Origin of the sequence: Bacillus sp. HY001, assembly GCF_007558965.1 — a bacterium.
Classification (GTDB): Bacteria; Bacillota; Bacilli; order Bacillales; family Bacillaceae_G; genus Bacillus_A; species Bacillus_A mobilis.
In genome coordinates, this window is sequence record NZ_VLTE01000237.1 from 1 (window position 1) to 57671 (window position 57671).

Consider the following 57671-nt stretch of genomic DNA (forward strand, 5'->3'; position numbering starts at 1 on the left):
TGAGCACCAGCCGGTCCTTGAGCACCAGTAGCACCTTGAGCACCAGCCGGTCCTTGAGCACCAGTAGCACCTTGAGCACCAGCCGGTCCTTGAGCACCGGTAGCACCTTGAGCGCCAGCTGGTCCTTGAGCACCAGTAGCACCTTGAGCACCCGCTGGTCCTTGAGCACCAGTAGCACCTTGAGCACCCGCTGGTCCTTGAGCACCAGTAGCACCTTGAGCACCCGCTGGTCCTTGGGCACCAGTAGCACCTTGAGCACCCGCTGGTCCTTGAGCACCAGTAGCACCTTGAGCGCCGGCTGGTCCTTGAGCACCAGTAGCGCCTGTTGCGCCAGCTGGTCCTTGAGCACCAGTAGCACCTTGAGCGCCAGCTGGTCCTTGAGCACCAGTAGCACCTTGAGCACCCGCTGGTCCTTGAGCACCAGTAGCGCCTGTTGCGCCAGCTGGTCCTTGAGCACCAGTAGCACCTTGAGCACCCGCTGGTCCTTGAGCACCAGTAGCACCTTGAGCGCCAGCTGGTCCTTGAATACCTTGAGGCCCTTGAGGTCCAGTAGCGCCTTGAGCACCTTGAGGCCCTTGAGCACCAGTAGCACCTTGAGCACCAGCCGGACCTTGAGGTCCAGTAGCACCTTGAGCACCGGCTGGTCCTTGAGGTCCAGTAGCACCTTGAGGCCCGGTAGCACCAGTAGCACCTGTTGCTCCTCCTCCTCCAAGGCAGCCTGATCCGTATTGAACTAAGATAGCTTGGATTTCTGAAATGAGTTTAACTAGTTTGTCGATCGTACAGCAATCTACTTTGAATAATTTAGCAATATACAATAAATAATTAAGCAGGCTTTGTAACTCAACATACAATGCTCCGCATGAAAAAGGTTTTGTCGTTAAAATAGTTAATAGATTAGCGATAATAGAATTTCCAATTTGTTTTTGTGCTGGAGATAAATCTAAGCAATTGAGGAATTTTTGTAGGTTATTTAGGGCAACAATCAAGTTATCGATATTATGTTGCGAAGGGTTTTGAAAGACAGCTTGAATAGCTTGGCCAAGAGCTTGAAGAAGTTTAACGAATTCTGTAAGTTCGGACTTAGAGATGTTAATATAACTACAAGCTCTGATTTCGCAACAATCATTACCATAAAATACTTTTCCTTTATTTTTATTGTTCATCTTTTCATTCCTTTCTTTCATAGAATCAATAGTCGTTACTATATATTAAAATGAAATTTAAACTAAATTCGTGATGGACAAACTACTATTTCTAAAAAAATAAGAAGTTTGCCTACTAAGCGAAAACAATTAAGTTATGGAGACAGATTTATAGAACTTAAAAAAGATTAGTTCAACATAAAAAAGCATGCCAATTGCTAGGAGTATATAACAATTGGCATGCTTTTTGTGGAGGGGTATCTCATTTGTATTCATTTAATCTTTCAAGAGTCGTTTTAGGTAAAATTGGAATTGAAATAGTGAAAGTTGTACCATCTTCATTACTGGTCATTTTTAATGTACCGTTATGATTTTGAATAATTTTCTTCGTTACTGACAAGCCCAGTCCTGTGCCCGAATCTTTTGTTGAGAAGAATGGATCAAAGATATATTCCTGAATGGCTGGTGAAATACCAATTCCATTATCAGTGAAAGTAATACGAACAAAATTATCTAGGCGATAACTAGTAATTTGGATAGAAAGTTTTTCTTCGCCTTGAGCATCGACAGCATTCTGAAATAGGTTTAAAAAAACTTGCACAAGTTCATGACGATCAATATTGACTAATACATCATCCAATTCGGTAGAAAAGTTATAATCAATTGAAATGTTATGTAAAAAGACTTCACTAGCTAGTAACTGTTGAATATATTCACGTAAAAACGTGTTAATAGGAAACGGTTCTCTTGTAAATTCGCGTGTTTTTGAAATAGCTAAAAATTTTGTAATAATACTATTTGCGCGGTCTAATTCAGGAATGAGTAAGTTTTCAAATAATTCTTTATTAGATGGAGAAACACTTTCTTGTAAAAATTGTAAGTAACCCCGTACGGTTGTAAGAGGATTACGTACTTCATGTGCAATTCCAGCTGCAATTCGCCCTGCTAACGAAAATTTCTCTGCATCACGTTCTGTGTTTAAATAATGAAAGACACTAATAACTCTAAATATCTCTCCGTTATAATCACGAATAATTCGGTTATTTAATATGCCATAGTTTTTGTCTAAAACTTCTTCATTATATAATTCTGTTCCCGTTCTTAATGTTTCAAGAGCTTTAATTTTTTCTTCTGGCAATTTTAATAATTGTTGAATTGGTTTTCCGATTATATCATTTCGTACTACACCAAAATCATCTGCTGCAGCTTGATTACATAAAGTTATATTTCCTTTACTATCAACAAAGGTGACATGATGTGAAAAAGCATCGAAAATATGAACAAAGTATGTTTCAAGTTGCTCAAATAAAAATAATGAATCGCAGGTAAGCTGAAACTCAGCTTCTTTATTCTCTTTTTGTATGTTTTGTATAGAATGAGTCGTTCTCGTTTTCTTTATTTGTAAACCAATATGTGGATTTTTGTATGTGAAATGATGTGGTAATTGATTCACAAGTTCTTCATAAAAACGTACTTTATTTTCTAATTCCTCTATTCGTTTTTCATGAGATACAATATCATCGTTTGGAAGCATAAATAAATAACCCCTCAATTTAAAAATTCTTCCATCTAGTATATCATATTTTTATACGGATACTCTTAAAGAAAGAGCTACTTAATGAAATTGATTAGTCGAGGTGTTCGGGAATTGAGTAAAATGGATAGAAGGTGAAGTTAAAAAGGGAGGGATATATTTGCTTTTCATTGGAGTGACAGGATGGGGAGATCATGATTCTTTATATATAGATCCCTATGAAAATAGAAATAAATTACGAACATATAGTGAGCATTTTCCTATTGTGGAAGTGGATAGTTCATTTTATGCGATGCAACCTGCGCGAAACTATACAAAATGGGCAACGGAGACACCGAAAGATTTTTCTTTTGTCGTAAAAGCATATCAAGGGATGACGGGACATATGAAAGGTGAAATTCCGTTTTCTACGTTCGACGAGATGTTTGATGTGTATAAACAATCTATTCTTCCTTTAATAGAAGCTAATAAATTAAAGACGATTTTATTTCAATATCCACCATGGTTTGATTGTAAAAAGAAAAATGTAGATTTTCTTCGATATACGAAAGAGAAAATGGAAGGTTTGCCGTGTGCCATAGAATTTCGAAATCAAACATGGTTTTATCCAGAAATGAGAGATAAGACTTTACGGTTTTTGGAACAGGAGAAATGGATTCATACAATTTGTGACGAGCCACAGGCGGGGATAGGTTCGGTACCGCTCGTTTTAGAAGTAACGAATGCAGAGATGGTGTTAATACGTTTTCATGGTCGAAATGTTCATGGCTGGCTGGATAAAGGGGAAAATTGGAGAGCGGTTCGTTGCTTATATCGCTACAACAATAAAGAATTAGAAGAATGGGTAGAAAGACTAGAGCAATTGAAAAAGAAGGCAAAGGGCATATATGTACTATTTAACAATAATTCGGGCGGAGATGCAGCGGATAATGCGAAACAGCTTATGAAAATGATGAACATTACATATGGTGAGCCGAAGCCCGAGCAATTAAATTTGTTTGAATGATAATAAACAAGAAAGGCACTGTACAAACAGGGGGAATGTACAGTGCCTTTCTATATGAAAAAGAGGGGTAACAATGTTACTGAGCGTTTGGTTGATTCATCAATTGTTGGCTTCGTAATAAATGATAATGGTTATCATTATCATTGTCAATAGTTTTCCGAAAAATAAATAAAAAACTTTTATGAGACAGTAACGGGTAGGAAGATTCCTGATAAAAAGTTAGGCTGAGGCAAAGAAGTTTTTGGGGGTAGAATGCTAGTAAACTCCTGATAAAGTATCAAAAAAGAACAGCAATTAATGCTGTTCTTTTCCAGTAACGAATTGTTGTAAATCAAAAGGAGTTATCGCTTGGATAAACTCTTTTGAGATAAGTGTTTGAACAAGGGTACTCTCAGAAATGGAAGCACCTGTTTTCTTTTCATAAGCTTGTTTTAATAAATCAAGTTTTTCAGCCGTTTCTTTCGGTAATTCGATTGTTAATGTGTTCATAATTTCTCCCCCTTATTATTAGAGTACCACTACAATATAGGAGAGACAAGAAAAGAGAGTGTGAAACATAAAAAAGGTTACCATTTTATAAATGGTAACCCTTTTTATGTATAAGCGTTATTAAGCAATACCGATATACTTTAAAGTTTTTGATGGAGTACTATGATCAAAGAAGTGTTGTAAAAATGCGATATCAACACCTGATTTGTATGCACAATATCCCCAAGTTTTTCGAAGTGTATGTGAGCTAATCCCTTCTAATCCAACTTCTTTTGCAGCTTTGTTTAAAATGTACCATGCATGTTGTCTCGTAATAGATTTTGTTCCTTTTTGAGACTTTAATAATGGTTCATTACGTTTCCAAGTTTTACGTTCTTTCATGTAGTCTTCGATCGCGTGCTGTAAGTCTTCATTTACAGCAAACCATTTATGTTTCTTTACTTTTTCATTGTAAAATAAAATGGAATGGCGAACATTTTCATTTTCATCGATTACATCACTAACTTTTAATTGTAAGATTTCACTTACTTTTAAGCCAGAATTTACAGCTAATACGAATAATAAGCCATCACGTTTCGAAGATTGTAAAAGTATATTTTTGATAGTTTCTAATTGTTTTTCATTTTGAATAGGTTGTCCTGCTTGTTTCATTTCACGCACTCTCCTCTTTTATGTGTGTAAAGGAAAGGATTAACTTGTTTCTTACTATAAAGGGAGAGTGTGAATTTCATGTGAACTCCTAGTGAAATTAAGACAAATTATTTGACTTCTTTTACTTTTTGTAAATTAAAGTAGAATACAACACTATTCGTCGTGTTATATACACCGTACTCGGCATGGTGGAGGTCTAAAATGTTTTTTACAATAGATAATCCGAGACCAGTACCACCAGTATGACGGCTACGAGATGCATCTAAACGGTAGAAACGATCCCAAATTTTTTCAAGACTGTCTTCTGGGATAGGGTTTCCTGTGTTTTCGATTTCGATTTTTACTGTATCTTCCATTTCTATAACAGAGACTTGTATTTTTTCTCCATCTGGCGTATATCGAATTGCGTTGCTAAGTAAGTTCACAACCACTTGCTCAATACGACTACGATTCGCTTTCACAAAAATAGAGGAATCTACATCTATGCTCACTTGTAAATGTTTTTCTTCCATGCTAAATAATAACTTTGTATAGACTTGTTGAATTAATTCACCGATTGAGAATGTCGTCATATCTAGTTTGTACGTACCTGATTCTAATTTTGCTAATTCTAACATTTCAACAATAAGTCTGTTCATGTTTTCTGTTTCTTCTAAAATAACATCTGTGTAATACGTCGTATCTTTACTAACGCCATCTTTAATTCCTTCCGCGAAACTTCTAATTACACTGAGTGGTGTTTTTAATTCGTGTGATACACCAGAAATGAATTCTTTTCGCGTTTTCTCTAATTGACGTTCCCGTTCAATATCTTGTTGTAATTTTGTATTGGCAACATTTAATCGATCGATTCGGTCTTTTAAGTTTACAGATAGCGTATTAATACTGCCGGAAAGCCCACCAATTTCATCGTCCGCTGTCACAGGTAATTTTTCGCTAAAATCAAAATTGGCCATTTTTTTTGTAACACGATTCATTTTAATTAATGGTTTCACAATGATTTTTGAGTAGTAGAAGGATAACAAAATAATTACGAGAAATACGATGATTAAGGCATAGACATAATAATCCTTTAAAACAAGCATTGCTTCATTAACAGGTTGCAAGGATGCTACCGCAAAAGCGTATTCTTTAATCTTTCCATCTTCCATAATAGGTTGTACAAAGATACTATTCTTTATATTTTCTCCGCTATCTAGTAGAAAATGGCTCAATTGCTGTGGGCTAGTAGTGCCATCTCTAATAATTTCTGCAAAATATTGAACGGCTTGTAATGTTTCAAGATCATTTGCAAGACGAACATCAGCTTTGGATGGAAGCTGTAACTTAGATACAATACCAGTAAACTCAATTTGAGTTACAGTTTTGGATCGACTTGTAAGTCTATTTTTAGCAGGGTTACCATTAATGGATTGAAAATCTGAGTTGATATATTCGTTTTGCCATCGATTATAGTTTGTCGTCAATTCTATTGGTGTTATGGTGGAATCTTGTACAAAACCGACGACGTTTATCATCCCATCTTTTTTCAATCCTAAGTTTTCGAATTTATTATATTCTTCGGGCGTTAAAAGATTATTGAGTGGAATGGAATATGCTTTGTTATTTTTAGGGTTAATTACATCAATGTAAAAATTATTATCGCTTTTAATAATGCCGTTCGTATTTAAAAACTGCATTTCGGCATTTGTTTTATCATGAAATTCTTGTTTTAGTTTTCGAATTTCTTCATAAGTTTTACCACTTTTTTCGTAATTATCTACGAACTTCTCGAAAGAATTTTGAACGGTTTTTACCTTTTTATTAATATAAAATTTCTCTAAAAATAGAGATTGTCCTAGGAAAAAAAGGAGGAATATGATTGTAAATAATGTTGATGTTAATAAAAATAGTTTAAAGACGATACTTCTGTTTTTCACTGCGTCACCTCTTGTGAGAAATACTGTAAATGATTTCTTTATTATAACAAACGTTACAAAAAAGTAGAGGAGAAAATCTGTCTCTTCCGAAAGTAGTTTTTTATAAAAGGTCACATAAAAAGAACTCGACAGACGTATGACGAGTTCTTTAATGTATTATTGTTGAATTGCTGCATCTAAAGCGATTTCAATCATTTCGTTAAATGTAGTTTGACGCTCTTCAGATGTTGTTTCTTCACCAGTGAAGATGTGGTCACTTACTGTTAATACAGATAACGCATTTACACCGTATTTCGCTGCTAATGTGTAAAGAGCGGTTGTTTCCATTTCTACTGCTAGTACACCGTAATCTCCAAGCTTTTTAACCATGTCCATGCTTTCGCGGTAAAATACATCTGCTGTTAAAACGTTACCAACACGAACGTGTAAGCCTTTTTCAGTTCCAGCATCGTAAGCTTTCTTTAAAAGGTCAAAGTTTGCAGCTGGTGCAAAATCAAAACCTGGGAATGTTAAACGGTTCATATTAGAATCCGTACAAGCTGTCATTGCAATAATAACGTCACGTACTTTTACGTCTTTTTGAATCGCACCGCAAGTTCCAACGCGAATTAAATTTTTAACTCCGTAGCTTTGGATTAATTCGTTTACATAAATAGAAATAGAAGGAACACCCATACCTGTACCTTGAACAGATACGCGTTTTCCTTTATAAGTTCCAGTGAAACCTAACATACCACGCACGTTATTATAGCAAGTAACGTCCTCTAGAAATGTTTCAGCGATATATTTTGCACGTAATGGATCACCAGGTAATAGAATAGATTCAGCAATTTCGCCTTGTTTTGCTTCAATATGTACACTCATGAAAAGTCCTCCTTATAATGTATTGATAGAAATCAATATCATTTGCATTATACACTATCAATCCTTTCAATTAAAATCTTTTAATTATTTGTAATATGTGCAAAGCAGGAGGATTTCATAAATCATAATCTAGAATATATATGTAAGAAGTTTTGTATGAACAGAGACAATAAAAATGGTAGGTGATGTTTTGAAAAATCTTGTCATTGGACTTGTTGCTTTGCTTTTTATTGTAGTAGGCGGATTTTACATAAAGAAGTATCAGGAAACTACAGAGACTGTAGGTGATGTTCAGGAAGTAAAATGGGATGTGTCAAATGGAAAAGGAAATGAGAAAGTAGATATTTCGTTTCAATTACTAAATAATAAAAATAACGAAGTTCGTGGTGTGAATGATCAAATTCGGGCAGTTATTGTAGACGGACAATTAAAACATGTACAACAAATGAAACCTACATTTGCAGGGAATGGATCATATAAGGTTTCTTCCAAAATAGTGAAAGATGAAGGATATACAATATTTTTATATGAAGACAAAAATAAGTCTGTGAAATCATTTGCGAAGAAAGATTTTGGGAGAGAAATAGAGGAGAAAAATAAGAAAAAAGTAAAATTTCCAATCGATAGTGTGCTTACAAAAAAAATAGGGGAGTATGAAGTTTCTTTATTATTTGGTGCCTTGCATCCGAATGAACCAGCGACGTTAACATTTCAATTCCAAGCGAAAAAGGGTGAGAAATTGAAATTACATTCCGAGAGAGGAGAAATAGAGGCACTCTATATCGTGGACGAAACGAGAGAAAACTTTTTATATGCAATACCTGTTGATACAGATGAGCAATTACAATATCGTATTACATTTCCTGTAGAAGGAACGTATAAAATATGGGGAGATTTCTATATAAATGGTAAGAAATATGAAAAAGAATTTATTGTACAAGTTCAAAAACGAAAAAACAGCTAAATGTTTAGCTGTTTTTTCGTTTTCCTATTAATTTTGTTACAGAGAGCATTGTAATTGGTAAAGAATGATTCTTTCTAAATGCTAAATATTTACCGCTCCATGCTGGTTTATATTTTTCTTTAAAATGACGTAGTCCGCTGAAACTATACGTATAACGAACATTATTAAAGATGGCAGCAGCAACTCGTTCAGACCAGAAAGATTGTGTCGATAAACCTACATTTGAAAGTGGTGCCATACCAATATTAAAGGAATGGTATTCATTTTCTTTGGCCCACTGGAATAGGTGAATGAAAATTGCATCCATAATACCGCTAGGTGCATCTGGATAATAGCGCATTAAATCAACAGACAATGATCCGTCTTGATATACCGGCATAAAGGTTGTAAATGCGATGATTTTTCCATCCGCATCAGATAATGTAGCGATAGGTGCTCGACTAATATATCCACGATCAAAATATCCGAGTGAAAAGCCTTTCTCTTTTTTACCGCCGAGCCATGCCTCTGAAACTTTTTTTAACTCTTCATAAAGTTCATCTGAGAATGGTGGCTGGTGAATAGAGAATGTATAGCCTTCTCTTTCAAAACGGTTGAAAGTCGCGCGCATACCGGCGCGTTTTTTTCCTGTTATTGTAAATGTGTTCAAATCAACGACAGCTTCTTCACCAAGCTTAAAGAAGTTATAACCAAAATCATGATATAAACTCATCCATTTACTTTCGATTTGGTAGAATACACAAATGTATCCAAATCGATCAGCCTCAGCTAAAAACTCTTGTAACACAGTACGATAGGAGGAAGGATCCCCAATTGGATCACCTAGCACAACAAGACGTTTTCCCGTTATAGAGAAGAGAAGGAGCGCTTTCCCATCACTACTGAAGAAGAATTGTTTATCTCCTAAAAATCCTAAATGACTAAGTACATTTCCATTATGTTCATCTAAGAAGTTTTGCAATCTTTTATCATTCGCTGGTTGCCCGGGAAATTCACTTCGATAACGGTTGGCAATGAGTGAGCCAATCAGTAAAAAAGTAGGAACGAAAAAGGCAGCTGCTAATGCACTTCGTTTCACTTGTGTAATATTACGAACGACAAAATCAGGTTTAAAGGCTTCTTTTGCACCTGCAAATAAAATACCTAAGTTTTTATATAAATATAAAGTTATAAGTAGGAATATAAAAACTTTTACCATATCAGAAAGTGAGACTTCCATTTTCTCGCGTACAAATCTTTTACGAAGCATATATAATACAGCGAGTACGATTAATAAAATAAACGTTTCTTCAATATCAATTCCTTTTAGCGTATTAAAGATTGCTGCTCCGATTAACGAAATAATCGTCATATAGTAAGAACGTTTTGTTCCATAATATATGCCTCGTGAAAGGATTAGCAGGAGAATACCAAATGTTAGTGATAAGCTAAAAGAAAATTGAATAAGAGGTTTTGGAGCTAAAATATGTAAGGCGTGTGCTCTATTTATACTTGTTGGTAGAATGGTCGATAAAATAACCATTAGTCCAGCAAATACTGTTAAGGCAGCAGATGCCCATGAACCTAATTTTCCTAGAAAATCACGCTGTAAAGTCCATATAACACCAGTTGTTTCTAATGCAGGCGCAATAAAAGGTTTATCTTCAAACTTTTTAATGGCCACGCCTGTCATTTCAAAAGCTGCAAAAATAAGACCAAGGCAGAAAGGTAAAATGTAATAGACGAGGCGATACAATAACATAGCAGGTAGTAATACGCCTGTATCAATGCCATACTGTCCGAGTCCAGTTAAAAAGACAAGATCAAATGAACCGAGGCCACCAGGCACAAGACTCACAACGCCAGCTAAAGCAGCAATTACATACACACCTAAGAACTTTTGAAATTCGATATCGATGCCAAATAATATTAATATGACGTACATAACAATACCCGCAGATACCCACTCGACTAATGAAACTAATGAGTATAAAACAGTTGGGTTTTTCTCTTCTGCTTCTTCTTGTCCTTCGGTTTGGTTTGTTTTTCTATTTTTAAGTTTAGAAAAGCCGATATATATAGGGACGAAAAGAGCGAAAAAGATAAGAACAGGCCATAGCCACGGTTTTTCATGCAAAATAAAACTTGTGTCTAATATTCCAATAAGACCGAGGAATGAAAGAATGGCTAATCCGTTAATAAAAGCAGTTGTCATCCAGGCGATACTTTTAATAAGTTTGCCATTTTCTTTTATGTATGGACGATAAAGCATTGTGCGTACACCAGCCCCAACGAGACCACCAAATCCAATAAATCCATTTAAAGTATTAGCAATCCATGAGATACGGAAAATCTTTTGGACTGGTATATCAGCTTTTAAATAACGAAGCATAACATAGTCATAAAAGAACATTGTTGATACGGCAAATGCACCAAGTGTAATTGCTAAAAAGACTCCGCCGGTTGGAATGTTTTTAATTGAATTGATTGCTTCTAAAAAAGAAATGCCTGCTAATTCTTTTTTTGCTTGAAAGAATACAATTGTTAATACAACAAATGGGAAGATAAATTTCCCGATTTGTAAGAAACGTTTCCATGAAAACGACATAAATACAACTCTCCTTGTATAAGAAAACTGAGACAATAATATTATTATGACAAACTTCAAGAAAAATAAAAAGGTAAATTCCTGTATAAGGAAGCTATTTTTTGTAAGGGTTATATTTAAAAGAGTATTTCGTTTGTCAGAAAATTAAGTTAAAATAAATTGAAAGAAGGAAGAGAGGGGAAGTAGATGATTATAATAGGTTATGCGGGATATGAGTTAGAGAAAGCAAAACCAAATACATCAGAAGATTTCTTTAATAGATCTGAAGTGACATATATATTAAATAATAAAGAGAGAACTTTTTCCGTTTTATACGTTCGATATTTTGAAGAAGTTTTACAAGAAATTACTCCTTTTGAAGGAAATCCAGTATGTAAAGTAGAAGAACAAGACATATATTTACGGGATATTGTAGCGATATGTTGTTTACTGAAAGAGAATGAGCTTCGCATGCAAAAACGTTTATATTTAAATAATATAGAAGAATTCCAACAATATTTTGATGAGGGAACAGTGGTGAAAGTACAAGAAATATTGGCTGAATTACATAAAAATAAAAGAGTAGAAATAGCGTGAAATGGCAAAGGAGAGGGAAAAATGTCTAATCTGATGGTTGAAAATCAAACAGAACAAGTTTCTATGTTTTTAGAAGATGTTATTACATTGATAACCAATTATGTAAATTATCATACGTTACCTTCTTTATTAGAAGAAACACCAGCAGGGAACGAGCAATATTATAAAGGGTTATTAGCATCAATGAGACGTCTTCTCGTTTTTTGCGAAGAAGGACATGATGCATGTTTTGTTTTGTTAAATAGCCAGCCATTTCGAAAAACAGCAGCTGAAAAAATTTTATATAAAATTTATCATCAAGTAATTGCAGAGTTTTTCTCACCGAAGAGTGATCATTGGTATGAAAATAGTCGGTCTGCCTATACAGGGAAAAACTCCATCGTTTTTCAACAAACGCCACCAGCGTCTGTAGAGCAAGTGATGAAGAGTTTAGAAGGTAAATTTCAATTGATGCGTGAAGAACTAGAATATTATGAGACGGATTATCAAACAAAGATGTTACACAAATATTAATTGCGAAAAAGAAGCTAAGGGGACTTAGCTTCTTTTCCTTTTGTAAAGTTATATAAGGGATTTCCTTTGAATATATTTATGGGGATAGCATTAAGGAGGTGTAACATGAGTCAGCAAGGTGTATTTACAGATTACTTTCATGAAGTAGAAAGCTGGTGTGAAAGTGTTCTTCACGTATTAGATAGCCGTGCAATGGAAGTGTATGATGTCCATATGCTTGCTTATAAAATTCAAACGTTATTAGATCGTATGAAAGAGCATGAGTATGATACAGATGCAGAGTTTATGTATGAGATAAGTGATGATGTAGAACATATTCAGCATCATTTGCAGGAAGTATTCGTGCAAGGAGAAGAGGAATATGAACTATATGAAAGAGGGGATAGTGAACGAGCTGTTCCAATTGGAGGGCATACACTTCCACCATTACCTTATCCGTATAATGCGTTAGAACCTTATATTTCTAGAGAAATTATGATGTTACACCATGATAAACATCATCGCAGTTACGTGGAAGGATTAAATAAGGCAGAGAAGATGATGGAAGAAGCGAGAAAAACGAATCAATTTGATTTAATTAAGCATTGGGAAAGAGAAGCGGCTTTTCATGGATCAGGTCATTACTTACACACGATATTTTGGAATAACATGAAAAAAGATGGTGGCGGAAGTCCAAGAGGGGCTCTTTCACAACAGATTGAGCAAGATTTTGGAAGTTTTTTACGTTTTCAAAAACATTTCACAGAAGCAGCTTCTAAAGTGGAAGGATCAGGATGGGCGATTCTCGTCTGGGTGCCACGATCTGGAAGATTAGAAATTTTGCAGAGTACACTTCATCAATTATTTACACAATGGGATACGATACCGCTCCTCGTACTAGACGTGTGGGAACATGCGTATTATTTACAATACCAAAATCGAAAAGATGAATATATTAAAAACTGGTGGAATGTTGTAAATTGGCCTGATGTCGAAAAAAGATTTGAAAGTGCGAAACAAATTGAATGGACACCGTATTAGACGCAGATTTTCTGCGTCTTTTTTATTGGAGGGGGCAAGAGATTTCGTTCATATTTTAAAAGGCCAAGCATACACTTGTACAAAAAGTGCCAAAAGGACGTGGGGGGAAATATGAGACGAATTTGTGTAATAATCACGCTTTTTATTATGTACGCAAGCGTTGTGCCAATTCCTACATATGCAAAGATGAACAGTAATGTCAGTGCTCGAAATGCTGTATTAATGGAACAACAGTCAGGTCGTGTATTATACGGGAAAGCAGAGCATGAGTCACAAAAAATTGCTAGTATAACAAAAATTATGACAGCGTTGTTAGCTGCTGAATCAGGAAAAATGAAAGAATTGGTACCAGTTAGTAATGAAGCGGTGAGAGTAGAAGGCTCAGCAATTTATTTAAAACCTGGACAGAAAGTGAAGTTAGAGGATTTAGTATACGGACTCATGCTTAGATCTGGCAATGATGCAGCACAAGTAATTGCTGAAAATGTAGGAGGGAGTATAGAAGGGTTCGTATATTTAATGAATGAAAAGGCGAAACAAATTGGAATGAAAGATACTCACTTTTCAAACCCACATGGTTTGGATGGAGATGGATCCCATTATTCGTCGGCCTATGATATGGCACTTTTAACGAAGTATGCAATGGGGAATGAAACCTTTAAGAAGATTTTTGGGACAAAAACGTATAAATCAGATTCGTGGGATTATCCGTGGAAAAACAAACATAAACTCGTGACGTCTTATTATGAATTTGCGACAGGAGGAAAAACCGGTTTTACGAAGAAAGCGGGACGGACACTTGTTACAACAGCATCAAAAGATGGACTAGATCTAATTGTCGTAACTTTGAGCGCTTCTAGCGATTGGGATGATCATATGAATTTATTTGATAAAGGTTTTGAACGTTTCAAGCAAACGAACGTTGTAGGACAAGGAGCTCTTGCTGAAATAACTGAAAAGAAATATGCCAATCATGTTTATACGAAAAATAGTTTTGCGGTGCCATTAACTGAGCAAGAAAGAAAGGATGTCGTATTAAAAGTTGAACTCGATAAAAGTGCAAAACTTAAGGATGGCGTAAAGGTTGGGAAGACAGAAATTTATGTTGGCAATGAGAAAGTTGGAGAACGGAATTTATTTTATAGTAAACGAAAGTTAGTAGCTACAACGGGAATGTACTGGAATAATGTGAAAGAAATTTTTTCTCATATGATAGGTGTTGGGAGCGATGGTTAATCTCGTATGGGTAGCGATGGCAGTCATAGGGATTGTATATGCCATGATAAATGGAACGATGGAAGCAATAAATAAAGCTGTATTTGACGGAGCAAAAGACGCAGTAACAATTTGTATAGGACTCATTAGTGTTTTAGTATTTTGGCTTGGTTTAATGAAAATTGCAGAGGAAGCAGGGTTGTTAAAAAAGTTAGTGTCACTTTTTATGCCGATCGTAAAAAGATTATTTCCAGAAATACCGAAAGATCATCCGTCAATGGGATTTATTTTATCGAATATGATGGCAAACTTTTTTGGATTAGGGAATGCAGCGACCCCTCTTGGTATTAAAGCAATGGAACAATTGAAAGAATTAAATGGAGGGAAGGATTCGGCGAGCCGTTCTATGGTAACGTTTCTCGCGTTAAATACATCAGCGATTACTTTAATTCCTACTACTGTCATTTCGATTCGAATGACGTATGAATCAGCGAATCCTACTGAAATTGTAGGGGTAACATTCATTGCACAAGTACTCTCTATGATCGGAGCGATTTGGATTGACCGCTATTTTTACCGAAGAAGGAGTAGGAAGGGGCGGAAGAAATGAGTATTGTCAATACGATATCATTATGGGTAATCCCTTGTGTAATTGGTTTTATCCTTTTATATGGCACGATAAAGAAAGTGCCAACCTATGAATCATTCGTTGAGGGAGGAAAAGAAGGAATTCAAATTGCAATCTCCATTTTACCATTTATGGTTGGGATGCTTGTATCTATTTCAATATTTCGAGCTTCAGGTGCATTAGATGCAATGATATCAGTAATGAAGCCGATGTTAGATTTAATTCATGTCCCAGCAGAAATTGTTCCACTAGCACTTATACGCCCTATTTCAGGCTCTGCTGGTTTAAGTATTACGACCGATTTAATTGCCACTTATGGGCCAGACTCGTTTATTGGAAGATTGGCTTCTACGATGCAAGGAAGTACAGATACGACTTTTTATATTTTAACAGTATACTTCGGAGCTGTTGGAATTAGAAAAATGGGAGATGCATTGAAAGTAGGACTTTTTGCCGATTTAATCGGAATTATATGTTCAATTGTGTTTGTTTCTTTAATGTTTAAGTAAGGCTATTCATTTTTTATGCTATTTCGCTTATAATACGTATACGACCACTATTAAGGTGTTGCTTAATAGTGGTTTTTTTATGCTGTATTTTTGACAAAATGATGAACTTTTATTGTGAGCAATATGAAGAATATGGACAATAATAAAAGGTAAAAACATGATTTGCCCTTTATATGTTTATTATCATCGCTATGTTGTTTAAGTAAGATGAAGCGAAAAGCCGTCAAGTGTATGCGGTTGCCAAGTCTTTCTAATGTAAGGTAAGATAAATTCGAGGTGAAAAAAAGAAATGGAACGATTACAAAAAGTGATTGCGCAAGCAGGTATTGCATCGAGAAGAAAGGCTGAGGAATTAATTCAGCAAGGAAAAGTGAAGGTAAATGGAAAAATAGTGAAGGAGTTAGGAACGAAAGTCACTCCTCAAGATAAAGTAGAAGTAAATAACATTCCTCTTGAAAAAGAAGAACCTGTTTATTTTTTACTATATAAACCAACTGGCGTAATTTCAAGTGTATCAGATGATAAAGGAAGAAGTGTTGTAACAGACTTTTTCCCTGAAATTAGACAACGTTTATTCCCAATCGGCCGCTTAGATTATGATACGTCTGGCGTATTATTAATGACAAATGATGGGGAATTTGCAAATGTATTAATGCATCCGAGATATAAAGTTGAAAAAACGTATGTTGCAAAAATTAAAGGGCCATTAACAGGTGAGAAAATTCGCATGTTAGAACGAGGTGTTGCATTAGAAGATGGGAAAACAGCACCAGCACAAGTGAAAATTATTTCTTGGGACAAGCGTAAAGAGACTGCGATTGTACAATTAACGATTCATGAAGGACGTAATCGTCAAGTACGCCGCATGTTTGAAGCGCTAGATTGTAAAGTAGTGAAACTAAAGCGTGAACGCTACGCCTTTTTAGAAGTGGGTAGCTTGCGCCCTGGTGATGCGAGAGAATTGTCACCACATGAGGTGAAACAATTACGTGCATTAGCTTCTACAAAGCCGCGCTAATCGATAGTGTGAAACTTTCACCAGTGGAATGTTCCGCTGGTGATTTATTAAAACATACATATATTCATCACTCGTCGAAGAGAGGGGAGACAATATGAAGAAAAATCGCTTATTATTTCGCGTTATTATTCTGATCATTTTAAGCGGTGCTGTAGGATTTACCCTTTATCAAGGGTTCTTTGCTGATAAGGAGAAAATGCAAATCGGAAAAGAAGCACCTAACTTTGTTGTGACAGATTTAGAAGGAAAGAAAATTGAACTAAAAGATTTAAAGGGAAAAGGTGTGTTTTTAAACTTTTGGGGCACTTGGTGTAAACCGTGTGAAAAAGAAATGCCTTATATGAATGAATTATATCCAAAATATAAAGAAAAAGGCGTTGAAATCATCGCGTTAGATGCAGATGAAACAGATATTGCTGTTAAGAACTTTGTGAGCCAATATGGTTTGAAATTCCCGGTTGCCATTGACAAAGGACAAAAAATTATAGGGACATATGGAGTAGGACCATTACCAACAAGCTTTTTGATTGATAAAGAAGGAAAAGTAGTGGAGCAAATTATAGGTGAACAAACGAAAGAACAATTAGAAGGATATTTAAAGAAAATTACTCCGTAATAAAGAAAGCCTTTACATACGAGGTGCATTCATATAGTGCCTCTGGTTTAAAAATTCTGAGTATTGCGGTAACTCAAGGTTAGAATATACAATAGTACATATAGATACAAGGGCGGTGAGAGTGTTGAAAGAAATTAAGTGTGAATGTGGACATGTTAATCCGATAGGAACTGTTTTTTGTGAAGCGTGTGGGAAACCATTTGAAAGCAATGAGAATATAAAACTATTGGATATGCGCTATGAGGGGAGTGCTCGGAGATCTCTCACGCAAACAAAAACAATAGTCGATAAAATTTGGAGCTTTTTCTCTTCTGTAAAAGTGGGGGTATGGCTCATTGTAATCACTTTAGCTGCATCAGCGATAGGAACTATTTTTCCACAAGAAATGTACATAACTCCAGGGATTGCACCAGCTGAATATTATAAGCAAGAATACGGATTTTTAGGGCAATTATACTATCAATTAGGATTTAATAATTTATACGGTTCATGGTGGTATATGATTTTAATTGCTTCAATTGGTATTTCACTTGTGATATGCAGTTTAGATCGTGTTATTCCGCTTTATAAAGCCTTAAAGAAGCAAGGGGTGAAAAGACACCCTAGCTTTTTAAAGAGACAAAGATTATACGGCACTGGTACACCGCAAGATGGTGATTTGGAAAAAATCCAAATGAATTTAAAGAAAACGAACTATAACGTGAAAGTGGAAGACGGTAACATTTTAGCTGAAAAAGGACGGTTTTCACGCTGGGGTCCATATGTGAATCATATCGGTCTCATTATATTTTTATTCGGTGCAATGCTCCGTTTTTTACCGAGTATGTACGTAGATGAAGCGCTTTGGTTACGTGATGGTGAAACGAAAGAAATACCTGGAACGGATGGGCAATACTACTTAAAAAACGAGAAGTTTATAAAGGAAGTTTATGATAAAAGTAAGGACAAGGAAGTTTTTGATGAAGCGATTGATCGTGTAGGCGATAAGATGATTGCAAAAAACTTCCAAACGAATGCTGTATTGTATAAAGTGGTCGGCGAAAATATAGCAGGACAAAAACCAAAATTAGAAAAAGTAAAAGAAGCGGAAATTCGAGTAAATGAGCCAATGAAATTTGATCAATTTGCTGTTTATCAAGTGGATTACAAAGAAAGTGAATTTAAAAGTATGTCCTTTAACTTGCAAAACAAAGAAAATAATCAAAAGTGGGGACCGATTAAAGTTGATTTAACGAATCCTACAGAAAAATATGATTTAGGAAACGGTTATTCTTTAGAACTATTAAGCTATTTCCCTGATTTTTATTTTGATGAGAGTGGAAGACCAAATACAAAAACGAAATTACCAAACAACCCTGCATTTGTGTTTAAAATGTTTACGCCTGAAACACCAGATGGTGAAGTGAGTTTTGTTGGTATTCAGCAAAATATAGAACCTGATGGAAATAATAAATATAAAATGTCGTTTGCAGGTGTGGAAATGCAAAATGCAACAGCACTTACTGTAAGGAAAGATTTAACGCTTTGGATTCTCGGTATTGGAGGATTTATATTTATGGTTGGTGTCATTCAAGGGATGTATTGGAATCATCGCCGTATTTGGATACAACGCGTTAATGATGAATGGTGGATTGCAGGACATACGAATAAAAATTGGTTCGGTTTAAAGAAAGATATTGAAAGAGTACTAGAAGGTACAACAATTCCGCAGCCAAGCGATAAAGTAGTGGATAAAAAAATTAGTTAAGGTGGGGAAACGATATGGTGCAAATAAGTAGTAACTTTCTCTTTACCGCATTTATTTTATATTTAATTGCAACTTTATTTTTCGGAGGAGCAATTAAAGAAAAAGGTCATAAATGGGCAAATATAGGAATAACGATTACAATCTTAGGGTTTATTGCACAAACAGTATATTTTGTTACGAGATGGATTGCATCAGGACATGCACCGGTTAGTAACTTTTTTGAATTCGGTACATTTTTCGGTATGATGCTTGTCGGAGCATTTATTGTCATGTATTTTATGTATCGCGTAAGCATAATCGGACTCTTTGCATTACCAGTTGCACTTTTATTAATTGCCTATGCAAGTATGTTTCCGAGGGAAATATCTCCGCTTATTCCTTCTTTAAAAAGTAATTGGTTACATATTCACGTAACGACTGCAGCAGCAGGACAAGCAATTTTAGCAATTAGTTTTATTACGGGCGTTATGTATTTATTGAAGAATGTAGATCAATCAACGAGAAGTAAACGAACATTTTGGTTAGAAGCGGTCGTGTTCACACTTGTTTGTACAGTTGGATTTATTGGAGTAACAACAGTATTTTCTAGTATGAAATATGAAGCGAAGTTTCAATGGGTTGATAAAAATGAACAACAAGTGGAAATGAAGTACAACCTTCCGGCTTTAGTGGGACCACACGAAGGAAAGTTATTGACAGAAAATAAATTCGAGCCGACAGTTGAAGTTCCAGCGATTGTAAATGCGAAAAAATTAAATACTGTAATTTGGTCTGTGTTAATAGGAACTTTACTTTATATCGTATTAAGACTTGTTTTACGGAAACGAGTATCAGCGGCGCTTCAGCCGTTAGTGAAAAATACGAATAGTGATTTGTTAGATGAAATTGGATATCGATCTATTGCAATTGGATTCCCAGTTTTCACATTAGGTGCATTAATTTTCGCCATGATTTGGGCTCAAATAGCGTGGACACGTTTTTGGGGCTGGGATCCAAAAGAAGTTTGGGCGCTTATTACTTGGCTCTTTTATGCGGCGGTATTACATTTACGTTTATCAAAAGGGTGGCATGGAGAGAAGTCAGCGTGGTTAGCGGTAATTGGTTTTGCAATCATTATGTTTAACTTTATTGTAGTAAACTTAATTATCGCGGGTTTACATTCATACGCATAGAGAAATAAAATAGGAGAGTGAATGTCACTTTCCTATTTTATTTTTGTCAACTTTTCTTCTTTTTTGAGAAAAACATGACAAAGTAGCGGTTGATTTTGTAAAATGATGTCGAGGACATTATATACTGTTCAAAAAAAATACATAGTTTTGGAAAAAAATTGAACAAACTTTATTATTCTTGTGAAGCATAATATGGAAAGTGAAACATTTAGAAGATTGCTTAAATAAACGAGAATAGCGCAACATACTAGTGTAGAAGGGTAGGTGTAAACCGTTGTAGTAAAAATACGCAACGGGTAGAAATGGAAAATGAATCAAGAATTTTAATCGTAGACGATGAGGATCGTATTCGTCGTTTGTTGAAAATGTATTTAGAAAGAGAACAATACACAATTGAAGAAGCAGACAATGGCGATACAGCTTTAGAAATGGCGTTACAAAATGATTACGATTTGATCCTATTAGATCTTATGATGCCTGGTAAAGATGGTATTGAAGTGTGTAAAGGGGTTCGTGAGAAGAAAGCGACGCCAATTATTATGCTGACAGCAAAGGGTGAAGAGGTAAATCGAGTACAAGGGTTTGAGGTAGGAACTGATGATTATATTGTGAAACCATTTAGCCCACGTGAAGTAGTGCTTCGTGTGAAAGCGGTCTTACGCCGTTCTGTACCAACAACATTCTTTACACAAGATACAACGACAAAAGATGTTACTGTGTTCCCTCATTTAACAATTGATAATGATGCACACCGTGTTACAGCAGATGGTAATGAAGTGAACTTAACACCGAAAGAGTATGAATTACTATTATTCTTAGCGAAAGCGCCTGATAAAGTATTTGATCGTGAGCAATTGCTAAAAGAAGTATGGCAATATGAATTCTTCGGAGATTTACGTACAGTTGATACGCATGTAAAGCGTTTACGTGAGAAGTTAAGCAAAAAATCACCAGATGCTGCAAAGATGATTGTTACCGTTTGGGGCGTAGGTTACAAGTTTGAGGTTGTGAACGACTGATGCTTTGGAGAAGTGTAGTAGGGAAGTTATGGATGACCATATTACTTCTCGTTTCGTTTGTGCTTGGATTTGTTGCGATTTTACTTTCACAGTTTTTTAGAACATATTATGTTGATATGAGTGAAGCTAGGCTTCAAAAGGTTGCAACAAGTGTTTCAGAGTTAATTGAAGAAGGCGCCGATGTAAAAACGATTGAGAATATCGCGTACAAATTCTCTGATCCTCTTTCAAGGATTATTATTGTAGAAGATGGTAAAGAAATCTCTTCTTCGCCGAAACAAGAAGGGTTAGTTACTCTTACAATGGATGATTTGAAAGAAGATAAAGAATTAGCGGCTGTTTTTACAGACAAAAAAGAAATTAAGAATAACATTAGAAAAGCCTCTAATAGTAGAAAGAATAAAAACACTGAAAATGATATTATGATTGTCGGAAAACCAGTGCAGTCGAAAAATCAAAGTGCAGTGTTCGTATACGAATCTTTAAAAGTTCCGATACAAGGTATGGAGAGAACGACTGATTTTATATTCTTATCAGCAGGGATTGCGATTATATTAACAACTTTCTTTGCATTCTTCTTATCTACTCGAATTACAGCACCACTCCGTAAAATGCGTGAGGTTGCTTTTGAGGTGGCGCGTGGGAAGTTTGATGCGAAAGCTCCTATGGTATCCCAGGACGAGATTGGTGAGCTTGCAACAGCCTTAAATCAAATGGGAAAACAGTTGAAGTTTAATATGAATGCTCTGCAGCAAGAAAAAGAACAGTTAGCTAGTATTTTAAGTAGTATGGCAGATGGGGTTATTACGTTAAATCAAGAAGGTGAAGTCGTTGTAATCAATCCACCGGCTGAACATTTCTTACAAGTTTGGCAAGAAGAAAAAGAAATAGAGCTAAGTAAAAAGCTACCTTCTGAACTTGTTGAACTATTCCATCTCGTTGTAGAAAGTGAACAACAACAAGTAGTTGAAATTAACTTACAAAAAGGGAACTATGTAGTTCTTATGACGCCGCTTTACAACCAAACGAAAATTCGCGGGGCGGTAGCTGTATTGCGTGATATGACGGAAGAACGTCGTCTTGAGAAAATGCGTCAAGACTTTATTGCGAACGTATCACATGAACTCCGTACACCGATGGTAATGCTTCAAGGATATAGTGAAGCGATTTTAGATGATATTGTGCAAACGAAAGAAGAAATTAATGAGTTTGTTCAAATCATTTATGATGAATCCGTTCGTTTAGGTAAACTTGTAAATGAATTATTAGACTTAGCGCGTATGGAAAGTGGTAATGTAGAGTTACATATAGGTGAAGTTGATATTCATCCTTTCGTTGAAAAAATAGGCCGTAAATTCCAAGGAATTGCAAAGGATAAAGAAGTCGCATTAACGGTTGATTTCCAAAATCCAATTGAGCAATACCCGTTTGATGCAGATCGTATGGAACAAGTATTGACGAATTTAATTGATAACGCAATTCGTCATACGAATGCAGGTGGACATGTAACGCTTGTAATTGATATGAAAAATAATGGTCTTATTTTTGAAGTACAAGATTCGGGTGCTGGCATTCCAGAAGAAGATATTCCATTTTTATTCGATCGTTTCTACAAAGCTGATAAAGCAAGAACACGTGGGAAAAAAGTTGGAACCGGACTCGGGCTTGCGATTGCAAAAAATATTGTACAAGGCCATGATGGCAAAATTGCTGTTTCAAGTGTTGTTGGAGAGGGAACTACATTCTCTGTATATTTACCCAATCGTATAATTTAGATATACGTTTTAAAAGTTGATAATGAATAAAGTTCTACTGTTTTTTATTTTTTTGTAAAATCAATTAAATAAATAATAGTAGAACTTTTTTCTATCTTAGTCGAATGAAGAATAATAAGAGGGGTGTCGTGAAGCGATGAAATTATACACGAAAACAGGAGATAAAGGGACAACAAGTGTAATAGGCGGCAGAGTGGATAAAGATAATATCAGAGTTGAAGCATATGGCACGATAGATGAGGCGAATTCTCATATTGGATATGCAATGACGAAGCTACAAGGCGGGTCTTTCGGAGAAATTTACAATGAACTTGAAAATATTCAACATGAACTATTTGATTGTGGGGGAGATTTGGCGGTAGTAGAGAGGAAAATTCCTTATAAAGTAACGATTGAAATGGTCGAAAGCTTAGAAAGAAGGATTGATTCGTATATAGAAGAAGCCCCGCCGTTAGAGCGCTTTATTTTACCAGGTGGAAGCGAAGCGGCAGCTGCTATTCATATGGCACGTACAGTTGTAAGGCGAGCAGAACGCTGTATAGTATCCTTGCAAAAAGAAGGGGAAATAAATGAAGTTGTTCTAAAGTATGTAAATAGATTATCTGATTATTTGTTTGCGGTAGCTAGAATAGTAAACGCTCGATTACAAGTAAAAGATGTGGAGTATAATCGCAGTGCAATCGTTTTTCGTGATAAAAAAGAGAAGGAAGTGGAGTGATTCACTTTCTTTTTTTGTATACTTTTTTCTGTAATATACCAAAATAGAGAAGGTATGGTGTTAATTAGAAAACGGAGGATGTATATGAAAGTGTTAAAATGTGGTGTCATGTTATTGATAGTACTGTTTTTATCTCAATTACATGTGTACGCAGAGGGAAATCAATGGACATGGCCTGTTGAAGGGCAGATAAGTGATTATTTTGGGACAAGGCACGGAAAACACTACGGTATAGATATAGCGGCACCGATTGGCGCGCCTGTGGCAGCTATTCAAGATGGTAAGGTAACAAAGTCTTATTATTCAAGTAGTTATGGAAACGTTGTATTTATTAAACATGGAGAATATGAGGCCGTGTATGCACATTTAAATAAGAGATATGTAGTTCAAGGGGATTATATTTCAAAAGGAGAAATAATTGGAGAAGTAGGAAATACAGGAGAATCGAGAGGTGCACACTTACATTTAGAAGTTCATCAAGGGAGATGGACGATGGCGAAAAAGAATGCGATGAATCCATTGCTTGTTTTACATGAACAGAGAAATGAAGTCGTTTCCTCATCCTTATATGTCGTCCAAAAAGGGGACACTTTAGTTAGTATTGCACGGAAATTTAGTATGTCAGTTAAGGAAGTTAAAGAAAAAAATGGACTGCAGCAAGATCGGATTTATCCAAATCAACAATTATACGTAAAGTAAAGAAGAGCTAGTTTAACTAGCTCTTCTTTTACCAAAAAATAAAGACACATATAAATCCAGAAATAGCTAAGTAGCTATATAAGTAAAATACTTTTGTTCTTGTTTTTTCGTTTGTCCGAAACAGTACAATTGTTGGTTCAATTAAACCGATTGTCAAACAAAGTAGACCAAGAAGCATACAACCGATTGAAATGGAGTACAGGGCAATTTGTGGTGCTTGAAATGGAATCATCCATTTTAATAAAAATGCAATAAGTGCAGTGTAGCAAATGCTGCCGATGTATTTATTCAACGGTGCATTAGAACGGAACCCTGGAAGTTTTTTTAAGAAAGAGCGGGAAACAACTTCAGTTTGTAAAGATGTATGCTCTTCAATTATTTTTTGAGCTTCTTTTCCTTTTTGGAAAAGGGATAATATCCAGTTTCGCTCCCCTTGAAAAATAAATTGTGAAGTTGTCAAGTAGTGATCAATCTTCACTTTATTCCAACTCTTCCACGGATGACGCTCACACAATTTTAATTTACTCTCTGTTTTTTTATCATACTGATAAATACTGATGCCATCTTCATCGAAAGCAGCATAGTATGTCTCGCTTGAGAATGTGCCTAAATCAATTGGACAGTGGAAAAGTAATTCTTTTTTTAAGTAAAAGTATTCTTTTCTTAAGTTTTTTTTCATTGCTTCTCGAATAGAGTGTCTCTTTTCTTTCTTCATGACATTTCCTCCATAATCCAGAAAATGTTCTTATCTTAACAATTCAACATCTTATCACTTTTAACTATATATGACTAGTGGATTCATAGGAGAAATGCCTAATACTAAAAAATATGGGGTGTATTGTAAAGTATAGTGATTGGTTTCAATTATATAAAATTAACAACTTATTTTTAATAAGTTACACTTTTTTTGTTCACAACACGATCATGTTGTTGTATAATGAAGTGGAAAATAGAATATCGGTCTATCTTCGGGGCAGGGTGAAAATCCCGACCGGCGGTGATGAACTATATGTGATTTTGTTCTAAGCCCGCGAGCCGTTAAGGCAGGATTTGGTGTGATTCCAAAGCCGACAGTATAGTCTGGATGGGAGAAGATGGAGGTTCAAGCGTTCAAAAAAGATATGGATTTGAACGTCTGTTTGATGTGCCTTAAATTCTCCCTTTGTGTAAAACACAAAGGGTTTTTTCGTTCTATGAAAAAGTAGGCATAGCAGAACCTTTCCACTTTCCATGAGAAGATCGATGGAAAAGGAGAGAGAAAGATGAAACAAAAAAACAGTGTAGTGCAGATGGTGAGTGTAGCGATGCTAAGTAGTATTGCATATTTACTGATGATGTTGGATTTCCCGTTTCCAGGGCTTCCGCCATTTTTAAAAATTGATTTTAGTGATGTACCAGCTTTAATTGCTGCGATTATTTTTGGACCAGTTGCAGGGATAATTGTAGAGGCGATAAAGAATATTTTACATTACGGGATTCAAGGGAGTTTAACGGGAGTACCAGTTGGAGAAATTGCCAACTTTATTGCAGGATGTTTATTTATTGGACCGGCAGCTTTCTTATTTAGAAAGTATCGTACTGTTAAGAGTTTAACGACAGGATTAATGCTAGGGACAATTACAATGGCGCTCATCATGAGTGTATTAAATTACATCATTATATTCCCAGCTTACACTTGGTTTTTAAATTCACCAGCTATGTCTAGCGAGGCTATAAAAACAACGGTTGTAACGGCAATCTTACCATTTAATTTGATTAAAGGAATTGTTGTGACAATTGTATTTGTAGCGTTATTCTCACGCCTGAAAGTATGGGTGTTTGCAAAAATGAAAAATGCATAAAATATAAAATAAAACCATTAGTAGTATGGAACTACTAATGGTTTTTTATTAAATAGAATGAAAATAGAAAACAAAAAATATCCCTCATATTAATGAGGGATATTTTTTGAAGTTAATAAAAAACTATTCGAATTTTAAAGAGTCGCCGTCGAATGATTCGTCAGCAACTTTAATTGAGTCAGTTGGACAACCTTCGAATGCATCCATCATATCTTCAATTAATACATCTGGAATTTCAACGATACCTTGGTTATCGTCTAACGTTACAAATGCAATACCTTCATCATCATAATCATAAATGTCTGGTGCAGCAGCGCCGCAAGCACCACATGCGATACAAGTATCTTTATCAACGATTGTATATTTTGCCATCTTTTTTCCCTCCTGATAATATGTATGTGAAAAGCTCGCCATAAAAATTATAACCTTATTGTAAAACGGTTTTTAAAACTTTTCAACATAAAATTATAATGATAATCCTTATCAATTAGAGTGTCAACTAATTTTTGCATTATGTCACAAGATTTTCAAAATACGTAAATGTTATTTCGTTTGGTACAATATACTATATACAAGTACATAGTGCCGATATGATAAGTTTAATCGTGCAATCATATTAAAAAGTAACTAAGTTAGATTGAAAGGTGGAAGCGGTAATGCAACTACAATATACTGTATTGTATTGTTTAAAACAATTGAATGGTGAAAGGACCGTTTCTTCTATTTATTATTTATTAAAAGGAAAACGATCTTCACAAACGTTACAAGATGGAAATATGTTCCGAATTTCTTTTTTGTTTGGAATATATAAATCGTTAAATAGAACAGATTATGATCGTGAAGTTGCAAAGTTGTTGCAAGCAGATTTGATTCAAGAAATACATGAAAATACATATTTGTTAACATCTAAAGGTAAAGTGCAGTTACAAACATGGGAGGAAGTGTATGCTTTTCCCGCGCATTTACATGGTTTGCACTATGGAGAATTAGGTGAAACATTTTGGAAAAGAGTATCATTAATTATTCAAACTATATCTAATTTACAACAGAATAATACAAAGTTTATTCCTATTCAACAAGATACAGAAATAACGGTGTGGGTGAAACGCTTTTTAACAGGTATACCGTATAGGAGAAGTGAATTGGCTAAAAGATTATGGAAAGAAATACATAATCTTTTAGGAAAAGGTGATGTGGTAGAAGCGACAATTGTAACATATCGATTAACAGGATATGAACGTATCGGTTGTACATTGCAGCAATTAGCGGAAATTACGAAACAAGATATATTTCGGGTGTATTTTTTATTTTGGGGTACAATTCACTTCTTTATACAAGAAGTTCGCGATAAAGAAAATGAATTTCCGCTGTTAGCGGAAATTATATCTTACCCAAATGAGAGAGCTGAATTATTTAGTTTATCAACGAAAAAAACATATAATTTTTGGAGACAAGGACGTTCTTTAGAAGAAATAGCGACAATTAGAAATTTAAAGGTTGCAACGATAGAAGATCATTTTGTTGAAATTGCGTTGCGGGAAAAAGAGTTTTCAATCGAGATGTTTATGGAAAAAGATAAAATAGATAAAGTAACAAAAGTAATTGAAGCATTACAAACACGTAAGTTGCGTGAGTTGAAACAAGCGGTTGGAGAGGGGATTTCTTATTTTGAGGTCCGTCTTGTATTGGCGCGGATGGAGGGTATAAATGAAGCTTGAGGAATATTTATATAGATGGTTTGGATATTCTGAATTTCGACCAGGGCAAAAAGGGGTAATTACAGATTTATTAGAAGGAAAAGATGTTATAGCAATGCTCCCGACTGGAAGAGGGAAGTCTATGTGCTATCAACTTCCAGGGCTAATGCAAGAAGGAACAGTACTGGTTGTATCACCATTATTATCTTTGATGGAGGATCAGGTTACACAATTAAAATATGTTGTGAAAAACCGAGTAATAGCATTTAATAGTTTTCGGACATTACATGAAAAAAGAGAAGCGATGAAAAAATTAGCTTCATATAAATTTATTTTTGTATCACCAGAGATGTTGCAGTCGGAAGTGTTAATAAGAGAATTGAAGAAAGTTCATATTTCATTATTTGTTGTGGATGAGGCTCATTGTATTTCACAATGGGGTTATGATTTTAGACCGGATTATAAAAAACTAAATGTAGTCATTGAGAATATCGGGTCTCCTACGGTGCTAGCATTAACGGCAACAGCGACGAAAGATGTGCTACGAGATATAGCGGAGAGTTTAGATTTGAAGAAAGTGACGCAGCATGTATACTCTATTGATCGTCCAAATATTGCAATGGAAGTACAATTTGTGGAGACGATAGAGGAGAAGAAAGAAGCGCTTTTGGATCAGGTGATGTATTTACAAGGGACAGGAATTGTATATTGTTCAAGTAGAGCGTGGACAGAACGTTTAACGGAATATTTAAGAGGAAAAGGCGTGACTGGTGTCGCTTTTTATCATGGTGGTATGGAACATGAAGAGCGTATGTTAATTCAACAACAGTTTATGAATGACCAGTTGCAGCTTGTAATATGTACAAGTGCTTTTGGTATGGGAGTAAATAAGTCGAATACGAGCTATATTATTCATTTCCATTATCCGACTAATATAGCTTCCTATTTACAAGAAATCGGAAGAGCTGGAAGAGATGGTGAACCGAGTATAGCTATCTTACTATGTAGTCCGTTAGATCACGATTTGCCAATTTCAATAATTGAAGATGAATTGCCAAGTCAGTCGCAAATACAATTTTTATTTTCTTTACTACAAGAAAGAATGTTTCAAACGAAAGAATTACCAATAGAAGAGGTAGAAGAAATTTGTTATAATGCAGCAAGATTTAATGAACAATATTGGCGTTTCATCCGCTATCATCTTGAGAAACTTGGAATCATACAACAGCGAAAATTAAAATTAAAGAGCTTGTCAGATGAAATTATGAACAGATTAATAGCTGAAGTAGAAATAAGGCTGCGTAATAAATATAGTGAGCTAGAAAACATGAAATCATGGATGCAAGTGAAAGGATGTAGACGTGAATATTTGCTGCAACAGTTCGGTTATAGAAAAGAGAACGAGTTAAAAAATTGCTGTGACTATTGTGGTATTACAAAAACAGATTATAAAAAAAGACAAGCGCAACAATCGGATTTCGACTATAATTGGGAAACAGAGTTACAAAAGCTTTTCGGTCTAGAAAAGATGGGGGAATGATGAACATTCAAAGGCATAATATTGAAGATATGAGTCCGAAAGAAATAAGGCTGAACCTGTATATCACACAGTTCATTATTATCGGTATCGGTTGTTTACTAGCATATATATTATTCCGAGATATAAAATCGGTGTATAGTCTGTGGAAATGGGAACCGGTGTCTATACTTATAATAGGTGGCTTATTAGCGATTGGTATTGTGTTATTAGATTATGTTGCAATGCGAGTATTTCCAGAGTCTTGGTTTGATGATGGTGGTATTAACGATAGAATGTTTCAAGGAATGTCAGTTATGCATCTACTCGTTATTACGTTCATTATCGGTTTTGCAGAAGAATTTCTATTTAGAGGTGTAGTGCAGACTCACTTTGGAATTGTAATAGCGAGTTTAGTATTTGCAGTATTACATATTCGGTATATAAAAAAGCCATTTTTGTTTTGTTTCGTCTGTTTCATTAGTTTTGTCTTTGGTTATGTATTTGAATGGACAGGAAATTTGTTTATAACAATCTTTGCACACTTTCTTGTTGATTTTATAATGGGACTCCAATTAAGAAAATAAATGGAAGGTGGTGGTGAACAACATGAGAAAACGAATTCCTGATTTTGAAGAGGAATTAGAAGTTGAGCGAGTGGAAGAAAAAGAAAGTTTACCGCCGCGTAGTGAAATTCATAGAAATAAAGAGAAAAAAGAAAAGTTTAAAATGAATCATATTTTCGTCCGAGTTTTAACATTTCTATTCATATTACTACCAATTAGTATCTTATGGTATACAGATAAATATATTCAGGTGAAAAGTGATGGTAATAACGCTGGGAAAAGTGCGTTTGAGGTCATTTTCTTTGATTCAGCTAAATCTGAATCCGGGGCACCATCTGAGAAAGTAGTAACGCATACGGTGAAAGAGGGAGAAACTTTAGAAAGTATAGCGAAGCAATATTTTTCAGATGAAACTGGGATCGAAGTGATTAAAAAGTATAATGATTTACAAGAAGATGAAGTGAATATAGGTCAAGAATTAAAAATTCCGATAAAAGATAATTCCGCAAAGCAGGATAGCTAGTAACATACCTACTATATAAATTGAGGATTCTCTTTATGAGGAGGGGAGTAAAAAATATATGATATGGATTATCTTATTAAGTACTCTCATATGTATTGGTATTATATTTCTTCTTGTAATGTATACAGAAGCGATGCGTAATACTGTGTTAGAACATACTTTAATATTTGAAGAATTTCCGGAAAGTTTTCAAGAAGTAAAGGTGTTTTTTATTTCTGATATTCATAGAAGGGTCATTTCAAGTTCGTTAATTGAACAAGTAAAAGGAAAAGTAGACCTTGTAATTATTGGTGGTGATTTAGCGGAAAGAGGCGTCCCTTTATCAAAAATCTCCGCAAATATACAAAAGTTAAGAGCGATAGCTCCTGTATATTTTGTATGGGGAAATAATGATTATGAGATTGAATATCATGAATTAGATGCTTTGTTATTAGAAAATAATGTGAAAGTTTTAGATAATACAAGAGTTGTATTTGAGTCTGAACGAGGAGAAAAAATTTGTTTACTTGGTGTAGATGATGTTGGTTTAAAACGTGATCGTTTAGATTTGGCTTTGGCTGATTGCAAAGAAGATGGTTTTCGCATATTAATTAGCCATAACCCTGATATAATAAATAAAATGTCTGGAGAAGAACAAATTTCACTTGTTTTAAGTGGACATACACATGGGGGACAGATTCGATTATTCCCATCTAAAAAACATTTAAAAGGTGGCGTATATAAGCATTCAAATATGACTCTTTTTGTTAGTAATGGGTATGGAACAACGTTGATTCCACTTCGCTTCCGAGCACCTGCTCAAACACATATTATTACGTTATGCGGAGGGAAATGATGCCAACTCTAAACGGGAAATATAACATAAAAGCTGTTTCGAATATAATTGGAATTCAGCCGAGTACGCTTCGTGCATGGGAGAGACGATATCAAATTATTGCCCCAAAGCGGAATCATGCGGGACATCGATTATATACAGAAGAGCATATTGAAGTTTTGAAATGGTTAATGGACAAGGTTTCTTCCGGCATGATGATTGGACAAGCAGTTCAATTATTAGAAGGGAATCGTTTGCAGCGTAGTGTTCAAAAAGAAATACATTTCGATAGAGAAGTTGTTTTAGTGGACGACTTACTACAAGCTTTGTTAAAATTTGATGAAATTACAACTTCTGCATTGTTAAACGAGGCTTTTAGTATTTATGCAACAGAAAAAGTTATAGCAAGTATTGTTCTTCAAGTGTCAAATAAATTGTTAACGTTAAAAAATAATAATGAAGTTACATTGATGCAATTTCAATATGTCGTATCATTTTTACAAACTCGACTAGGAATGGTGTATCATAATGCATCATCATTTTCTTCTATACACAAAGTTGTCGTGTTAGAAAATAATATGTTGAAAGGGTTTGTTTTCTCAACGTATTTACGCTTAAAGGGATATGAGGTGATATATATTAGGTCAAGCTTAGTGGAAGATGGTATTTTGTTAGCTGCTGAGCAAATACAACCTACATATGTAGTAGTCTCTTTTGCTGACGGACGAGAACTTAAGAACGTGATGGACGACATGAATTTGTTGCAAGAAAAAAATGAGAACCTTTCGGTTGGGTTTATAGGAGAAATAAGTGCTCAAGATCAGTTGAACATTCAAACACGCCTAATTGGTGATACGAAAGAAGAATGGGATGATTGGTTAAAAATGTTAGAATAGTTGTTCGAAAAGAACCATCTATTTTCTATTTCATATAATAAAAATTATATTCATTGGTTACGTAGGGAGGGTATGAGATGAGGCTGGAACGATTAAATTACAATAAGATAAAAATTTTCTTAACATTTGATGATTTATCTGAACGAGGATTAACGAAAGAAGATTTGTGGAGAAATGCACCGAAAGTACAGCAATTATTTCGTGATATGATGCAGGAAGCAAATAAGGAACTAGGATTTGAAGCGGATGGTCCGATTGCAGTTGAAGTATTTTCTCTACAAGCGCAAGGAATGGTCGTAATTGTAACGAAAGAACATCAAGATGTGGATACAGATGATGAGTTCCGTGACGAGTTTATTGAAATGCAAGTGACTCTAGATGAAAGCGAGCATATACTTTATGAGTTTGCTACACTAGATGATGTAATTAACCTGTCGAATCGTTTATATAACCTTGATGTAACTGGCGGAAAACTATATACGTGGGATGGTCGTTTCTATCTTTGGATGGAAGAAGAGGAGCAAGTTCAATTACTGAAGGCAGATTTTATAGCTATTTTAGCGGAATATGGTAATCCGTCTACAGCAACTATTTATCGTCTAATGGAGTATGGTAAAGAATTAATGGCTTCTCAAGCAATTGAACAAATACACAATTACTTTGTGAAAAAACAAAACCTTAGCTAATATAACAAAGCTAAGGTTTTGTTTTTTATTTGGAAAAATCTAAAATATTGGTCTGAAAATGTCAAAATGATCAATGGTAAAGTGGGAATCATCAATACTGGGGCGTTTTTGCTTAAAAGTATCTTCTTAAGGTGTTGTATATAAGTAAAATAAAAAATATTTAAATATTTAAGTATTTTACTTTTCTAAAAGTGATAAAAGGACTATAATGATAGTGAAAACGCTTGCAACAGAAAATAGTTTGTATATATTTGTTAGCGTTTTCTATTGCATTCCAAATTTAACGGTGTATACTAGGCAATGAAGGTTTACTAAACAAGTGAAATTACAGGGGGTTTACTTACTATGGTAGCCGAAAAGGGAACTCAAACAAAAACACAACAACAAAGGGAACAACATTTTGAATTATTGAATTCGACACAAATTGTTATTAGTGAAGCATTAGAAAAATTGGGTTATCCAAACGAAGTATATGAATTATTAAAAGAACCAATTCGTATGATGACAGTGAAAATACCAGTTCGTATGGATGACGGGACTGTTAAAATATTTACAGGATATCGTGCACAACATAATGATGCTGTTGGTCCAACGAAAGGTGGAATTCGCTTCCATCCGAATGTAACAGAAAATGAAGTGAAAGCACTTTCAATCTGGATGAGTTTAAAGTGTGGTATTGTTGATTTACCATACGGTGGAGGTAAAGGTGGAATTATTTGTGACCCACGTGAAATGTCATTCCGTGAGTTAGAAAGATTAAGCCGCGGTTATGTACGAGCAATTAGCCAAATCGTAGGACCGACAAAAGACATTCCAGCTCCAGATGTATTCACAAACTCTCAGATTATGGCATGGATGATGGATGAGTATAGCCGTATCGATGAATTTAATTCACCAGGATTTATTACAGGTAAGCCACTTGTATTAGGTGGATCACATGGACGTGAAACAGCAACAGCGAAAGGTGTAACAATTTGTATTCGCGAAGCTGCAAAAAAACGCGACATTGATATTAAAGGTGCACGCGTTGTTGTTCAAGGATTCGGTAATGCTGGAAGCTTCTTAGCTAAATTTATGCATGATGCAGGAGCGAAAGTTATTGCAATCTCGGATGCTTACGGTGCATTGCATGATCCAAACGGATTAGATATTGATTATTTATTAGACCGTCGTGATAGCTTCGGTACAGTAACAAAACTATTTAATAATACAATTTCAAACAAAGAATTGTTAGAACTTGATTGCGACATTTTAGTTCCAGCTGCAATTGAGAACCAAATTACAGAAGAAAATGCTAACAATATTAAAGCGAAAATCGTTGTTGAAGCTGCAAATGGTCCAACAACATTAGAAGCAACTAAAATTTTAACAGATCGCGGCATTTTACTTGTTCCGGACGTATTAGCAAGTGCTGGTGGTGTAACAGTATCTTACTTTGAGTGGGTACAAAATAACCAAGGTTACTACTGGACTGAGGAAGAAGTAGAACAACGTTTAGAAAAAGTAATGGTAAGATCATTTGATTCTATTTATGAAACAGCACAAGTTCGTAAAGTGAATATGCGCTTAGCGGCGTATATGGTTGGTGTTCGTAAAATGGCTGAAGCAAGTCGCTTCAGAGGTTGGGTATAATATTATATTATGAGAAAACGTGATTCCTTTCGAGGGAATCACGTTTTTTTGTTGAAGTATAAGAATGAGGTGGTGTATATGGAAAATGAAATGATGGAACGAGTAGAACAATTAGAAGAAAAAGTTAAGAGGTTAGAGGGAGAACTTGCGAGAACGACGAAAGCCCCAAAAACAAGTATCGTTCGGGTGTTCGGGGAAGGACTGCTGTTTTTAATATTTGGTGCGGTTATAGTAGGACCAATTATCGCTGTTATATTGGTAATTATTAATTGGTTTGTTGAAAAATAAAATAAAAATAAAAAAGAACGCTTGTTCTACACGAACAAACGTGCTATACTTTCCTTAGATAAACAAAACGGAAATGATTTTAAGGAGAGATAAATGATGAAAATGACAGTAGACCAAAGATTTATGATGCCAGCAGATGTTGTAGAACGAGTGGAAGTATTAAGAAACAAACAAAGTAAGCGTGGCACATTATTACAATCAGTAAATAAATTTTTCGGTTTAGATACGAAAGAAGATTGTGTTTGGTTTTACGGTTTTTATGGAGTTGCTGTAAGTATTTTATTATTTATGGTATTCACATCAAATATTTTCGATTTTCTCTTCGCGTAAGAAATATGCGATAAGGACATTGCTACCGAATACATATATAAAGAAGTAAGGTAATCTTCTGAAGTGGGAGTTGGTAGTAATGGCGATGTTTCCTATAGAGCGTAACTATATTGGGTATGGAAGTTCACGACCGGGAATTCCTCTTTCTAAAGTAAGATTTATTGTAAGTCATGATACGGGGAACCCTGGTAGCAATGCGCTAGGGAATCGGGATTACTTTAATGAAATACAACCGAAAGCTTCGGCACATACATTTATAGATGATAAAACAATATTGGAAATTGTTCCTATAAATGAAGTAGCCTATCATGTTCGATATGGTGTGCCGACAGATAATGACTTATATGGTTATGATGCCAATAAGGCTGCCATTGGAGTGGAACTTTGTTATGGCGGTGATGTTAACTTTTGGGAAGCATATACCCGTTTTACGTGGTATCATGCGTATTTATGTCAAAACTTCGGCTTGAATCCGAAAAAAGATATCGTATCACATAAAACACTTGACCCAGCTAGAAAGATTGATCCTGAAAATGTATTAGGGAAACAAGGTATTAAATTTCAGCAGTTTTTAGCAGATGTCTATCGGATGTACGTTTCGTTTAGATGACAAATATATGAAAAATGAATACAATAAAGATAGGTGCCTACTGCTGTAAGTAGGTTTTTTCTTGTTTTTATAAATAGCGTATTGGTAGAAGACTAGGAGTGAGCTGAGTATGCAGAAAGAAACAGCTATCATAATTGGAGGCGGTCCGTGCGGATTAGCAGCAGCAATTTCGTTGCAAAAGGTAGGGATAAACCCGTTAGTAATTGAAAAAGGAAACATTGTAAATGCGATTTATAATTATCCAACACATCAAACATTTTTCTCTTCTAGTGAAAAATTAGAAATTGGTGATGTAGCTTTTATTACAGAAAATCGTAAGCCTGTTCGAAATCAAGCGCTTGCGTATTATCGTGAAGTAGTAAAGCGTAAATCTGTACGTGTAAATGCTTTTGAGCGAGTGGAGAAAGTTCAAAAGGATGGAGACGTTTTTCAAGTTGAAACGACAAAGCGTGACGGAAGTAAAGAAATATATATAGCGAAATATATTGTTGTAGCAACTGGATATTATGACAATCCAAATTATATGAATGTTCCAGGTGAGGAATTGAAGAAAGTAGCTCACTATTTTAAAGAGGGACATCCTTATTTTGATCGAGATGTAGTAGTTATAGGTGGGAAAAACTCGAGTGTAGATGCGGCGTTAGAACTTGTTAAAGCCGGTGCGCGTGTAACAGTTTTATATCGCGGAAGTGAGTACTCTCCGAGCATTAAGCCGTGGATTTTGCCGGAGTTTGAGGCATTAGTGCGAAGCGGCACAATTCAAATGCATTTCGGGGCTCACGTGAAAGAAGTTACTGAACATACATTAACGTTTACAGTTGATGATGAGGCATATACAATCCAAAATGATTTTGTATTTGCGATGACTGGTTACCATCCTGATCATAGTTTCTTAACGAGGATGGGTGTTCGGATTGATGAGGAAACAGGACGCCCAATTTATACAGAGGATACAATGGAAACGAACGCTGAAAATATCTTCATTGCAGGTGTAATTGCTGCTGGAAATAATGCAAATGAAATATTTATTGAGAACGGTCGATTTCATGGGGATGCGATTGCGCAAACCATTGCAACGAGAGAAATGTAAGAAGAAGCTGTCGAAATAAATTTCGACAGCTTCTTTTTTAATCGTGCATAAACATATTTTGGATTGATTCATGAGAAGTTGTATTCTCTAATGCAACTAATAATTTAATGCGTGCTTTTTGAGCATTTAAACCGTATGTGAATACAATACCCATATCTTTTAATTGCTTGCCGCCACCTTCATATGAATATACATCTTGAACTATGCCGTTGAAACAACGAGAAACTAATACGACAGGAATTCCTTTGTTTATTAATCGTTCTAGACTAGGAAGTGTTCTTGGAGGTAAATTACCTTGTCCAAGTGCTTCGATAACAATCCCGTCTACTGGAAGGTTTTCAATTGCTGCTAACAATGTATCGTCCATACCAGCGTATGCTTTTAGAACAACTACGTTTTTAGAAACTTTATTTACTGAATATGTTTCGTGATGTACTAAAGCGTGATGGAATACAACGCCGCGCTTTGTTACCATACCAATTGGTCCATACTGTGGACTCTGGAATGTTGCCACGTTACTTGTATGTGTTTTCGTTACATTTGTAGCGCAATGAATTTCGTCGTTTAATACGACTAGAACACCTTTTTCAGCTGCTTCACTACAGCTAGCGACTTTTACAGCCGATAAGAAGTTATATAGACCATCAGCACCTAATTCATTACTAGAACGCATTGCGCCTGTTACAACGATTGGAATAGTTGCTTGTACTGTTAAATCTAAGAAATAGGCTGTTTCTTCTAATGTATCCGTACCATGCGTAATGACTACGCCATGAATGTTGTCTTGTTTTACTCTTTCATCGATGATGACTTGTAATTGTAACATTTCGCTCGGTGTCATATGAGGAGATGGTAGATGGAACACGTCTTCAACGATTAAATCAACATCGCCTTCTAAATCAGGAATAAATTTTAAAAGAGGATTTTTTTCACCTGGTTGTACGACCCCAGTTTCTTTATCTTCCTCCATTGCAATTGTTCCACCTGTGTGTAAAACTAGGATTCTTTTCAATGCTTATACCCCTTTCAAGTAAAAAAATACATTTAGAACATAACATGTTTTGAGTAAATTCGACAATGGAAATGTATAAAAGTATGCCTCGAAAATGACAATAAAGTTAGCTGCTATATGTACGATGTGTAAAACCACGAAACGGAAAGTGTAAATATAGGATAGGAGGGAGCAATTACGTTGAAAAAGGTGGAGCAAATTATTATTCGTATATTAGTAATACAATTCATTTGTCTTTCGGTTGTGCAATTGTTATTTATACATAAGTCATCAGTGAAATATTTATCTAAAATTGTTTATTATGAAGGTGTCATGGTAAAAAACAAAGTAGAAATCTTACAGGTGAATAGGTAGTTTTCATTTTCTTCTATGAAGGATTATGCTACAATAATTGAGGATTTAATGACGTGAAGCAAATGAGAAGAAGCAGGAGAGAATGCCTGCTTTTCGTTTTGTTTTATAAGTGAAAAAATGAGGTGTTACAATGGATAAACGAATTTCAATTGCTATAGATGGTCCAGCAGCTGCTGGAAAAAGTACAGTTGCGAAAGTAGTAGCGAAGAAACTTTCTTACGTTTATATTGATACAGGCGCAATGTATCGTGCGATTACATATGCAGCCCTTGAGCAAAAAGTGGACATTGAAAATGAAGAGCAGTTAATGGAAGTTGTAAAAAATGTGAATATTGAGTTTCAGCAAGGAGAAAATACACAACTTGTATTTTTAAATGGACAAGATGTTTCTGAAGTAATTCGTACACCTGATGTGACGAATCGAGTATCTATTGTGGCAAAACATCGTCTTGTTCGTGAAGAAATGGTACGTCGTCAACAAGAGTTAGCGGAAAAAGGCGGCGTTGTAATGGATGGCCGTGATATTGGTACACATGTGTTACCAGATGCTGAAGTGAAGATCTTTATGCTTGCTTCTGTTGAAGAAAGAGCAGAAAGAAGACATTTAGAAAATATGAATAAAGGTTTCGATTCTAATTTAGAGCAGTTAAAAGAAGAAATTGCTCAGCGTGATAAATTAGATTCAGAACGCGAAGTTTCTCCTCTAAAAAAAGCTGATGATGCATTGGAATTAGATACAACTTCTTTATCAATTGAAGAAGTTGTCCAAAAAATTATGAGTATTGTTTCGGGAGTGTTTGCGAAATAAAGAAAGGGGGGAGCCTCTTTCTTTTTTTGTTTGTATAGAAATGTAAAGGATACGTGAATTGTGAACCTCTTTCCTTGACAAATGATCGGATTTGTAAGAAGTTAGTAAAAGAGGGATAAAACTTTCAGAATATATTCGCTATTATATTTCAAAACATACTTTCTTCAAGATGATTTTGCTGTATACTATTTATATAGGTTTAATATATTTTCTAGTGAAATGTATGAAAACTGAGTATGTGATGATAAATTCTTAAACATGCAAATGAAAACATTCGTTTTCATTTCGTATATACATAAAAAATGCTTTGTCAATTCTGTAGGGAGGTATTTCCATGGTAGAGAAAATGAATGAAGAAGTTATGGATTCAAAAGAATTACAAGTTGGTGACGTTGTTACAGGTTCTGTAACGAAGGTTGAAGAGAAACAAGTGCTTGTAAATGTTGGATACAAAACAGATGGCGTAATTCCAATTAGTGAATTAGCTAACGTTCATATTGAAAAAGCAAGCGATGTAGTAGAATTGGATCAAACACTAGAATTAAAGGTTATTAAATTAGAAGAGGATGATCTTGTCTTATCTAAACGTGCTGTTGATGCAGAAAAGGCATGGGTAGAATTACAAGAGAAATTTACTTCTGGTCATGTATTTGATGTGACTGTAAAAGATATCGTGAATGGTGGATTAGTTGTGGACCTTGGTGTTCGTGGTTTTATCCCAGCTTCACTTGTAGAAGTACATTATGTAGAAGATTTTACTGACTATAAAGGCAAAACATTAGCCGTGAAAATTGTTGAATTAGACCGCGAAAAAAATCGTGTAATCCTTTCGCACAAAGCAGTAGTAGAATTAGAGCTAGATTCTAAGAAAAAAGAAGCAATCTCTTCATTAAAAGAAGGCGACGTTGTTGAAGGAACAGTACAACGATTAACTGATTTTGGTGCTTTCGTAAATGTTGGTGGTGTGGACGGTTTAGTTCATATTTCACAAATTTCACACGAACGTGTAGAGCAACCTTCTGAAGTATTAGAGCAAGGGCAAAAGGTAAAGGTGAAGGTGTTATCTGTTGATGCTGATACACAACGTATTTCTTTATCAATTAAAGCAGCTCAACCAGGACCTTGGGAAAATGTGGCTGGCGAACTAAAAGCTGGAGATATTCGTGAGGGAGTAGTAAAACGTCTTGTTACATTCGGTGCATTCGTTGAAGTTTTACCTGGCGTTGAAGGTCTTGTGCACGTATCTCAAATTGCAAATCGTCACGTGAAAAATCCAAGTGAAGTATTGGAAATGGGACAAGAAGTGAAAGTGAAAGTGCTTGAAGTCCATGTAGCAGAGAAACGTATTTCTTTAAGTATAAAAGAAGCGCTTGAGGAAAATAATGTAATTGAAGATTACAGTCAGTATGAACCAAATGCTGATTCTGCTACTTTCCAATTAAGTGATATTATTGGTGAACAACTGAAAAAATTAAAGAAATAAAGAGGGGTACAAGTGGTAAGGGCAAAACGTAAATTAGATCATATTGAATACGCTCTTTCTACTGGTCAGTCTCGTACGCATGGCTTTCATGATATTGATTTTGTGCATCAAGGTTTGCCAAATTCAAGTTATGACACAATAACATGTGAAACAAAAATCGGCGAACTTTCACTAAGTTCGCCGATTTTTATCAATGCGATGACTGGTGGTGGAGGAGAGAAAACGTTACATATTAATGAGCAATTAGCATATGTAGCGAAACATCATAATCTTGCTATGGCTGTAGGTTCGCAAATGGCGGCGTTAAAAGATGAAAGTGAGGCTGCTTCTTATAAGATTATTAGAAAAGTAAACCCAAATGGTATTTTCTTTGCTAATTTAGGTAGTGAGGCAACTATCGAACAGGCAGAGCGTGCAGTTGATATGATTGAAGCGAATGCATTGCAAATTCATTTAAATGTCATACAAGAGTTAACAATGCCAGAAGGAGACCGTGACTTTACTGGTGTACTTCAGCGCATTGAGAAAATTGTTTTAAATAGTAAAGTTCCTGTCATTGTAAAAGAAGTTGGATTTGGGATGAGTAAGGAAACCGTGCAGCAGTTAGCGAGCGTAGGTGTAACGGCAATTGATATTGGCGGACAAGGTGGTACGAATTTTGCTGCTGTTGAAAATGAAAGAAGACAACGAATGCTTTCTTATTTTAATAACTGGGGCATACAAACAGCAACCTCGATTATTGAAGCAACCTCTACAAATAATAACCTCTCTTTTATTGCATCTGGGGGTATACAAACAGCGCTTGACGTAGCGAAAGCAATCGCATTAGGGGCGAATACAACTGCGTTTGCTGGTTACTTTTTACGTATTTTAATGCAAGATGGTATTGAGAAGTTAGTGGATGAAATAGATCTTTTACATACAGATTTGAAATTTATTATGACAGCTCTAGGTGCGAAGACGATAGAAGAGTTACAGGCTGTACCTCTTGTTGTAAAGGGTGAAACATATCATTGGTTAACGCAGCGTGGTATTGATACGACGCATTATAGTAGAAGATAAAAAATCAACCGTTTGGTTGATTTTTTTTGTTTTCTTTCTTCAAATTATAAAGTGGGAAGGGAATTATTGTTACGTATAACCCTGAAACTGGAAAAAATAGGTGATTTATATTATAATTTAAGAATATACAGATGTTTTTTATTGAAGTTTCTTTTGAAAAAGGGGTTATAAAAATGAGGGAATGTAGAAAGTGTGCAACTGAATTATTGGAAGGGGCTTGTTTTTGCCATGTTTGCGGGGAGAGATATGGAAAAAGTAAGAAAATCATAATCTCTATTATAAGTCTTATTGCTATTGGGACAATGAGTATGGGCGGTTATTGGTATTATAATAGTAATTCTGATAGGAAAGTTACATCTGGTGAAAAAAGAGATGTAAAACCTAATAATGAAGAAATCAAAAATGAAAAGAATACTATTTCTGGGAATGCGGTAAAGAAAGATTTGATCATGTACACTAAACTTATTGAAAGTGGTGCAAATGAAAGGGAAAGTGTCGCTGAGGATTTAAAGGTGTACTTCGTGGATGCGAATCAAGATGAAGCATACAAAGATGTAATCGCTTATATAAAATTGTGTAACGAGAGAAAAGATTTTAAATCGGTAGCACTAGACGTTAAGGTAGATGCTATAAAAAAGGCTGACGATAAACAATATGAATTAACTTATTCAATGACATATAAAACGAATTATACGAATGGAAAAGCAGAACGCGTACAAACTTTTCGATATAAATGGTTGGTGATCGAACAAGATAATAGATTACAATTTAAGAGTCAAAAGAAGCAAGAAAAAACTTACGATAATTTAGAGCGTGAGGAAGTTAACGAAAAAGAAGATAATGTATCTTCAAATAGTAAAAATACAATAGGACGTATGGCGTATAATCGTGACGATGTAAATATTCATGCGCGAAATATAAAAGCAGATACAGGAATTGTTGGATATAATCAAAAAATTGAAATATCGCTAACTTCAAATATAAAAGAAGGAGGTTCTAGTTCAGCAACAGCACAATCAACAATTAAAACGGCGAATATTGCAATCGCAGTCGGGAATAAACTGTATAGGAATCCCATGGTGAATGCAGGAAGTGGAACAGAAGCGCTGATTTTGTCCAGGGAACTAGGAGAAGATAAAAATATCCCATCGGAAGATTCATATATAAATTATTATTTTAATATACCAAGTGAAGTGGATGTAAGCGGAGCTGAAGTAGTATTACTTTCTGATCAAGGAAACATCATCGGAAGTAGCAAAGTTAAAGGAGAACGAGAAAATATTGCTGATGTGAAAAAAGAGGTTGAGCAAAAGTTAAACGAATTAGGGGAGACGAATTATGTACGTGTAGAAGTAAATAGTAAAAATCCTTCCCTTCATACGTATTATGTTGTTACATATTCTAAAAAACCAACTGGTATAGTTACAATTGATGCTACGCCAAGTAATCGGATTTATAATATGGAAACAAAAGAATTATATTATGAGTGAAAATTATGTAAAAGACGGTTTCGTACAATATCGAAACCGTCTTTTTGTATTTATTAGTGCTGATTCTGCTTGCGAGCTTGCTCTGGTGTATCTAGTCCAGTTGCACCTGGATATTGTAGTGATTGGTCACGATCAGATTCAACGCGGCGTGATTCTCTTAGTTTTCGTTCTTGACGATCTTTACCCATAATGAATAGCACCTCCTTATTAAAAGTGTTGCTGTTATATGAAAAAACTATGCGCGAAGAAAATGGATTAACTTTCATAAAAAGTTCCCATAATGGAAAACATAGGAGGTGAAATGATGGAAGGGAGTACTTTTTATTTTATTGCTTGGATAGGGTGGATTGTCGTAACTTTTTTTATGAAAAAGGATTCTATTCGGTGGAAGCTAAGCGCCTGTATATTGATTTTTATTATTTGCTCTCCGTTGCATGTAACGATTGCTTCATTCACGGTATCAGTAAATGCACTTTTGCTTTGTATTGTTGCCTTTATAGGAATCACGCTCTATTCTATTTGGAAAAAATTATATACCTTACTTTCGGCACTTATTATTGCAATGTTATATACAAGTTTTCATTTGTTAGAAGTATATGATCCAATTTGGATTGTGGTGGACAGATTGTTTTTGTTAAGTAGTGCTCTTGTGTATGCATCGGTTTTATTACACGAAGATCGTATATTACGATTATGTTCTCTTTATGTAGGAATGTTACAGGGAGAATTGTTTGTGACACTTATTTTTCGGAAACTACACTTCCCTTACGATTACGGTAGCTTAGCGTTTTTTGATATCGTCGCCGTTTCTACATTGTTTATGGCAATTTTGTTTTGGATTGCAAAAGCATCAGTATATATGGAACAGTTCAAAGGGAAAACACGTAAAAGAAAGGCGAGGGTAATACATGACTGAATATACACCGGCCATTTTATGCGGAGTAATAGCGGGGACAGTAACGAGAGTGCTAATGCTCCGGACAGATACGCGTCAATATCCGACGAGACTCCACGGGAAAATTATTCACGTTGCGATGGGGTTAATTGCAGCGGCTTTAGGAGCAATTGCGATTCCGTCAATTTTGAAAAAAGATTTTTCTGCTATTACGTTTCTTACATTGGCAGCAACACAGTTTCGTGATGTGCGTAATATGGAAAGAAATACACTTCAACAATTAGATGGATATGAGCTCGTACCGCGTGGAAATACATATATTGAAGGGATTGCATTAGTTTTTGAAAGTCGGAACTATTTGGCGATGTTAACGTCGTTTGCAACGACGTTTGCATATATAGGGTTCCGTTCATGGATCGCTGGAGTAATTATGGCTATCATCGCATTTATTATCGCGAAAAAATTAATGTCGGGCAAAAGGTTACATGATCTTGTTGATATCGAGCATGTTCCACTTCGTTTTGAAGGAGCGGGGCTGTATATTGATAATATTTACATTATGAATATTGGATTGCCAGCAAGGCAAGAGGAAATTATGAAATATGGAATGGGCTTTATTTTAAGGCCGAAATCAATTGATGCGATGGTGACAATCTCAAACTTAGGACAACGACAAGCTATTTTACATGATGTTTCTGTCGCTTTAGGGATTTATAGAGATTCTGGCACGCCGGCGCTTGTGCCATTAGCAAAGCGTGATTTAGAAGATGGTAGGGTTGGGATTTTTGTCTTGCCACAAGATCAAGATGCAGAGAAAGCGATAGGTGTCATAGGGAATGTGCCGACGTTAGAAAGTGCTGTTCATATGTCATCGGAAGCCCCGAAAGGAAGGGGAGATAAGGGATGATGTTAGAAAGTGTAATTCTCGCAGTTATTACAACAGCGCCGGAGAAATTTGCTGGTGGTGCCCCTTTGTTTACTTGTGAATCGACAGAGGAACTAGAATTTGTTGCAAATAATTTAGAGGCAATTTTAGATGGTATTGCGCATCGCCTACAAGAGAATGTATATATTATTGTGAAACATTAGCAACGTGTGGTATAATGTGAGGTGTTTTGATACGTTGAGAAATATTCTGGAATGCAAATCCCTTCTTGCACAAAGAAGGGTTTTTTACATAATAAACAGAAGTAAGTTGAAAGGATGAAAGTATATGCCGAAACCAGTAATAGCAATAGTAGGCCGCCCGAACGTAGGAAAATCTACTATTTTCAATAGAATTGTTGGAGAAAGAGTTTCAATCGTAGAAGATATACCAGGTATAACGCGAGACCGTATTTATAGTGCGGGAGAATGGTTAAATCATGAGTTTAACATTATTGACACAGGTGGAATTGATATTGGAGACGAGCCGTTCTTGACACAAATTCGTCAACAAGCGGAAGTAGCGATTGATGAAGCAGATGTTATCATTTTTATGACGAATGGTCGCGATGGTGTAACTGCAGCAGATGAAGAAGTTGCTAAAATTTTATATCGTTCTAAAAAACCAATTGTACTTGCGGTAAATAAGGTTGATAATCCAGAAATGCGTAGTGATATTTATGATTTTTATGCATTAGGATTTGGCGAGCCATTCCCGATTTCAGGTACACATGGTTTAGGACTTGGTGATTTGTTAGATGAAGCTGCAAATCATTTTCCGAAGATTGAAGAAGAAGCGTATGACGATGAAACAATCCGTTTCTCTTTAATTGGACGTCCAAATGTAGGGAAATCATCACTTGTAAATGCACTTCTTGGTCAAGAACGTGTAATTGTAAGTAATATAGCGGGAACGACACGTGATGCTGTTGATACGCCATATAGTAAAGATGGTCAAGATTATGTAATCATCGATACAGCTGGTATGCGTAAAAAAGGGAAAGTATACGAAAGCACAGAAAAGTATAGTGTACTTCGTGCACTTAGAGCGATTGAACGTTCTGACGTTGTTTTAGTCGTTTTAGACGGAGAAGAAGGAATTATTGAACAGGATAAAAAAATTGCTGGATATGCTCATGATTCAGGACGTGCTGTTATTATCGTCGTAAACAAATGGGATGCAGTGAAAAAAGATGAAAAAACAATGAAAGCATTTGAAGAAAACATCCGTGCTCATTTCCAATTTTTAGAGTACGCACCAATTGTATTCTTATCTGCGAAAACGAAAAAACGTACACAAACATTATTACCAGTTATTAATGAAGTAAATGAAAGCCATAGCATTCGTATTCAAACGAACGTATTAAATGATGTAATTATGGATGCGGTAGCGATGAATCCAACGCCAACTCATAATGGTAGCCGTCTGAAAATCTTCTATGCGACACAGGTTGCGGTAAAACCACCAACATTTGTTATATTTGTAAACGATACAGAGTTAATGCACTTCTCATATGAGCGCTTCTTAAAGAATCGTTTACGTGAAGCGTTCGGTTTTGTAGGAACGCCGATTCACATTATCGCTAGAGCAAGAGACTAATGGAGAGGATGTGATTTTATGACAAAAATCACAGTAGTAGGAGCAGGTAGCTGGGGAACAGCGTTAGCGATGGTATTGGCTGACAATGGGCATGATGTACGAATTTGGGGAAATCGATCTGAACTTATGGATGAGATTAATACGAAACATGAGAATAGTCGATACCTTCCAGGAATTACATTGCCAAGCACAATCGTAGCCTACTCTTCTTTAGAAGAAGCATTAGTAGATGTAAATGTAGTACTTCTTGTAGTGCCAACGAAAGCGTACAGAGAAGTATTGCAAGATATGAAGAAATATGTAGCGGGTCCGATTACTTGGGTTCATGCAAGTAAAGGAATTGAACCTGGTACGTCAAAACGTATTTCGGAAGTGATTGAGGAAGAAATTCCAGAGAACTTGATTAAAGACGTTGTTGTGCTGTCTGGACCGAGTCATGCTGAAGAAGTCGGTTTACGTCAAGAGACGACGGTTACGTCTGCAGCAAAGCGTATGGAAGCGGCGGAGGAAGTACAAGACTTGTTTATGAATAGCTACTTCCGTGTATACACAAATCCAGATATCGTTGGAGTTGAACTTGGTGGTGCGTTAAAAAATATTATCGCATTAGCTGCTGGAATAACTGATGGTCTTGGATTAGGTGATAATGCGAAAGCAGCATTAATGACACGTGGTTTAACAGAGATTGCTCGTTTAGGTAGAAAAATGGGCGGAAATCCGTTAACGTTTGCTGGTCTAACTGGAATGGGAGACTTAATCGTAACTTGTACAAGCGTTCATAGCCGAAATTGGCGCGCTGGAAATATGCTTGGAAAAGGGCACTCTTTAGAAGAAGTGTTAGAAAGTATGGGTATGGTTGTAGAAGGTGTGAGAACAACGAAAGCTGCTCACGAATTAGCTGAGAAAATGGAAGTTGAAATGCCGATTACAGCTGCTTTATATGATGTGCTATTCAATGGGAATAATGTGAAAGATGCAGTAGGCTCATTGATGGGGCGTGTTCGAAAACATGAAGTGGAAGCTATACCAGACTTACTTTAAAGAAAAGCGACAGAAGTACATTTGTACTTCTGTCGCTTTTTATTTTTATGGGTCTTTTCACCATTTTTTTAATTTTGCATAGGATGAAGAGTAACTTGAGGAGAGGGTGAAAAGAATGGATAATAACATTTTTAATAACATTGAAAAAGAAGCGAAAGTGAATAAAGAAGATATTTTTAAATTAGCATCATCTGTACAAAACGCGAATTTACGTGATGAGACTGTGCTACGTCAATTGATTCATCAAGTGGCTCTTATGGCAGGACGTGAAGTGCCGAAAGAACAAGAGGATCAAATTGTAAAAGCGATCATTAACAATAATATGCCCGCAGATTTTGGTTCGTTAAGCAAAATGTTTAAGAAATAAAATATATGAGAAACAAAGAGTTTGTAGATTGCATATGATAGCCATGAAAGTATGGGAATAGAGCTGTTTTGGGCATATTTGGTCAACCGAAGCGAGAGATACACTCGCTTCGGTTTTATTTTTATCTAGATTAGTGGAAGATGCGGAAAAGGCTGTTGATTAAAGTTATATATTCGTAATTTGTAGTAAAATATTCTTTTTGTATTTGTTTAAAGATTTTAATTTGTTAAAATAGTATAAAAATAGATTAATAAAAAGGGGTGTGTATATGTCAGAAGGGCTTTTAAAAATGTGGTTTGCTTTAGGAGCAATTGGATTTATGTTTTTTGCAGTAAGTTTTATTTTACTAAGTAGATACAAAATAAAGAATAAAATTTTGAAAGGGATTACAGCGTTAGTAGCGTACACCCTTATGATTGTGTCAGGAATTGTTATTTTTCTTGTTGTATTTAGTGGACCAGTACAGCAGTAAAGTGAATGGTCTCGAAAATGCTACATACGGAGCAAGTTATATTAGTATGAAAAGGTGATTGCTAGTGAAAAAAGTCCATATTATTTTAATATTTTGTTGTATGAGCCTTTTAACGGGGTGTCTGTATCCGAAAGAAAATATGAAGCAAAATGCTGTTCCTTATGAAGATCAACTACAGGTTGTTCAAAAAGCTGTAGCGACATTTAAGGAGCAAAATGATGGGATATTACCAATTAAGACGCGGGATATGAGTACGCCTATTTATCAAAAGTATCCAATCGATTTTCAAAAGATTGCTCCGCGTTACATACAAGAAGCGCCGGGAAATGCGTATGAAAGTGGAGGAGTGTACCAATACGTATTAATAGACGTTGAAACAAACCCGACAGTAAAATTAATTGATGTTAGGATGGCTGAACAAATCCAGGAATTATCATTAAAGCTTAGGATGTATCGGGATGAACATCAATATCCACCTTTTAAAAAGGTAATTTCAGATGGTGTGTATGAATTAGATTTCAAAAAACTAGGATATAAAGATGTGCCGCAAGTGACAAGTCCGTATTCTGGTAAAGGGCTTCCTTTTGTAATCAATGAAAAAGGAGAAATTTATGTTGATTATCGAATCGATTTATATGAAGCGTTGAAAAAAAATGAAGGTCAATTTAAGGAGGGGGAAGATATTCGGAATATACTTTCGAACGATTCTCCATTTGTACCTGCGTATTCTTTACCGTATACGGTAAAGAATGGAGAACCAATTTTTTTAAAATCATAAGTCATGAACCTTTCTTTTAGTGAATAAGTTCTAGAAGAAAGGTTTTTTATGTTACACAACTTGCGATGCAAACAAAAGGTATTTTTTAATAGTCATATGAAATTGGACAAAATTATATGATATATTGTCCGAACTTCTAGAATACCATTATATTATATCAGATATTATAGGCAACGTTAGAGAAGGTATTAGTTGACTATAAACGTGGAATTATTCCCAAAAATATTGAGGGAGGGAATCACTTGGAAAAGGTAGATATTTTTAAAGATATTGCGGAACGCACAGGCGGTGATATTTATTTTGGAGTTGTAGGAGCTGTTCGAACAGGGAAATCAACATTCATTAAAAAATTTATGGAACTTGTAGTTATTCCTAATATTGAGAATGAGTCTGACCGTCAAAGGGCGCAAGATGAACTGCCTCAAAGTGCTGCTGGTCGTACAATTATGACGACGGAACCGAAGTTTGTTCCAAACCAAGCGGTTTCTATCGAAGTAGATGAAGGGCTTGAAGTGAATATTCGATTGGTAGATTGCGTTGGATATACGGTTCCAGGAGCAAAAGGCTATGAAGATGAGAATGGCCCGCGCATGATTAATACTCCTTGGTATGAAGAGCCTATTCCATTCCATGAAGCTGCAGAAATCGGTACACGTAAAGTAATTCAAGAGCATTCCACAATTGGTGTTGTAATTACAACAGATGGAACGATTGGTGAAATTCCAAGAAGAGATTATATAGAGGCAGAAGAACGCGTAGTAAATGAGTTAAAAGAAGTCGGAAAACCTTTCATTATGATTATCAACACTGTACAGCCGTATCATCCAGATACAGAGCAATTGCGCCAAAGTTTATCTGAAGAATATGATATCCCAGTCATTGCGATGAGTGTAGAGAGTTTAAGGGAAACAGATGTGTACAATGTGCTTCGAGAAGCGTTATTTGAGTTCCCGGTTTTAGAAGTGAATGTTAACCTTCCGAGCTGGGTGATGGTGTTAAATGAAGGGCATTGGTTACGCCAAAGCTATCAAGAAGCTGTTCAAGAGACTGTAAAGGATATAAAACGTCTTCGTGATGTGGACCGCGTCGTTTGGCAGTTTAGTCAGTATGAATTTATTGATCGAGCGAGCCTAGCTGGCATTGATATGGGGCAAGGTGTAGCAGAGATTGATTTATATGCACCAGATGAATTATATGATCAAATTTTAAAAGAAGTAGTAGGAGTGGAAATTAGAGGGAAAGATCATTTATTGAAGCTTATGCTCGATTTATCTCATGCGAAAGTAGAATACGATCAAGTAGCGGATGCCCTGCGTATGGTAAAGCAAACAGGATATGGTGTAGCGGCGCCTGCGTTAGCTGACATGAGCTTAGATGAGCCAGAAATTATTCGTCACGGTTCAAGGTTTGGTGTGAAATTAAAAGCTGTAGCGCCATCTATTCATATGATTAAAGTAGATGTGGAGTCAACGTTTGAGCCAATCATTGGTACTGAAAAGCAAAGTGAAGAATTAGTTCGTTATTTAATGCAGGATTTTGAAGATGACCCATTATCAATTTGGAATTCTGATATATTCGGACGTTCGCTTAGCTCTATTGTTCGAGAAGGCATTCAAGCGAAACTATCTTTAATGCCAGAAAATGCGAGATATAAATTAAAAGAAACGCTAGAAAGAATTATTAATGAAGGATCTGGCGGATTAATTGCGATTATATTATAAGAAAAAATCCCTCTCATCGTAGAGGGATTTTTTTGATTTTCACGTATAGAAATAGAAAAATAAACAGTCATTATCTAATATATTGTTGTAAATTGTCAAGTTTCATCAGATTTTCACATTTTAAGAGTAACAATTTCCTTAAAAATATTGAATTATAAAGGAGAATCGTATAATATAGGCGTTGATAATGATTTATCTACATCTTTGTAGTATAGAATTTGCAAAAATTGCCTACAAATGAAAGTAAGACTCATTTTATGATCATTATACAGTCTTATCTTTGGGAGGAGGTGAATGGCATGAACAAGACAGATTTAATCAATGCTGTTGCAGAAGCAAGTTCCCTTTCTAAAAAGGACGCAACAAAAGCAGTAGACGCTGTTTTTGATTCTATCTTAGAAGCTTTAAAACAAGGTGATAAAGTACAACTGATCGGATTCGGTAACTTCGAAGTTCGTGAGCGTGCGGCTCGTAAAGGTCGTAACCCACAAACAGGTGAGGAGATTGAAATCGCTGCAAGTAAAGTACCTGCATTCAAACCTGGTAAAGCGTTAAAAGATGCGGTTAAATAATCCTTACATATTAACAGGGAAGAAGAGTTTCCTTTTTGGGAACTCTTCTTTTTGCTTTTAAAAACATAAATATGCTAGAATGTGTTCGTATCACTTTTAGGTTTTCGGGAGGGCTAGCGGATGGCAAAAGTTAATTTAGAACAAATTGAACATGCAGTACGCCTTATTTTAGAGGCAATCGGAGATGACCCAAATCGTGAGGGAGTGCTTGATACACCAAAGCGTGTTGCAAAAATGTACGCAGAAGTGTTCGCAGGAATGCATGAAGATCCGAAAGAACATTTGCATAAAGTGTTCGGAGAAGATCACGAGGAGCTTGTACTAGTAAAAGATATACCGTTTTATTCGATGTGTGAGCATCATTTAGTTCCATTCTATGGAGTTGCTCACGTTGCATATATTCCGCAAGGCGGAAAAGTGACAGGGTTAAGTAAATTAGCTCGTACTGTAGATACAATTGCACGTCGTCCACAACTGCAAGAACGTATTACATCAACAGTAGCGAACTCTATTATGGAAGTACTAGAGCCGCATGGTGTAATGGTAGTAGTAGAAGCGGAACATATGTGCATGACGATGCGCGGTGTGAAAAAGCCAGGCGCGAAAACAGTAACAACAGCAGTACGTGGTGTGCTAGAAAATGATGCTGCAGCACGCAGTGAAATTTTATCTTTTATTAAATCGAAGTAAAGAAAAGTAGGAAACTGCTTTTCTTTTTTTTTTATGTAAATAAATGATATAGTTTTAGTAAGGCAGAGTGAGAATAGAAAGACTACTAAAAAGAGTGGAAGATGTTATTTCGTTCGGTGGAAGTTTGGAAAGAGTAGCCAAGTTTTGGTTATAGAAAATAGTATGTATGTGTTATAATAAGTTTTATGAATTAGAAAACAAGGGTGATTTTTGTGTGTGACATCTACGGAGGGTATGCGGGTATAAGAGAGAAATTGATGGAGAAATTACGCCATCCTTATTTTATAAACTATATTGAAGAACCATTTATTGATGAAGAAAAAATAGCATTGTTATATGGTGCTTTAAAAAGTGCAAATTTACATATAGAACAAATTGAGCATTATGTAGTAACGATTATGCTTGTGCAAATTGCGCTTGATACACATGAAAGAGTATCAAATAAAGCAGGGGAAGAAGCAAATGAATCGCATAAACGTCGTCAGCTAACAGTACTTGCTGGTGATTACTATAGCGGGTTATATTATTATTTATTGTCTATGAATCGTGATATTGTTTTAATTCGTGCGCTTGCTGAAGGAATTAAAGAAATTAATGAACACAAAATAATGTTATATCAAAAAGCGCATGAAACGATGGATGACATAATGGAAAGTGTAGTTACGATTGAGTCTGCACTCTTGCAAAAAACATGTGATCATTTTCATTTATCGCATTGGAAGCCATTTATAACGTATGTACTAGGGAAAAACCGTCTTCAAAAAGAATGTGAACTGCATGCTGAAAAACAACATTCACCTGTTTTTCAAGCTGTTCAAGGAATTATGAAGGATCAAGCAGAGATAGAAACAGTTATTAATGGATGGATGATGGAACTCAGAAAGAAAGAAAATCAATTTTTGGAAAAACACACAGATATAAGCGAAATAAACTCTGTGTTAAGAGATAAATCGAAGACATAAGCAATTTTACATTGGAAGAAGGTACGAGCATGCAACAATCAAAAGAAGAAAGAGTACATGATGTATTTGAGAAAATCTCTGATAAATACGATGTGATGAATTCTGTAATTAGTTTTCAAAGACATAAAGCGTGGCGTAAAGAGACGATGCGCATTATGGATGTAAAACCAGGTAACAAGGCTCTTGATGTTTGCTGCGGGACAGCGGACTGGACAATTGCGCTAGCTGGAGCAGTAGGTGAACAGGGCAAGGTTGTTGGTTTAGACTTCAGTGAAAATATGTTATCTGTCGGTAAACAAAAGGTAGAGGCGTTACAATTAAAACAAGTAGAACTTCTACACGGGAATGCAATGGAACTTCCGTTTGAAGATAACACATTTGATTATGTAACGATTGGATTTGGTTTGCGTAACGTACCGGATTATTTGCACGTATTAAAAGAAATGACGCGTGTAGTAAAACCAGGTGGAAAAGTAATTTGTTTAGAAACATCTCAACCAACAATGATTGGTTTTCGACAAGGATATATTTTATACTTTAAATATATCATGCCGTTATTTGGAAAGTTATTTGCGAAAAGTTATAAAGAATATTCATGGCTGCAAGAATCTGCTAGTACATTCCCAGGTATGAAAGAGTTGGCTAATATGTTTGAAAAAGCTGGACTTGAACGTGTACAAGTGAAGCCGTTTACTTTTGGGGTAGCAGCGATGCATTTAGGTATAAAACCAGAATCAAAATAGAAAAAAGAAGTTTTAGGTTAAGGTGAACAATATGAAGTTACAACTTATGTACTCTTTTTTACGATCGGATATTAATGTAATAGAAAAAGAATTAAAAAAGACAGTTGCTTCTGAACAGCCATTAGTAGAAGAGGCGGCATTACAACTTATTGAAGCTGGCGGGAAACGAATTCGTCCTGTATTTGTGTTGCTTGCGGGAAAGTTCGGAGATTATAAGTTAGATGCAATTAAGCATGTAGCTGTTGCATTAGAACTTATTCATATGGCTTCTCTTGTTCATGATGATGTTATTGATGCTGCTTTTTTACGACGGGGTAGTGCGACTGTGAATGCAAAATGGGGAGATCGTATTGCAATGTATACAGGGGACTATTTATTCGCTAAGTCTCTTGAATGTATAACAAATATCGAAATTCCAGAGGCCCATCAGGCGCTATCGCATACCATTTTAGAAGTGTGTAAAGGTGAAATAGAACAAATTAAAGATAAATACAATTATGACCAAAATTTAAGAACGTATTTAAGAAGAATAAAGCGAAAAACAGCATTATTAATTGCTGCGAGTTGCCAACTAGGAGCAATTGCTGCTGGCGCTAATCGTGATACGGTAAATCGACTATTTTGGTATGGGTATTTTGTAGGCATGTCGTATCAAATTATTGATGACATTTTAGATTTCGTGTCCACAGAAGAGAAACTGGGCAAACCTGCTGGTGGTGATTTGTTACAAGGAAATATTACGCTACCTGCTCTATACGCAATGGAAGATCCGATACTTCGCAAAAAAATCACATCTGTACATGAAAATACAACAGCGGATGAAATGAAAGAAATTATTGAGGCCGTAAAGAATAGTACGGCTATTGATAAAGCATTTGCATTTAGTGAACGTTATTTACATAAAGCATTAGAAATTATAAAACCACTCCCGCGTGGGCAAGCGAAGTATGCATTACAAAATGTAGCAAAGTATATTGGAAAACGAAAATTTTAGTGTTTTTTCTAAAAAATAAAATAATCTCTCTATTTCAAAACTATTGCACAATTGTGATAAGGGTGTTAATATGTGTGTGGGGATATACAATTACATACATAATTCAGAAGTGGAGAGATTTTTTATGGAAAAAACATTTCTAATGGTAAAACCAGACGGTGTACAACGTGCCTTCATTGGGGAAATCGTAGCTCGTTTTGAGAAAAAAGGCTTTCAATTAGTTGGTGCAAAATTAATGCAAGTAACTCCGGAAATTGCTGGACAACACTATGCTGAGCACACAGAAAAACCTTTCTTTGGTGAATTAGTAGACTTTATTACATCTGGCCCTGTGTTCGCAATGGTATGGCAAGGTGAAGGTGTAGTAGATACAGCTCGTAACATGATGGGTAAAACAAGACCACATGAAGCAGCTCCTGGAACAATTCGTGGAGATTTCGGTGTAACTGTTGCGAAAAATATTATCCATGGTTCTGATTCGTTAGAAAGTGCAGAGCGCGAGATTGCTATTTTCTTTAAAGAAGAAGAATTAGTTGACTACTCAAAATTAATGAATGAATGGATTTACTAATTATTTTGAAATAATTTGTAAACGCTTTAATCACTGTGATAATAGTAGAAAGTGCAAGGAGAATAGGGGTATTCTTCTTGCACTTTTTTTGTTTCAATTAGTTACGAAGTTAGAGCTGTTATGATATATTGATATGTAAAGTAAAAGGCCTATCGGGGAAGAAGCGAATGGCTGATGTATTATATAATTTCTTTCATATTTTTAGAGTAATGAAGGATAAAATTATTGCTTAATATAGCGAGATAAATACATATACGAAAAGAGGAATAACGTATGCGATATATTACAGCTGGTGAATCTCATGGTCCACAACTTACAACGATTATAGAAGGTGTACCAGCAGGTCTACCTTTAGTAGCAGATGATATAAATGAAGAACTAGCTAGAAGGCAAAAGGGTTATGGGCGTGGTAGACGCATGCAAATTGAAACAGATCAAGTGCAAATTGTAAGTGGTGTTAGACATGGAGAGACATTAGGTTCTCCAATTGCACTGGTTGTTGAAAATCGTGATTTTGCACATTGGACAAAAATTATGGGCGCAGAGCCTTTAACGGAACAAGAAGAAAAAGAAATGAAAAGAAAAGTAACAAAGCCAAGACCTGGACATGCTGATTTAAATGGTGCGATTAAATATGGACATAGAGACATGAGAAATGTACTAGAACGTTCTTCAGCACGCGAAACGACAGTGCGTGTTGCTGCTGGTGCGGTTGCTAAAAAAGTGTTAGCAGAACTTGGTATTACAGTGGCTGGTCATGTAATTGAAATTGGCGGTGTACAGGCTAAGGAAATTACGTATCGGTCAATTGAAGAATTAAAAAGTATTACAGAAGCATCACCTGTACGTTGCTTAGATGAAGGTGCAGGTAACGAAATGATGAAAGCAATTGATGATGCGAAAGCAAATGGTGATTCAATCGGTGGAATCGTTGAAGTGATTGTGGAAGGAATGCCAATTGGGGTTGGTAGCTATGTGCATTATGACCGAAAACTGGATGCAAAATTAGCAGCCGCAATTATGAGCATTAATGCCTTCAAAGGTGTCGAGATTGGAATTGGTTTTGAAGCAGCACATAGACCGGGAAGTGAAGTTCATGATGAAATTCTGTGGAATGAAGAGCATGGATATACACGAAGAACAAATAATGCAGGTGGATTAGAAGGTGGTATGACGACTGGAATGCCAATTGTTGTGCGCGGTGTGATGAAACCGATACCTACACTATATAAACCTCTTCAAAGTGTAGATATTGATACGAAAGAGCCTTTTACAGCGAGTATTGAACGTTCTGACAGTTGCGCTGTTCCAGCAGCTAGTGTCGTTGCAGAAGCGGTTGTAGCTTGGGAATTAGCGACAGCTTTAATAGAACAATTCGGATTAGATCGTATGGACCTTATTCGTGAAAATATTGAGAAACATAATGAATATGCGAGGGGATTTTAATGGAAAACATACATATTCAAACGAAATCAAAAGAATATGATGTACACGTAGGAAAAGAATCGTTGTCACATTTGAAAACAATCGTTCAAAATATGCAGCCATCTGTATCAAATATTATGATCATTTCAGATGAAGCTGTTGCATCTTTCCATTTACAGACAGTTGTAGATGCATTGCAAATAGAGCAAAATGTATTTTCATTCGTTGTACCGAGTGGCGAGAAAGAGAAGTCTTTTGAAAACTTCTATGCGGCTCATACGTCAGCTCTTGAAAATAAATTAGATAGAAATTCTTTAATTATTGCACTTGGAGGCGGGATGATTGGAGATTTAGCTGGCTTTGTTGCTGCGTCGTTTATGCGTGGAATTCGCTTTATTCAAGTTCCAACGACTTTATTAGCTCACGATAGTGCAGTAGGTGGGAAAGTAGCGATCAATCATCCGTTAGGTAAAAATATGATCGGTGCATTCCATCAACCGGAAGCAGTTGTATATCATACGCCGTTTTTACAGTCACTTCCTGAAAAAGAGTGGCGTTCAGGTTATGCAGAAGTGATAAAACATGCTCTTATTGGTGATGTAAAGCTGTATCATTGGTTAAAAGAAGAAGTGCAAACATTAGCGGACCTTCGTGATGAGAAGTTAATCCATATATTAACGAAGGCGATTCCTGTAAAGGCAAATATTGTAGCGCAAGATGAAACAGAAAAAGGTGTACGTGCTCATTTGAACTTTGGACATACGTTAGGCCATGCTCTTGAAAAAGAACTAGGATATGGAAATATTACTCACGGTGACGGAGTAGCGGTTGGTA

The 57671-nt window shown here is 35.7% G+C and carries 62 protein-coding genes and 1 riboswitch (1 of these 63 running past the window's edge); of the genes, 51 read left to right on the plus strand and 11 right to left on the minus strand.

Annotated features, from left to right (window positions below; all coding sequences use genetic code 11):
• A partial coding sequence (locus FOT98_RS30750) for a collagen-like repeat preface domain-containing protein (RefSeq protein WP_144291242.1) occupies nucleotides 1–1166 on the minus strand: 1166 nt, incomplete at its 3' end.
• Between the two features lie 241 nt (nucleotides 1167–1407).
• Entirely contained in the window at nucleotides 1408–2679 is a 1272-nt protein-coding gene (locus tag FOT98_RS30755; protein ID WP_063261779.1) for an ATP-binding protein, read from the minus strand.
• Nucleotides 2680–2839: 160 nt separating this feature from the next.
• Between FOT98_RS30755 and FOT98_RS30760 the strand changes: the two genes are divergently transcribed.
• The gene (locus FOT98_RS30760; RefSeq protein ID WP_063261778.1) at nucleotides 2840–3685 is read left to right on the plus strand and encodes a DUF72 domain-containing protein; all 846 of its coding nucleotides are present in this window, start codon (nucleotides 2840–2842) and stop codon (nucleotides 3683–3685) included.
• A gap of 294 nt (nucleotides 3686–3979) precedes the next feature.
• Here the strand turns inward: FOT98_RS30760 and FOT98_RS30765 are convergent, their stop codons facing one another.
• The 4 genes from FOT98_RS30765 to deoD form a co-directional block, all read right to left on the minus strand.
• A complete protein-coding gene (locus FOT98_RS30765) occupies nucleotides 3980–4174 on the minus strand; it encodes a DUF3924 domain-containing protein (protein WP_001094861.1) in 195 nt (64 codons plus the stop codon).
• 120 nt (nucleotides 4175–4294) lie between these two features.
• The gene (locus tag FOT98_RS30770; protein ID WP_000806236.1) at nucleotides 4295–4825 is read right to left on the minus strand and encodes a tyrosine-type recombinase/integrase; all 531 of its coding nucleotides are present in this window, start codon (nucleotides 4823–4825) and stop codon (nucleotides 4295–4297) included.
• Nucleotides 4826–4932: 107 nt separating this feature from the next.
• Nucleotides 4933–6744, minus strand: coding sequence for a sensor histidine kinase (locus tag FOT98_RS30775; RefSeq protein ID WP_063261777.1), 1812 nt, complete (start codon nucleotides 6742–6744; stop codon nucleotides 4933–4935).
• Nucleotides 6745–6900: 156 nt separating this feature from the next.
• A complete protein-coding gene (deoD, locus tag FOT98_RS30780; protein ID WP_000110707.1) occupies nucleotides 6901–7608 on the minus strand; it encodes a purine-nucleoside phosphorylase in 708 nt (235 codons plus the stop codon).
• A 175-nt stretch (nucleotides 7609–7783) separates the two neighbouring features.
• Here deoD and FOT98_RS30785 point away from each other — a divergent pair, with 175 nt between their 5' ends.
• Nucleotides 7784–8572, plus strand: a complete 789-nt coding sequence (locus FOT98_RS30785; RefSeq protein ID WP_063261776.1) for a hypothetical protein — start codon at nucleotides 7784–7786, stop codon at nucleotides 8570–8572.
• A gap of 4 nt (nucleotides 8573–8576) precedes the next feature.
• Here the strand turns inward: FOT98_RS30785 and mprF are convergent, their stop codons facing one another.
• Nucleotides 8577–11159, minus strand: a complete 2583-nt coding sequence (gene mprF, locus FOT98_RS30790; protein ID WP_063261775.1) for a bifunctional lysylphosphatidylglycerol flippase/synthetase MprF — start codon at nucleotides 11157–11159, stop codon at nucleotides 8577–8579.
• A gap of 186 nt (nucleotides 11160–11345) precedes the next feature.
• Here mprF and FOT98_RS30795 point away from each other — a divergent pair, with 186 nt between their 5' ends.
• The 14 genes from FOT98_RS30795 to FOT98_RS30860 all read left to right on the plus strand — a co-directional run bounded on the left by FOT98_RS30795 (nucleotide 11346) and on the right by FOT98_RS30860 (nucleotide 24384).
• Complete coding sequence (locus FOT98_RS30795) at nucleotides 11346–11735, plus strand: hypothetical protein (protein ID WP_061677829.1); 390 nt, start codon at nucleotides 11346–11348, stop codon at nucleotides 11733–11735.
• Nucleotides 11736–11756: 21 nt separating this feature from the next.
• The gene (locus tag FOT98_RS30800) at nucleotides 11757–12248 is read left to right on the plus strand and encodes a YpuI family protein (protein ID WP_063261774.1); all 492 of its coding nucleotides are present in this window, start codon (nucleotides 11757–11759) and stop codon (nucleotides 12246–12248) included.
• Nucleotides 12249–12353: 105 nt separating this feature from the next.
• Nucleotides 12354–13268 carry a superoxide dismutase gene (locus FOT98_RS30805; protein WP_000082672.1) on the plus strand — a complete coding sequence of 305 codons (915 nt, stop codon included), beginning with the start codon at nucleotides 12354–12356 and terminating at the stop codon, nucleotides 13266–13268.
• Between the two features lie 111 nt (nucleotides 13269–13379).
• Nucleotides 13380–14504, plus strand: a complete 1125-nt coding sequence (gene dacB / locus FOT98_RS30810) for a D-alanyl-D-alanine carboxypeptidase DacB (protein WP_063261773.1) — start codon at nucleotides 13380–13382, stop codon at nucleotides 14502–14504.
• Complete coding sequence (gene spmA, locus FOT98_RS30815) at nucleotides 14497–15093, plus strand: spore maturation protein SpmA (protein ID WP_000247806.1); 597 nt, start codon at nucleotides 14497–14499, stop codon at nucleotides 15091–15093. The genes dacB and spmA overlap by 8 nt, the downstream gene beginning before the upstream one ends.
• Nucleotides 15090–15620, plus strand: coding sequence for a spore maturation protein SpmB (spmB, locus tag FOT98_RS30820; RefSeq protein ID WP_000029511.1), 531 nt, complete (start codon nucleotides 15090–15092; stop codon nucleotides 15618–15620). The genes spmA and spmB overlap by 4 nt, the downstream gene beginning before the upstream one ends.
• Nucleotides 15621–15909: 289 nt before the next feature.
• On the plus strand, nucleotides 15910–16638 hold the full coding sequence (rluB, locus tag FOT98_RS30825; RefSeq protein ID WP_000440552.1) for a 23S rRNA pseudouridine(2605) synthase RluB: 729 nt from the start codon (nucleotides 15910–15912) through the stop codon (nucleotides 16636–16638).
• A 94-nt stretch (nucleotides 16639–16732) separates the two neighbouring features.
• A complete protein-coding gene (resA, locus tag FOT98_RS30830; RefSeq protein WP_063261772.1) occupies nucleotides 16733–17254 on the plus strand; it encodes a thiol-disulfide oxidoreductase ResA in 522 nt (173 codons plus the stop codon).
• A 121-nt stretch (nucleotides 17255–17375) separates the two neighbouring features.
• Nucleotides 17376–19001, plus strand: coding sequence for a cytochrome c biogenesis protein ResB (resB, locus tag FOT98_RS30835; RefSeq protein ID WP_061677826.1), 1626 nt, complete (start codon nucleotides 17376–17378; stop codon nucleotides 18999–19001).
• Between the two features lie 14 nt (nucleotides 19002–19015).
• Nucleotides 19016–20173, plus strand: a complete 1158-nt coding sequence (gene resC / locus FOT98_RS30840; RefSeq protein WP_061677825.1) for a cytochrome c biogenesis protein ResC — start codon at nucleotides 19016–19018, stop codon at nucleotides 20171–20173.
• Nucleotides 20174–20475: 302 nt separating this feature from the next.
• On the plus strand, nucleotides 20476–21192 hold the full coding sequence (gene resD, locus FOT98_RS30845; protein WP_000426862.1) for a DNA-binding response regulator ResD: 717 nt from the start codon (nucleotides 20476–20478) through the stop codon (nucleotides 21190–21192).
• Nucleotides 21192–22967 (plus strand): sensor histidine kinase ResE, encoded by a 1776-nt coding sequence (resE, locus tag FOT98_RS30850; RefSeq protein WP_080467683.1) that lies wholly within the window; start codon nucleotides 21192–21194, stop codon nucleotides 22965–22967. The genes resD and resE overlap by 1 nt, the downstream gene beginning before the upstream one ends.
• Nucleotides 22968–23103: 136 nt before the next feature.
• Entirely contained in the window at nucleotides 23104–23685 is a 582-nt protein-coding gene (locus tag FOT98_RS30855) for a cob(I)yrinic acid a,c-diamide adenosyltransferase (protein WP_063261771.1), read from the plus strand.
• 84 nt (nucleotides 23686–23769) lie between these two features.
• Nucleotides 23770–24384, plus strand: a complete 615-nt coding sequence (locus tag FOT98_RS30860; RefSeq protein ID WP_063261770.1) for a peptidoglycan DD-metalloendopeptidase family protein — start codon at nucleotides 23770–23772, stop codon at nucleotides 24382–24384.
• A 28-nt stretch (nucleotides 24385–24412) separates the two neighbouring features.
• On the opposite strand, the gene FOT98_RS30865 is transcribed toward FOT98_RS30860, so the two are convergent.
• Entirely contained in the window at nucleotides 24413–25099 is a 687-nt protein-coding gene (locus FOT98_RS30865; RefSeq protein ID WP_061677822.1) for a hypothetical protein, read from the minus strand.
• Between the two features lie 245 nt (nucleotides 25100–25344).
• Nucleotides 25345–25484: riboswitch (FMN riboswitch) on the plus strand.
• A 162-nt stretch (nucleotides 25485–25646) separates the two neighbouring features.
• Between FOT98_RS30865 and FOT98_RS30870 the strand changes: the two genes are divergently transcribed.
• Nucleotides 25647–26225 (plus strand): ECF transporter S component, encoded by a 579-nt coding sequence (locus FOT98_RS30870; RefSeq protein ID WP_000810850.1) that lies wholly within the window; start codon nucleotides 25647–25649, stop codon nucleotides 26223–26225.
• Between the two features lie 123 nt (nucleotides 26226–26348).
• On the opposite strand, the gene FOT98_RS30875 is transcribed toward FOT98_RS30870, so the two are convergent.
• Nucleotides 26349–26597: a ferredoxin gene (locus FOT98_RS30875; protein ID WP_001151994.1), complete on the minus strand. Its 249-nt coding sequence runs from the start codon at nucleotides 26595–26597 to the stop codon at nucleotides 26349–26351.
• 284 nt (nucleotides 26598–26881) lie between these two features.
• On the opposite strand from FOT98_RS30875, the gene FOT98_RS30880 reads away from it, so the two are divergent.
• The 12 genes from FOT98_RS30880 to FOT98_RS30935 all read left to right on the plus strand — a co-directional run bounded on the left by FOT98_RS30880 (nucleotide 26882) and on the right by FOT98_RS30935 (nucleotide 36873).
• Entirely contained in the window at nucleotides 26882–27943 is a 1062-nt protein-coding gene (locus tag FOT98_RS30880) for a YpbB family protein (RefSeq protein WP_063261769.1), read from the plus strand.
• Nucleotides 27933–29462, plus strand: a complete 1530-nt coding sequence (locus FOT98_RS30885) for a RecQ family ATP-dependent DNA helicase (RefSeq protein ID WP_063261768.1) — start codon at nucleotides 27933–27935, stop codon at nucleotides 29460–29462. The genes FOT98_RS30880 and FOT98_RS30885 overlap by 11 nt, the downstream gene beginning before the upstream one ends.
• Nucleotides 29462–30025: a CPBP family intramembrane glutamic endopeptidase gene (locus FOT98_RS30890; protein WP_061677819.1), complete on the plus strand. Its 564-nt coding sequence runs from the start codon at nucleotides 29462–29464 to the stop codon at nucleotides 30023–30025. The genes FOT98_RS30885 and FOT98_RS30890 overlap by 1 nt, the downstream gene beginning before the upstream one ends.
• 22 nt (nucleotides 30026–30047) lie before the next feature.
• Entirely contained in the window at nucleotides 30048–30527 is a 480-nt protein-coding gene (locus tag FOT98_RS30895; RefSeq protein ID WP_061677818.1) for a LysM peptidoglycan-binding domain-containing protein, read from the plus strand.
• A gap of 58 nt (nucleotides 30528–30585) precedes the next feature.
• Complete coding sequence (locus tag FOT98_RS30900) at nucleotides 30586–31362, plus strand: metallophosphoesterase (RefSeq protein WP_063261767.1); 777 nt, start codon at nucleotides 30586–30588, stop codon at nucleotides 31360–31362.
• A complete protein-coding gene (locus FOT98_RS30905; protein WP_063261766.1) occupies nucleotides 31362–32237 on the plus strand; it encodes a MerR family transcriptional regulator in 876 nt (291 codons plus the stop codon). Before FOT98_RS30900 ends, FOT98_RS30905 begins: the two co-directional genes overlap by 1 nt.
• A 77-nt stretch (nucleotides 32238–32314) precedes the next feature.
• Nucleotides 32315–32923 (plus strand): genetic competence negative regulator, encoded by a 609-nt coding sequence (locus tag FOT98_RS30910; protein WP_001235391.1) that lies wholly within the window; start codon nucleotides 32315–32317, stop codon nucleotides 32921–32923.
• A gap of 345 nt (nucleotides 32924–33268) precedes the next feature.
• Nucleotides 33269–34555 (plus strand): NAD-specific glutamate dehydrogenase, encoded by a 1287-nt coding sequence (gudB, locus tag FOT98_RS30915; protein ID WP_000225171.1) that lies wholly within the window; start codon nucleotides 33269–33271, stop codon nucleotides 34553–34555.
• A gap of 78 nt (nucleotides 34556–34633) precedes the next feature.
• Complete coding sequence (locus FOT98_RS30920) at nucleotides 34634–34843, plus strand: hypothetical protein (RefSeq protein ID WP_061677815.1); 210 nt, start codon at nucleotides 34634–34636, stop codon at nucleotides 34841–34843.
• Nucleotides 34844–34936: 93 nt separating this feature from the next.
• A complete protein-coding gene (locus FOT98_RS30925; protein ID WP_001983018.1) occupies nucleotides 34937–35173 on the plus strand; it encodes a DUF3961 domain-containing protein in 237 nt (78 codons plus the stop codon).
• Between the two features lie 79 nt (nucleotides 35174–35252).
• The gene (locus FOT98_RS30930; protein WP_063261765.1) at nucleotides 35253–35783 is read left to right on the plus strand and encodes a peptidoglycan recognition protein family protein; all 531 of its coding nucleotides are present in this window, start codon (nucleotides 35253–35255) and stop codon (nucleotides 35781–35783) included.
• A 109-nt stretch (nucleotides 35784–35892) separates the two neighbouring features.
• Entirely contained in the window at nucleotides 35893–36873 is a 981-nt protein-coding gene (locus FOT98_RS30935; protein WP_063261764.1) for a YpdA family putative bacillithiol disulfide reductase, read from the plus strand.
• A gap of 37 nt (nucleotides 36874–36910) precedes the next feature.
• On the opposite strand, the gene ansA is transcribed toward FOT98_RS30935, so the two are convergent.
• On the minus strand, nucleotides 36911–37885 hold the full coding sequence (gene ansA, locus FOT98_RS30940) for an asparaginase (RefSeq protein WP_071721983.1): 975 nt from the start codon (nucleotides 37883–37885) through the stop codon (nucleotides 36911–36913).
• Nucleotides 37886–38065: 180 nt separating this feature from the next.
• Here ansA and FOT98_RS32670 point away from each other — a divergent pair, with 180 nt between their 5' ends.
• The 5 genes from FOT98_RS32670 (at nucleotide 38066) to FOT98_RS33330 (ending at nucleotide 43082) form a co-directional block, all read left to right on the plus strand.
• Entirely contained in the window at nucleotides 38066–38239 is a 174-nt protein-coding gene (locus FOT98_RS32670; protein ID WP_080467681.1) for a YpfB family protein, read from the plus strand.
• A gap of 130 nt (nucleotides 38240–38369) precedes the next feature.
• The gene (gene cmk, locus FOT98_RS30945; RefSeq protein ID WP_000361261.1) at nucleotides 38370–39047 is read left to right on the plus strand and encodes a (d)CMP kinase; all 678 of its coding nucleotides are present in this window, start codon (nucleotides 38370–38372) and stop codon (nucleotides 39045–39047) included.
• Nucleotides 39048–39381: 334 nt separating this feature from the next.
• Nucleotides 39382–40530, plus strand: coding sequence for a 30S ribosomal protein S1 (gene rpsA, locus FOT98_RS30950; RefSeq protein WP_000229568.1), 1149 nt, complete (start codon nucleotides 39382–39384; stop codon nucleotides 40528–40530).
• 12 nt (nucleotides 40531–40542) lie between these two features.
• The gene (locus tag FOT98_RS30955; protein ID WP_063261763.1) at nucleotides 40543–41592 is read left to right on the plus strand and encodes a type 2 isopentenyl-diphosphate Delta-isomerase; all 1050 of its coding nucleotides are present in this window, start codon (nucleotides 40543–40545) and stop codon (nucleotides 41590–41592) included.
• Between the two features lie 671 nt (nucleotides 41593–42263).
• Complete coding sequence (locus tag FOT98_RS33330; protein ID WP_063261787.1) at nucleotides 42264–43082, plus strand: hypothetical protein; 819 nt, start codon at nucleotides 42264–42266, stop codon at nucleotides 43080–43082.
• A gap of 53 nt (nucleotides 43083–43135) precedes the next feature.
• Here FOT98_RS33330 and FOT98_RS30970 read toward each other — a convergent pair whose 3' ends face one another.
• Entirely contained in the window at nucleotides 43136–43270 is a 135-nt protein-coding gene (locus FOT98_RS30970) for a YpzI family protein (RefSeq protein WP_000513900.1), read from the minus strand.
• A gap of 116 nt (nucleotides 43271–43386) precedes the next feature.
• On the opposite strand from FOT98_RS30970, the gene FOT98_RS30975 reads away from it, so the two are divergent.
• The 17 genes from FOT98_RS30975 to aroB all read left to right on the plus strand — a co-directional run.
• Nucleotides 43387–43998 carry a YphA family membrane protein gene (locus tag FOT98_RS30975; RefSeq protein WP_063261762.1) on the plus strand — a complete coding sequence of 204 codons (612 nt, stop codon included), beginning with the start codon at nucleotides 43387–43389 and terminating at the stop codon, nucleotides 43996–43998.
• Nucleotides 43991–44884 carry a YIEGIA family protein gene (locus FOT98_RS30980; protein ID WP_061677810.1) on the plus strand — a complete coding sequence of 298 codons (894 nt, stop codon included), beginning with the start codon at nucleotides 43991–43993 and terminating at the stop codon, nucleotides 44882–44884. The genes FOT98_RS30975 and FOT98_RS30980 overlap by 8 nt, the downstream gene beginning before the upstream one ends.
• Nucleotides 44881–45066 carry a capping complex subunit for YIEGIA gene (locus FOT98_RS30985; RefSeq protein WP_061677809.1) on the plus strand — a complete coding sequence of 62 codons (186 nt, stop codon included), beginning with the start codon at nucleotides 44881–44883 and terminating at the stop codon, nucleotides 45064–45066. The genes FOT98_RS30980 and FOT98_RS30985 overlap by 4 nt, the downstream gene beginning before the upstream one ends.
• Before the next feature lie 124 nt (nucleotides 45067–45190).
• Nucleotides 45191–46501 (plus strand): ribosome biogenesis GTPase Der, encoded by a 1311-nt coding sequence (gene der, locus FOT98_RS30990; RefSeq protein ID WP_001125888.1) that lies wholly within the window; start codon nucleotides 45191–45193, stop codon nucleotides 46499–46501.
• Nucleotides 46502–46519: 18 nt separating this feature from the next.
• Nucleotides 46520–47542 (plus strand): NAD(P)H-dependent glycerol-3-phosphate dehydrogenase, encoded by a 1023-nt coding sequence (locus FOT98_RS30995; protein ID WP_000161774.1) that lies wholly within the window; start codon nucleotides 46520–46522, stop codon nucleotides 47540–47542.
• Between the two features lie 115 nt (nucleotides 47543–47657).
• The gene (locus tag FOT98_RS31000) at nucleotides 47658–47909 is read left to right on the plus strand and encodes a stage VI sporulation protein F (protein ID WP_000369753.1); all 252 of its coding nucleotides are present in this window, start codon (nucleotides 47658–47660) and stop codon (nucleotides 47907–47909) included.
• 268 nt (nucleotides 47910–48177) lie between these two features.
• Nucleotides 48178–48381, plus strand: a complete 204-nt coding sequence (locus tag FOT98_RS31005; RefSeq protein ID WP_061677808.1) for a DUF2768 domain-containing protein — start codon at nucleotides 48178–48180, stop codon at nucleotides 48379–48381.
• Nucleotides 48382–48445: 64 nt separating this feature from the next.
• The gene (locus FOT98_RS31010) at nucleotides 48446–49159 is read left to right on the plus strand and encodes a hypothetical protein (protein WP_061677807.1); all 714 of its coding nucleotides are present in this window, start codon (nucleotides 48446–48448) and stop codon (nucleotides 49157–49159) included.
• A gap of 242 nt (nucleotides 49160–49401) precedes the next feature.
• Entirely contained in the window at nucleotides 49402–50880 is a 1479-nt protein-coding gene (gene spoIVA, locus FOT98_RS31015; RefSeq protein WP_000416522.1) for a stage IV sporulation protein A, read from the plus strand.
• Between the two features lie 299 nt (nucleotides 50881–51179).
• Nucleotides 51180–51452: an HU family DNA-binding protein gene (locus FOT98_RS31020; protein ID WP_001043860.1), complete on the plus strand. Its 273-nt coding sequence runs from the start codon at nucleotides 51180–51182 to the stop codon at nucleotides 51450–51452.
• Between the two features lie 120 nt (nucleotides 51453–51572).
• On the plus strand, nucleotides 51573–52142 hold the full coding sequence (folE, locus tag FOT98_RS31025) for a GTP cyclohydrolase I FolE (protein ID WP_001151477.1): 570 nt from the start codon (nucleotides 51573–51575) through the stop codon (nucleotides 52140–52142).
• Nucleotides 52143–52354: 212 nt separating this feature from the next.
• The gene (locus FOT98_RS31030; RefSeq protein WP_061677806.1) at nucleotides 52355–53104 is read left to right on the plus strand and encodes a heptaprenyl diphosphate synthase component 1; all 750 of its coding nucleotides are present in this window, start codon (nucleotides 52355–52357) and stop codon (nucleotides 53102–53104) included.
• Nucleotides 53105–53133: 29 nt separating this feature from the next.
• Nucleotides 53134–53847, plus strand: coding sequence for a 2-heptaprenyl-1,4-naphthoquinone methyltransferase (gene menG / locus FOT98_RS31035; protein WP_061677805.1), 714 nt, complete (start codon nucleotides 53134–53136; stop codon nucleotides 53845–53847).
• Between the two features lie 31 nt (nucleotides 53848–53878).
• Nucleotides 53879–54841, plus strand: coding sequence for a heptaprenyl diphosphate synthase component II (gene hepT, locus FOT98_RS31040; RefSeq protein WP_061677804.1), 963 nt, complete (start codon nucleotides 53879–53881; stop codon nucleotides 54839–54841).
• Nucleotides 54842–54965: 124 nt separating this feature from the next.
• Nucleotides 54966–55412, plus strand: coding sequence for a nucleoside-diphosphate kinase (ndk, locus tag FOT98_RS31045; RefSeq protein ID WP_000415885.1), 447 nt, complete (start codon nucleotides 54966–54968; stop codon nucleotides 55410–55412).
• A gap of 273 nt (nucleotides 55413–55685) precedes the next feature.
• Entirely contained in the window at nucleotides 55686–56858 is a 1173-nt protein-coding gene (aroC, locus tag FOT98_RS31050; protein WP_063261761.1) for a chorismate synthase, read from the plus strand.
• On the plus strand, nucleotides 56858–57671 hold the 5' portion of the coding sequence (gene aroB, locus FOT98_RS31055) for a 3-dehydroquinate synthase (protein ID WP_063261760.1). 272 nt of this gene lie beyond the right edge of the window; the window shows 814 of its 1086 coding nt (coding positions 1–814); the start codon lies at nucleotides 56858–56860; its stop codon lies off the right edge, out of view. The genes aroC and aroB overlap by 1 nt, the downstream gene beginning before the upstream one ends.

Coding starts and splice junctions, on each gene's coding strand:
- FOT98_RS30755 (WP_063261779.1), bottom strand. CDS start 2,679: ATGCTTCCAAACGATGATATTGTATCTCATGAAAAACGAATAGAGGAA.
- FOT98_RS30765 (WP_001094861.1), bottom strand. CDS start 4,174: ATGAACACATTAACAATCGAATTACCGAAAGAAACGGCTGAAAAACTT.
- FOT98_RS30770 (WP_000806236.1), bottom strand. CDS start 4,825: ATGAAACAAGCAGGACAACCTATTCAAAATGAAAAACAATTAGAAACT.
- deoD (WP_000110707.1), bottom strand. CDS start 7,608: ATGAGTGTACATATTGAAGCAAAACAAGGCGAAATTGCTGAATCTATT.
- FOT98_RS30785 (WP_063261776.1), top strand. CDS start 7,784: ATGGTAGGTGATGTTTTGAAAAATCTTGTCATTGGACTTGTTGCTTTG.
- mprF (WP_063261775.1), bottom strand. CDS start 11,159: ATGTCGTTTTCATGGAAACGTTTCTTACAAATCGGGAAATTTATCTTC.
- FOT98_RS30795 (WP_061677829.1), top strand. CDS start 11,346: ATGATTATAATAGGTTATGCGGGATATGAGTTAGAGAAAGCAAAACCA.
- FOT98_RS30800 (WP_063261774.1), top strand. CDS start 11,757: ATGTCTAATCTGATGGTTGAAAATCAAACAGAACAAGTTTCTATGTTT.
- FOT98_RS30805 (WP_000082672.1), top strand. CDS start 12,354: ATGAGTCAGCAAGGTGTATTTACAGATTACTTTCATGAAGTAGAAAGC.
- dacB (WP_063261773.1), top strand. CDS start 13,380: ATGAGACGAATTTGTGTAATAATCACGCTTTTTATTATGTACGCAAGC.
- spmA (WP_000247806.1), top strand. CDS start 14,497: ATGGTTAATCTCGTATGGGTAGCGATGGCAGTCATAGGGATTGTATAT.
- spmB (WP_000029511.1), top strand. CDS start 15,090: ATGAGTATTGTCAATACGATATCATTATGGGTAATCCCTTGTGTAATT.
- rluB (WP_000440552.1), top strand. CDS start 15,910: ATGGAACGATTACAAAAAGTGATTGCGCAAGCAGGTATTGCATCGAGA.
- resA (WP_063261772.1), top strand. CDS start 16,733: ATGAAGAAAAATCGCTTATTATTTCGCGTTATTATTCTGATCATTTTA.
- resC (WP_061677825.1), top strand. CDS start 19,016: ATGGTGCAAATAAGTAGTAACTTTCTCTTTACCGCATTTATTTTATAT.
- resD (WP_000426862.1), top strand. CDS start 20,476: ATGGAAAATGAATCAAGAATTTTAATCGTAGACGATGAGGATCGTATT.
- resE (WP_080467683.1), top strand. CDS start 21,192: ATGCTTTGGAGAAGTGTAGTAGGGAAGTTATGGATGACCATATTACTT.
- FOT98_RS30855 (WP_063261771.1), top strand. CDS start 23,104: ATGAAATTATACACGAAAACAGGAGATAAAGGGACAACAAGTGTAATA.
- FOT98_RS30860 (WP_063261770.1), top strand. CDS start 23,770: ATGAAAGTGTTAAAATGTGGTGTCATGTTATTGATAGTACTGTTTTTA.
- FOT98_RS30865 (WP_061677822.1), bottom strand. CDS start 25,099: ATGAAGAAAGAAAAGAGACACTCTATTCGAGAAGCAATGAAAAAAAAC.
- FOT98_RS30870 (WP_000810850.1), top strand. CDS start 25,647: ATGAAACAAAAAAACAGTGTAGTGCAGATGGTGAGTGTAGCGATGCTA.
- FOT98_RS30875 (WP_001151994.1), bottom strand. CDS start 26,597: ATGGCAAAATATACAATCGTTGATAAAGATACTTGTATCGCATGTGGT.
- FOT98_RS30880 (WP_063261769.1), top strand. CDS start 26,882: ATGCAACTACAATATACTGTATTGTATTGTTTAAAACAATTGAATGGT.
- FOT98_RS30885 (WP_063261768.1), top strand. CDS start 27,933: ATGAAGCTTGAGGAATATTTATATAGATGGTTTGGATATTCTGAATTT.
- FOT98_RS30890 (WP_061677819.1), top strand. CDS start 29,462: ATGAACATTCAAAGGCATAATATTGAAGATATGAGTCCGAAAGAAATA.
- FOT98_RS30895 (WP_061677818.1), top strand. CDS start 30,048: ATGAGAAAACGAATTCCTGATTTTGAAGAGGAATTAGAAGTTGAGCGA.
- FOT98_RS30900 (WP_063261767.1), top strand. CDS start 30,586: ATGATATGGATTATCTTATTAAGTACTCTCATATGTATTGGTATTATA.
- FOT98_RS30905 (WP_063261766.1), top strand. CDS start 31,362: ATGCCAACTCTAAACGGGAAATATAACATAAAAGCTGTTTCGAATATA.
- FOT98_RS30910 (WP_001235391.1), top strand. CDS start 32,315: ATGAGGCTGGAACGATTAAATTACAATAAGATAAAAATTTTCTTAACA.
- gudB (WP_000225171.1), top strand. CDS start 33,269: ATGGTAGCCGAAAAGGGAACTCAAACAAAAACACAACAACAAAGGGAA.
- FOT98_RS30920 (WP_061677815.1), top strand. CDS start 34,634: ATGGAAAATGAAATGATGGAACGAGTAGAACAATTAGAAGAAAAAGTT.
- FOT98_RS30925 (WP_001983018.1), top strand. CDS start 34,937: ATGATGAAAATGACAGTAGACCAAAGATTTATGATGCCAGCAGATGTT.
- FOT98_RS30930 (WP_063261765.1), top strand. CDS start 35,253: ATGGCGATGTTTCCTATAGAGCGTAACTATATTGGGTATGGAAGTTCA.
- FOT98_RS30935 (WP_063261764.1), top strand. CDS start 35,893: ATGCAGAAAGAAACAGCTATCATAATTGGAGGCGGTCCGTGCGGATTA.
- cmk (WP_000361261.1), top strand. CDS start 38,370: ATGGATAAACGAATTTCAATTGCTATAGATGGTCCAGCAGCTGCTGGA.
- rpsA (WP_000229568.1), top strand. CDS start 39,382: ATGGTAGAGAAAATGAATGAAGAAGTTATGGATTCAAAAGAATTACAA.
- FOT98_RS33330 (WP_063261787.1), top strand. CDS start 42,264: ATGACATATAAAACGAATTATACGAATGGAAAAGCAGAACGCGTACAA.
- FOT98_RS30970 (WP_000513900.1), bottom strand. CDS start 43,270: ATGGGTAAAGATCGTCAAGAACGAAAACTAAGAGAATCACGCCGCGTT.
- FOT98_RS30975 (WP_063261762.1), top strand. CDS start 43,387: ATGGAAGGGAGTACTTTTTATTTTATTGCTTGGATAGGGTGGATTGTC.
- FOT98_RS30980 (WP_061677810.1), top strand. CDS start 43,991: ATGACTGAATATACACCGGCCATTTTATGCGGAGTAATAGCGGGGACA.
- FOT98_RS30985 (WP_061677809.1), top strand. CDS start 44,881: ATGATGTTAGAAAGTGTAATTCTCGCAGTTATTACAACAGCGCCGGAG.
- der (WP_001125888.1), top strand. CDS start 45,191: ATGCCGAAACCAGTAATAGCAATAGTAGGCCGCCCGAACGTAGGAAAA.
- FOT98_RS30995 (WP_000161774.1), top strand. CDS start 46,520: ATGACAAAAATCACAGTAGTAGGAGCAGGTAGCTGGGGAACAGCGTTA.
- FOT98_RS31000 (WP_000369753.1), top strand. CDS start 47,658: ATGGATAATAACATTTTTAATAACATTGAAAAAGAAGCGAAAGTGAAT.
- FOT98_RS31005 (WP_061677808.1), top strand. CDS start 48,178: ATGTCAGAAGGGCTTTTAAAAATGTGGTTTGCTTTAGGAGCAATTGGA.
- FOT98_RS31020 (WP_001043860.1), top strand. CDS start 51,180: ATGAACAAGACAGATTTAATCAATGCTGTTGCAGAAGCAAGTTCCCTT.
- folE (WP_001151477.1), top strand. CDS start 51,573: ATGGCAAAAGTTAATTTAGAACAAATTGAACATGCAGTACGCCTTATT.
- menG (WP_061677805.1), top strand. CDS start 53,134: ATGCAACAATCAAAAGAAGAAAGAGTACATGATGTATTTGAGAAAATC.
- hepT (WP_061677804.1), top strand. CDS start 53,879: ATGAAGTTACAACTTATGTACTCTTTTTTACGATCGGATATTAATGTA.
- ndk (WP_000415885.1), top strand. CDS start 54,966: ATGGAAAAAACATTTCTAATGGTAAAACCAGACGGTGTACAACGTGCC.
- aroC (WP_063261761.1), top strand. CDS start 55,686: ATGCGATATATTACAGCTGGTGAATCTCATGGTCCACAACTTACAACG.